Raw genomic sequence first — 44,826 nt, forward strand, 5'->3', positions numbered from 1 at the left:
GCCGCCCGCGTAGCCGATCGCGGCGAGCAGGCACAGCACCACGCCGAGCAGCGAGGAACCGCCCCCGCCCGACATCGACAGCCCCACCGTCACCGCGCCCGCGAAGGACACCGCCATCCCGGCCAGCAGCCGCGGCGGCATCGGATCGCCGAGCACCCGGGCGGCCAGGAGCGCCATCAGGATGGGCCCGATGTTCACCACGAGAGCCGCCGTACCGGCGTCCACCTGCTGTTCGCCCCAGTTCAGCACCACGCTGTAGAAGCCGAACCACAACAGGCCGGATATCGCGATCCCGGGCCACGCCGCCCGTGGCGGCAGCCCCTCCCGCCGGACGAGACAGATGACCCCTAGCACCAGGGCCCCGACGAGCAGCCGTCCCAGGGCGAGCGCACCGGGCGAGTACTCGTCCCCCGCACTGCGAATGGAGACGAAGGCCGAGGCCCAGAGCACGACGGTGACGGTGGCGGCAGCGCCGGCGAGGAGTTCGGGACGGCGGGCAGGGGGGACGTTCATCATGCTCCAGAGGCTAGGAGGGAGGAGAAGCAAGAGCTCGCGGATTTCAGACGGGGCACTGGAGCGCACCCAAGGGGCGCGGGGCCGATCGATGTGCGGCTCCGCCGCGTGGGCGCGACCAGCCCCCACCCGCCCGCTCCCGGCACACAACCCCTCACACCACCCCCATGGCCCCCCACCTCACCGCAACGCCCCCACCTCGATACCGAGCAGCTCGTGCAGGATCCGCTCCCCCGGCGGAGTCACCTTCAAGGCCCGCTCCGACCCGATCCGCACACACCACCCGGCGTCCAGCGCGTGCCGGCACAGCGCCGCGCCCGCGACACCGGCCAGGTGGGGCCGCCGCTCCGTCCAGTCGAGGCAGGCGCGGGCCAGCGGGCGGCGGCCCGACCGATCGAGGGGGATGCCGGCGGAGTCGAACCACCCGAGCCCCGTGTCCGTCAGCGCGAACCCGGTGTCCTGCCGCAACAGCCCGCGCGCGGTCAACGCATCCGTGACCGCGATACCGAGCCGCCCGGCGAGATGGTCGTAGCAGGTGCGGCCGCGGGCCATCGCCGAGCCCGCACTGGACTGCCGTAGGTTCCGGGGCCGCCGATCCGCAGCCGGGGCGACTTGCGCGGCCAGGTCCTCCACCAGCTGCGCGACCCGCGCGTCGGCGAGCCGTACGTACCGATGCCGCCCCTGCCGCTCCTCGGTGAGCAGCCCGCCCGCGACGAGCTTGCCGAGGTGCTCGCTCAGCGTCGACGCGGCGACTCCGGCATGCCGCGCCAGCTCCCCGGCGGTCCACGCCCGCCCGTCGAGCAGCGCCAGCAGACAGGCCGCCCGGGACTCGTCGGCGATGAGCCCGGCGAGCCGGGCGAGCTGCGGTGCCTGGGGATCCTTGGAGGCCATGCGTCCCAGGATGCGGCACGGACACTTCGGCGTGCGCCGAACGATTTCCGGCCGGTGTCTAGTCGGCCCGCCCGACCTGTTCGTACTGCCGCGCCAGCCCGTCCAGCAGCGCCGTCAGCCCCGTCTCGAAGGCCCGCTCGTCGATCTTCTCCTGCTGCTCGGCGAGCAGGTGGGCCTGTCCGAGGTGCGGATAGTCGGACGGGTCGTACGCGCTCGCGTCGTCCACGAAGCCGCCGGCGAACGAGCCGAGCGCCGAGCCCATGATGAAGTACCGCATCAGCGCGCCGATGGACGTGGACTGCGCGGGCGGCCAGCCCGCTTCGACCATCGCGCCGTAGACGGCGTCGGCGAGCCGCAGCGCGGCCGGGCGGCGGCCGGGGCCGCGGGCGAGGACGGGCACGATGTTCGGGTGGTCGCGCAGGGCCGCCCGATAGGAGACCGCCCAGTCGTGCAGCGCGGTCCGCCAGTCCCGGCCGTCCTCGAACATCGACAGATCGACCTGGGCGCTCACCGAGTCGGCGACCGCCTCCAGGATCTCGTCCTTCGTGCGGAAGTGGTTGTAGAGGGACGGCCCGCTCACGCCCAGCTCGGCGGCGAGCCGGCGCGTGGAGACGGCCGACAGGCCTTCCGCGTCCACGAGTTCGCGAGCCGTCTCGACGATCCGGTCGTAGCTGAGGAGGGGCTTGCGCGGTCGGGCCATGGCGCACATAGTAGGGCTGCCTACTGGAAACTAGCAGTGCTAATTTAAATGTACGGCTTTCAATCTACGGCCGTCCGTGTCCACCGACTGTGGGGTGACTCTGCATGAACCTGGAGCTCAGCGAGGAGCAGACCGCCGTCCGGCGGCTCGCCCGGGACTTCGTGGACCGCGAGATCGCCCCGAACGTCGTCGTGTGGGACCGCGCCGAGGAGGTCGACCGCTCGATCGTCAAGAAGCTCGGCGAGGTCGGCTTCCTGGGCCTGACGATCGACGAGGAGTACGGCGGTTCGGGCGGCGACCACCTGGCGTACTGCCTGGTCACGGAGGAACTGGGCCGGGGTGACTCCTCGGTGCGCGGCATCGTGTCTGTCTCCCTCGGACTGGTCGCCAAGACCATCGCCGCCTGGGGGAGCGAGGAGCACAAGCGCCGCTGGCTGCCGGGGCTCACCGCGGGCGAGCTGGTCGGCTGCTTCGGCCTCACCGAGCCGGGGACTGGCTCCGACGCGGGGAACCTCACCACACGAGCGGTCCGGGACGGCGACGACTACGTCCTCAACGGCACCAAGATGTTCATCACCAACGGCACTTGGGCCGACGTCGTCCTGCTCTTCGCCCGCTCCACCGACGCCCCGGGCCACAAGGGCGTCTCCGCCTTCCTCGTCCCCACCGACACGCCCGGCCTGACCCGCCGCACCATCCACGGCAAGCTCGGCCTGCGCGGCCAGACCACCGCCGAGCTGGTCCTCGAGGACGTACGGGTGCCGGCGGCGGCCATGCTGGGGGAGGAGGGCAAGGGCTTCTCGGTCGCGATGTCGGCCCTGGCCAAGGGGCGGATGTCGGTCGCCGCGGGGTGTGTCGGCCTGGCCCAGGCCGCGCTGGACGCGGCCGTCCGGTATGCCGGTGAGCGTGAGCAGTTCGGCAAGTCCATCGCCCACCACCAGCTGGTCCAGGAACTGATCAGCGACATCGCCGTCGACGTGGACGCGGCCCGGCTGCTGACCTGGCGGGTCGCCGACCTGATCGACCGGGGACAGCCCTTCGCCGTCGAGTCCTCCAAGGCCAAGCTCTTCGCCTCGGAGGCCGCCGTGCGTGCCGCCAACAACGCGCTCCAGGTCTTCGGCGGCTACGGCTACATCGACGAGTACCCGGCGGGCAAGCTGCTGCGAGACGCCCGGGTGATGACCCTCTACGAGGGCACGAGCCAGATTCAGAAGCTGCTCATCGGGCGGGCGTTGACGGGGGTTTCGGCGTTCTGAGTATCTCCGCGTACTTCCTAGGTACTTCGGCGGATGTGGCTGCGACCGCATCCGCCGACCCTTGTCCCCATGAGTGACGCATCGGGCAAGCAGCAGAACACCGCCGCCTTCTACGGCCAGGCGGTCGCCTCCTTCGCGGTGGCCATGGCCGCGACCGCCATCGGCATCTTCCAACTGCACGCCGACGCCTGGGTGCGTGCCTTCCTCGCGATCGCCGTCCTGTATCTCGTCACCTCCGCCTTTACGCTCGCCAAGGTGATCCGGGACCGGCAGGAGGCCGCCCGGCCCGCCTACCACCCCTTCGAAAAGCTCTGAGAACTCCGGAAGGCCGAACGGCCACGCTAAGCGCTCGCTCACCTTGAGCGGTATGGTGGTCCCTCTGTCTTCGAGAGGGGCGAGTGAGCGATGAGTACGGCGGAGGAGACGACCGGCGGCGACGCGTCGGCGTGGGCCGAGGTCACCCCCGACGCGGCCCGGCGGCTGCTGATCGCCGCCGTGGAGGCCTTCGCCGAGCGCGGCTACCACGCCACGACGACCCGCGACATCGCGGGCCGCGCGGGCATGAGCCCGGCCGCGCTCTACATCCACTACAAGACCAAGGAAGAGCTGCTCCACCGCATCAGCCGGATCGGCCACGAGAAGGCGCTGGACATCCTGCGGACGGCGGCCCGGCGCGAGGGCAGCCCGGCCGAGCGGCTCGCCGACGCCGTGAGCTCATTCGTCCGCTGGCACGCCGGGGGGCGCACCACCGCGCGGGTCGTGCAGTACGAGCTGGACTCGCTCGGCCCGGACGCCCGCGCCGAGATCCTCGCGCTGCGGCGGCAGTGTGACGCCGAGGTGCGCGGGATCATCGAGGACGGTCTGGCGGCCGGCGAGTTCGATGTGCTGGACGTGAAGGGCACGACCCTCGCGGTGCTGTCGCTGTGCATCGACGTGGCCCGCTGGTTCAACGTCGACGGCCCCTGGACACCGGACGAGGTCGGCGCGCTGTACGCCGACCTCGTGCTGCGGATGGTGGGGGCCAAGTAGGGCCGGCCGCCGCCGGCGCCCGCTGCGTCTCGGCTACAGGTAGTACCGCGAGACGGACTCGGCGACGCACACCGGCTTGTCCCCGCCCTCGCGCTCCACGGTGAAGGCGACGGCGACCTGGATGCCGCCGGTCACGTCCTCGACGCCGGTGATGGTGGCGGTGGCGCGCAGCCGCGAGCCGACGGGGACCGGGGCGGGGAAGCGGACCTTGTTCGTTCCGTAGTTGACGCCCATCTTCACGCCCTCGACCTTGATGAGCTGGGGTCCGAAGAGCGGAAGCAGGGACAGCGTGAGATACCCGTGGGCGATGGTCGTCCCGAAGGGCCCGGAGGCGGCCTTCTCGGGATCGACATGGATCCACTGGTGATCGCCGGTGGCCTCGGCGAACAGGTCGATCCGCTTCTGGTCGACGTCCAGCCAGTCCGTGTACCCCAGCTGCTCGCCCACCGCCGACTTCAGATCGTCGGCGGAGGTGAAGATCCTCGGCTCTGCCATGTCCCGGCCTCCCGCGTCACGTATGTCTATGAGTGATGCCTGCGCCACTTCTCTAAGCAACTGCTTAGCATGCTAGGTGATGGGGTCACTGTCAACGGACTCGGGGGGTGACGGGGTAGGTAGGTTTGAGGGGTGCCCCAGATCCCCGAGAAGATCCACGAGCTCACCGTGGGCCAGCTGTCCGCCCGTAGTGGTGCCGCCGTCTCCGCCCTGCACTTCTACGAGTCCAAGGGCCTGATCAGCAGCAGCCGCACCTCCGGCAACCAACGCCGCTACACCCGTGACACCCTGCGCCGGGTGGCCTTCGTCCGGGCCGCGCAGCGCGTCGGCATCCCCCTGGCCACGATCCGCGACGCCCTCGCCGAACTCCCCGAGGAGCGCACCCCCACCCACGAGGACTGGGCACGTCTGTCGGAGGCCTGGCGTTCGGAACTGGACGAGCGCATCAAGCAACTGAACCGCCTCCGCGACCACCTGACCGACTGCATCGGCTGCGGCTGCCTCTCCCTGGACACCTGCGTCCTCTCCAACCCGGACGATGTCTTCGGTGAGCGTCTCACGGGGTCTCGTCTGATGGTCGAGCAAGGGGCGGGCGGGCAGAAGGGGAGGGCCGGCCGGTCCGGAGCACGCGACTGACCGGCAGACGGCCATCGCTGAGGCCGAGGCGACCCCGCCCCGGCCTCAGAGCCTGTTTCTGAACCCCCGCCTGCGCCCCGACGCCCGGCACGCACCCTCGCCGCACGGCGCAGCAGGTCAGGTGGCTCCGCCACATGACCTGCAACGCCGCACTCCCCCAGCCTTCGGCCGGGGGGACCCCCAGGGCACGCACCGAACGCCGCTGCGCCCGCGCTCCGCGTGGACGACGGGGGTTCAGAAACAGGCTCTCAGCGCCGGGCACCCGCCAAGAGGCGGTGCCCGCTCACTCGTACTCGGTCCCGCCCTTGCGCGTCAGATAGGCCGGACTGACCGCCTTGGCGATCGCCCGGCCCCCGGTCACCGCGCTGTACCGCTCGACGACAGGACGTATCACCACACCCTCCCGCAGATGCAGCTCCCGCCCGGACACCGTCTCCCGACCGCTCGCGACCTCCAGCACCCGCTCGATGTCGAAGGGCCCCTCGAACAGCCGCGGTACCGAGGGCAGTTCCCCCTCCAGCACCTTCGCCGGGTCCAGCCACTCCACCCGGCCGTCGATCTCCGCGGACACATCGAACGCGGCGTACCCCAACGTCGCCCGTCGCCCGTCGGCGCCGTACGTCAGGTCCTGCACCCCCGCCCCGAACGCCTCACCGAAGATCCCGACCCGGCGCGCCCCGAGCCGCTCCGCCAGCCGAGCGGCCGCCTCGGCGACGCCGTGCCCCTGCACCGCCCGCCAGTACAGATTCCGCGACTCCTCGCGCAGCGCCAGCGACTTCGCGCCGAAGCCCTTGGAGGAGACGTACACCCGGCCCTCGTCGGCGACATAGGTCAGCAGACACGCCGACCCGTGCAGCTTCTCGGTCAGCACCACCGGCTCACCGGGCGCGAAGATGTCCGGATACCGCTGGATGTTCTCGATGTCGACCCACGGCAGCAGATCGGGCGCGGACTCCACGTCACCGGACATCGTCGGCGGGATCGGCGGCACCCACTTGGTGATCCCCAGCCGCTCGGCGAAGTCCGTGCCGTCCGAGGCCGCCCGGGTGAGATCGACGTCGGCCAGCACCTTCGGCCGGCACACGATCCCCTGCGACAGCTCACCGCGCAGCCGCACCGCCTTGACCCGGTCGGCGTTGCTCCCCGCCAGCCGCCCGGTCAGCCCCAGTTCCTCGATCAGCTCGAACGGCAGCACGGACTGCTCGGGGATGTACACGGCGGCCTCACCGGTGCGGTACGCGCCCTTGGCGACGACGGCCCGGTACAGACCCACCTGGGCCAGCTCCAGCGCGTCGGCGTTGGGATGTTCATGGACGGTCAGCACTTCGGCGGTGACGCGCAGCGTCGACATGAGGGGCTCCTTCAGGACCTCGGACTTCGTTTCATCGCCCCCAACTGTCCGTACGGTAAAGGGCTGGAGCGAGCCGTTTACGGCCTGCTACCGTCGCGATCTTGCCTATGCCGAGCGCTGGGCCCACCCGTACTGCACCAACCCCTCGGTCACCAACTGAGCGTTGGACCGGGCCCGTTCACCGTCCGGCAGGACCAGCGTGTCCTCCAGCCCGATCCGTGTCGCCAGCCCCAGCCGCCCCGCCAGCCGCAGCACCGGCCACGCGCCGCCGTCCTCCCCGTGCAGGAGCACCGGGCGCCCGAATGCCGGGCCCAGGTCGGTCAGGAGGGCACGCGCGCTCGCCTCGGCCGTCCCCGGCGACATGTCCGTCACCTCGGCCAGGACCCGCAACACCCTTGGCCCCAGCGGTGAGGCCGAGAAGCGTGCCGCTCCGTCCGTGCCGGACCAGACGCCCGCCTCCACGCCGACGCCGCGCTCCAGCAGCGCCGCCGCCAGCTCCTCGGCGCCCGGCTCGTGCCAGTTGACCGAGGCGTGGTCCGGCAGGACCGTCCAGCTTCGGACGCGCTCCAGTCGTGCGCCGGGGTCCGGTTCCGCCCACGCGCCCGTGGTCACACCGACCGGCACCGACACCCGCGCGCGTATCTCCTCCAGCGTCGGCGCGAGCACGCGCGGGGACAGACTGTCCCTACCGCAGGGGGTCTTGGGGTGGACATGGATGTCCGTGGCACCGGCCGCTACGGCCTCGGCCGCGGCGTCGGCCAGCGCTGTCGGCGCGAGCGGCACCACCGCTCCGTCGCCCGCTCCCCGGGGCCCGTTGAGACACACCTGGATCATGTCTCGATGGTGCCGGTCAGCACTGACAACGGCCCTGCGGCGGCAAGGCCGGCAAGAGAGGGAAGGCCGGCAATAGGGGGTGCGGCATCCCCGGCGCACCCCCGTCGTACTAGGCGGACACGAGCAGCCGCCGTCCGCGCCGCGAGGCCGCCAGCGCCTCGGGCGTGAGCACCGGGCGCGGAACCACGATCCCGCACGCCGTGCAGACCGGGCCCGACGACGGTTCATGGGCCAGGTCGTACATCCAGATCAGCCGGTCCCCGCAACACACCGGGCACTCCGAGCCCGGTTCGCGCTCCAGCGCGGAGATCAGTCGGCGCAGCACCTCGGCCAGGGGTTCATCCGGGTGGACCCGGGGGTCGTCGCACCAGGCGACTCCGAAACCACCCCAGGTCAGCCGGTGCCAGTCGTCCACGCTCCCCGGCCTGCGCAGTCCGTCGTGCTTTTCCTTCTTGCGTCGCTCGGCGAACTCGACCTCGTAGGCCAGCCATACCGAACGCGCCTCTTCCAGTTCCTCCAACGCGGCCACGAGCCGCGTCGGGTCGGGGGACCGGTCCTCCGGACCGAATCCCGCCCGGGAGCACAAATGGTCCCAAGTCGCCCTGTGCCCGTAAGGAGCGAATCGCTCAAGGCACTTCCGCAGCGAGTAGCGTCGCAGCGCGAGATCGCACCGCGGATCGCGCACCTGTCTCGCCAGACTCCGGAAACCGGCCATCGCCCTGCACCTCCGTCACACCTGCACCTGTACTTCGGTCACTTCGGCGTCGTCGTTCTGGACGTCGCCGAATAGACGTATCGACAAGCGATTCGGCTCCATCCGATTTCCGATGACCTCCCTGGCGAGCCCTCGCGATCCGAAAAAGTGACGCATGTTCATCTTCCATCCCGGGGATACCGCCGGTAACACTCAACTCTCGGCCCACCCTCGTCGGTAGGAGCTGCCATGCCAAGGCGTCACTCGCGCAACGCCCCGGACAGACTGAGAACTCCCGGCAGATTCCCCGGGTTCCTGAAGACCGCATCCATATGCGCTCTGATCGCCGGTCTTTTGTCGCCATTTTCCCCGGCGGCCGCCGCGTCGCAGGCGGCTGTGGCGGAGGTCACTGCCGCGAACGACCACTGCGGGAACCAGTGCTCCGACATCATGCCGCCGGGCCAGAACGGCAACGCCACCCTGGCCCAGATCCTCCTCAACCAGGCCTTCGGCACCATGCCGGAACACGCCTCCGACCAGCTGGGCCCCTACGCCAACCTGGCCAAGGGCTACTCCGGCCTCACCAATGCGACGATCAACAACTTCTTCAGCGACGCCTCGTTCGGCGTTCCGTCCGATCAAGTCGCCTCCACCGTCAGTCCAGCCGGGCGCGGCGACGTGACGATCGTCCGTGACAAGAAGACGGGCGTACCGCACATCACCGGTACCACCAGATACGGCACGGAGTTCGGTGCCGGCTATGCCGCCGCCCAGGACCGGCTGTGGCTGATGGACGTCTTCCGGCACGTCGGGCGTGGCCAACTCACCGCCTTCGCGGGCGGCGCCGCCTCCAACCAGGGCCTTGAGCAGCAGTTCTGGCGCAACGCGCCCTACACCGAGGCCGATCTGCAGGCCCAGATCGACAACGCCGTCGCCTCCAACGGCGAACGGGGCCGGCAGGCCCTCGCCGACGCCAACGCCTACCTCGACGGCATCAACGCCTACATCGACGCCTCCGACAGCGGCCGCTACTTCCCCGGCGAGTACGTCCTGACCGGCCACAAGGACTCCGTCACCAACGCCGGCACGATCGAGCACTTCAAACAGACCGACCTGGTCGCGCTGGGCTCCGTCATCGGCGCGCTCTTCGGCTCCGGAGGCGGCGGCGAGGTCAACAACGCGATCTCGCTGCTGGCCGCACAGGAGAAGTACGGCGTGGCCGAGGGCACGAAGCTCTGGGAGTCGTTCCGTGAGCGCAACGACCCCGAGGCGGTCGTCACCGTCCACGACCAGAGCTTCCCGTACGCCACCAAGCCCGCCGACCCGCAGGGCGAGGCCCTGCCCGACTCCGGCTCGGTGACCGAGGAACAGCTCGTGTACGACCGTACGGGCAGTGCGGCCGGCTCCGCCGCGGGCACCGCCACCGCCACGGCGGCCCGGACCGCCATGACCTCGGCCAAGCGGGGCATGTCCAACGCCCTGGTGGTGGGCGGCGAGCACACCGCGAGCGGCCACCCGGTCGCCGTCTTCGGCCCGCAGACCGGCTACTTCGCACCCCAGCTGCTTCTGCTCCAGGAGATCCAGGGCCCCGGCATCAGCGCCCGCGGCGCCTCCTTCGCCGGCCTGAGCATGTATGTCGAGCTCGGCCGCGGCCAGGACTACTCGTGGAGCGCCACCACCTCCGGCCAGGACATCATCGACACCTACGCCGTCGAGCTGTGCCAGGACGACCACCACTACCTGTACCGCGGCACCTGCACCGCGATGGAGAAGATCGAGCAGAAGAACGCCTGGAAGCCCACGACCGCCGACAGCACCCCCGCCGGCTCGTACACGATGCGGGTCTGGCGCACGAAGTACGGCCCCGTCACCCACCGCGCGACCGTCGGCGGCAAGAAGGTCGCCTACACCACCCTGCGCTCCTCCTTCCTGCACGAGGCCGACTCGATCATCGGTTTCCAGATGCTGAACGACCCGGACTTCGTCAAGGGCCCGGTGGACTTCCAGAAGGCGGTGCAGCACATCAACTACACCTTCAACTGGTTCTACGCCGACTCCGAACACACCGCCTACTACAACAGCGGCGACAACCCGGTCCGGGCGACCGGCGTCGACCCGGAGTTCCCGGTGTGGGCGCAGCAGTCGTACGAGTGGCGCGGCTGGGACCCGGCGAAGAACACGGCGCAGTACACCCCGGCGTCCGAGCACCCCAACTCCATCGACCAGGACTACTACGTCTCCTGGAACAACAAGCAGGCCAAGGAGTACACGACCGCGCCCTGGGGCGACGGCTCGGTGCACCGCGGCAACCTGCTGGAGAACCGGGTGAAGAAGCTGGTCGCGGCGGGCGGTGTGACCCGGGCCTCGCTGGTGAAGGCGATGGCCGACGCGGGCCTTGCCGATCTGCGGGCCGAGGACGTGCTGCCCGACCTGCTCAAGGTCGTCAACAGCTCGGCCGTGACCGACCCCACGGCCGCGGCCGCCGTGGGCAAGCTGCAGACGTGGCTGACGGCAGGCGGCAAGCGCACCGAGACCTCGGCCGGTTCGAAGACGTACGCCGGCGCGGACGCGATCCGCATCCTGGACGCGTGGTGGCCGTTGCTGGTGAAGGCCGAGTTCGAGCCGGGCCTCGGCAGTGAGCTGTACGCCGCGATGACGGACAACCTGCCCATCGACGAGTCCCCTTCGGCCGCGCACGGCCCGACCGGCTCGCACGCCGGAAGCTCCTTCCAGTACGGCTGGTGGAGCTATGTCGACAAGGACATCCGGTCCGTGCTGGGTGAGCCGGTACAGGGCCCGCTCGACCGCGAGTACTGCGGCGGCGGCAGCCTCAGTGCCTGCCGGGACCTCCTGATCAGCACCCTGAAGGAGGCGGCCGGCAAGACCGCGGCCCAGGTCTACCCCGGCGACGACCAGTGCTCGGCCGGGGACCAGTGGTGTGCCGACTCGATCGTCCAGCGCACCCTGGGCGGCATCAAGCACGGCAGGATCAGCTGGCAGAACCGTCCGACGTATCAGCAGGTCGTGGAGTTCACGTCACATCGGTGACGGATCGGTGGCGGCGGGTCACTTGATGCGGCCCGCCGCCAGCACCATCTGCGCCAGCTCCCGGTGCACGATGTCGCTGTGTGCCCCCGCCGGCGCCCCGCCCCGTCTGACCACCGCCGCCGCGTCGACGTTCAGGCACCCCGAGGCCGGCAGCGCCGCCTTCAGCGCGTCGGCCAGCTTCAGCGACTTCGTCCCCGGCACCGCCCGCACCCCGTCGTGCCCCATCGCACCCCACTTGTCCCCCAGCATCCGCCCGACGTCCGGCGCCGCGATCCCGCGTGCGTCGCCCGCCATCCGGGAGGCCAGCGGGTACATCGTGGACAGTGCCGAGTCGTGCCGCGAGTAGCAGCAGACCAGCGGTCCGTCGATACGTTTGTGCTGGCCCTCCAGCACCCCGCCCGCACGGGCGTCGTGCGGCAGCCGGGACGCGAACGCGTAGTGCGAGAAGGCGCCCTGCAGCAGCGTCACGGACTTCACCGTGCGCACGCCCTTCGGCAGCCCGCGCAGCGCGAACGACACCAGCCGCGCGCCGAAGCTGTGCCCGACGAGATGCACCCGCACCCCGGGTTCCCGCGCGGCCAGCTGCCCGATCACCCGGCCGAGCCCGCGCTCACCGACCGTCCCCGCGCGCCGCTTCATCGCGTAGTACGTCGCCTGCCGCAGCAACTCGTGCGCGCCCTCCCACGGGTTGGGCAACGAGAAGGACGCCGCCGCGCCGCCGTCCGGCACTCCGTCAGGCGAATCGAGATACGTCAGCGCCTGCGCGAACTCCTCGCACAGCGCCGCCGTGGAGCCCGAGAACAGGTCCGGCGAGTCCTGCGGCACCCCTTCGCACAGCGTGTCCGCCGCGAACAGTGCCTGCGGCCCCGGCGGCACGACGTCCACCAGTATCCGCACCAGCCGCCCGAACTCCTCCAACTCGGCGTCCTCGCGCGGCTGCTGGTCCAGCAGCCGCGAGATCTGGTCGATCACGGTCGCCCGCCCCGGGAACGTCTCCAGCAGCGCGTGCCGGGTGTCCTTGTCGAGCACCGGCCGACGCGGCATCTCGGCCGCCACGGCACGCGGGAAGTCGGGGATCGGCTCGTCCGCGAACCGCATCGACGGCCAGACCACGCCCACGTACCCGATCCTCGCCTTCGGCGCGAGCTTCGGGATCGGCGCGAAGAAGCCGTCGTAGAGCCGGGTCGCGCCCGAGCGGTCGTTGTTCCAGCCGTGTGCGAAGACGATCAGATCACGGACGTCCTTCTTCGTCACGCCGGCCAGCAGCCGGTCCCGCCGGCCGGCGTCCGGATCCCCGTCCGCGTCGAAAGTCAGCTCCCAGTAGGGAGTCACGCTCACTGCCGGATCCGCCATGACAGGCCCCCTCGGCCCCCGTAGTGGTGCGATACGGGCGCATCGTCCTGCTACCTGGCGGGAATGGCCATACGTCGTCACCCATCCGTGGGCCGCTCATTTGTACAACAGGTACTCCCCGCGGACCCGCCGGAACGCCGCCAGCTCCTGCTGCCAGCCCGCCACCACCTCGTCGGCGCTCGCGCCGGCGTCGATCATCGTGCGGACCCGGGCGGAGCCGGTGAGCTTGTCGATCCAGTTGTCCGGGCGCCAGGCGAAGCCGCTCCAGGCCTTCTTGGCGGTCACCAGCAGGGCGATTCCGGTCCGGACGGGGTCGTAGGCGGCTCGGTCGTGCACATGGATCTGTACGCCGCCGATGGTCTTGCCCTGGAACTTGGAGAACGTGGGCGCGAAGTACGCCTCCCTGAAGTGCGTGCCGGGGAGGCCGAGTTCGTTGGCCGCCGCAGCCCAGCGGCCGTCGATGCCTTCCGCGCCGAGCAGTTCGAAGGGGCGGGTGGTGCCGCGGCCCTCCGAGAGGTTCGTGCCCTCGAAGAGACAGGTGCCGGAGTACACGAGGGCGGTGTCCGGGGTCGGCATGTTCGGGCTCGGCGGCACCCAGGGCAGGCCCCAGGCGTCGTAGAACTCGGACCGCTTCCAGCCCGTCATCCGTACGGTCTCCAGCGGCACCGCGGTGGTGAGGAACTCCCCGTTGAACAGCCGGGCCAGTTCGGCGACGGTCATGCCGTGCGCCTGGGAGATGGGCCGGCGGCCCACGAAGGTGGCGAACTCCATGTGCAGGACCGGGCCTTGGGCCGCGCGTCCGGTCACCGGGTTCGGCCGGTCCAGCACGACGAAGCGCTTCCCGGCGAGCTGGGCCGCCTCCATGCAGTCGTAGAGGGTCCAGATGTACGTGTAGAAGCGGGCGCCCGCGTCCTGGATGTCGAAGACGATCGTGTCGACGCCGGACGTGGTGAAGATGTCGGCGAGTGGCCGACCGCTCTTGAGGTAGGTGTCGTAGACGGGGAGGCCGGTCGCCGGGTCGTCGTAACGGCCTTCGGAGCCGCCTGCCTGGGCGGTGCCGCGAAAGCCGTGCTCGGGGCCGAAGACGGCCGTCAGGTTCACCCTTTTGTCGGCGTGCATGACGTCTACGATGTGGCGGACGTCCCGGGTGATGCCGGTGGGGTTGGTGACGATTCCGACGCGCCGGCCTCGCAGGGACGCGTAGCCGCTCGCGGCGAGGTTCTCGAAGCCGGTCCGCAGGCGGTGCGGGGCCGCTGAGGCCGGGGGTGCGGCGGAGAGTGCGGTTGCTGCCGTGGTCGCTGCGAGGAGAGCTCGTCTGGATAGGCGCATGGGGGGCACGGTATTGCTCCCGCAGGTTGTGGGGAAGGTGCCGGTTGTCTGCGGCTTGTCGCGCAGGTCCCCGCGGCCCTCAGGGCAGTGCAGTGCCCCTTCCTTGTCACATACCGACCGGTTAGTCTGGCCGACGTAGGAGAGCCGCAGTCGAAGGAGACCGATGGTGGAAGCCGTTCAGGGTGCCGGAGTCGTCGTTACCGGGGCTGGGGGTGGCATCGGCGCGGCCCTCGCCCGGCGCTTCGCCGCCGAGGGAGCTCGCGTCGTCGTCAACGACCTGGACGCGGGGAAGGCGAAAGCGGTCGCCGAGGAGATCGGCGGCATCGCGGTGCCCGGCGACGCCTCCGCCATCGTCGCCGAGGCCCGCGACGCGCTCGGCGGTGCGGTCGACGTCTACTGCGCCAACGCCGGGGTCGCCTTCGGCGGACCCGACCTCGACGACCTCGCCGACGAGAAGTCCTGGTCGCTCTCCTGGGACGTCAATGTCATGGCACATGTGCGGGCCGCCCACGCACTGCTCCCGGACTGGCTGGAGCGCGGCAGCGGACGCTTCGTCTCCACCGTCTCGGCCGCCGGGCTGCTCACCATGATCGGCGCCGCGCCCTACGCCGTCACCAAGCACGGGGCGTACGCCTTCGCCGAGTATCTGTCGCTGACGTACCGGCACCGTGGGATCAAGGTGCACGCGATCTGCCCGCAGGGCGTGCGCACCGACATGCTCGCCGCCACCGGCAGCGCGGGTGACCTGGTGCTCAAGCCCACCGCCATCGCCCCGGAGGACGTGGCGGACGCCCTGTTCAAGGGGATGGAGGAGGACCGCTTCCTGATCCTGCCGCACCCCGAGGTCGGCGGATTCTACGAGGCGCGGGCCGGTGCCCCCGACCGCTGGCTGGCCGGCATGAACCACCTCCAGCAGAAGTGGGAGGAGGCCCTGTGACCGGCTCCCGGTACGCGGCCAAGCCCTGGCTGCCCCTGCTGAACGACGCCCAGCGCGCCCCGATAGCCCCGGCCGACTCCCTCGTGCACGCTCTGCGCCGGGCCGCCGCAAAGACCCCGGAGCGCGAGTTCCTCGCCTACTTCGACGGCCGCCTGACCTACCGCGAGGTCGACGAGCTCAGCGACTCCGTCGCCGGGCACCTTGCCGCGCGCGGCCTGGAGCGCGGTGAGCGCGTGGCGGTCCTGCTGCAGAACTCCCCGCACTTCGTGCTCGCCGTGCTCGGCGCGTGGAAGGCGGGGGCGATCGTCGTGCCCGTCAACCCGATGTACAAGTCGGGGGAGGTCACACACGTCCTGCGGGACGGCCAGGTGGCCGCGCTGATCTGCTCCGACCGGGCCTGGGAGTCGTATCTGCGCCAGACGGTGGCCGACTCGCCGGTGCGGATCGTGCTCACCGGGTGTGAGCTGGACTTCCAGAGCCGCGACGACGCGCGCGTGCTGGCCTTCGAGCGGCTCCCGGCCGCCGACTCCGACGACCTGGCGGCGATCGCCCGCGCCGGCCACAAGGCGCCGGACGGCCGCGACCCCGGCCCGTCCGACATCGCGCTGATCAGCTACACCTCGGGCACCAGCGGCACGCCCAAGGGCGCCACCAACACGCACGGCAACATCATGTACAACGCCGAGCGGCAGCGCACCGGCCTCGCCCTGCCCGAGGCGCCCGTGTACTTCGCGATGGCGCCGCTGTTCCACATCACCGGGATGGTCGCCCAGTTCGCGGCCTGCCTGAACAGCTCGGGCCTGCTCGTGCTGGCGTACCGCTTCGAGGCGGGTGTGGTGCTCGACGCGTTCGCCGAGCACGGGCCGCACTACACCGTCGGCCCCTCGACCGCGTTCATGGCGCTGGCCGCCCACCCGGACGTCAGCCGGGAGCACTTCGCGTCCTTCGTCAACATCTCCTCCGGCGGCGCCCCATTGCCGCCCGCCCTGGTGGAGAAGTTCCGGGCCGGCTTCGGGCCGTACATCCGCAACGGCTACGGCCTCACCGAGTGCACCGCCCCCTGCGCCGCCGTCCCGCCCGGCCGGGAGGCTCCTGTCGACCCGGCTTCCGGGACGCTCGCCGTGGGCGTGCCGGGGCCCGAGACGGTCGTCCGGATCGTCGACGACCTGGGCGAGGAGGTGCCGTTCGGCGAGCAGGGCGAGATCGTCGTACGGGGACCGCAGGTCGTCCCGGGCTACTGGCAGCGCCCCGAAGCCACCGCCGAGACCTTCCCCGACGGCGAGCTGCGCACCGGCGACATCGGCTTCATGGACGCCGAGGGCTGGCTGTATGTCGTCGACCGCAAGAAGGACATGATCAACGCGTCCGGGTTCAAGGTGTGGCCGCGCGAGGTCGAGGACGTGCTCTACACGCACCCTGCGGTGCGCGAGGCGGCCGTCGTCGGGGTGCCCGACGGGTACCGCGGGGAGACCGTCAAGGCGTACATCAGCCTCCGTCCGGGTGCCGAAGCGGACCCCGACGCACTCGCCGCGTACTGCCGGGAGAGACTGGCCGCTTACAAATATCCGCGGCAGGTGGAGGTCCTGCCCGACTTGCCCAAGACGGCGAGTGGGAAGATCCTCCGTCGGGAACTTCGTTCTCGTGCGAACGACGGCTAGACGGCAGACGGCGACACGGCAAGCGGAACATCTCGGAAGGGCAGGTGGCGGCACAGTGGCCAGGACGACGGACGGAGACGGTACGCCCGTCCCGCAGCGGCTGCTCGCCGCCGCCACTCGGCTCTTCGCCGAGCAGGGCTACGACCGCACCTCGGTGCAGGAGATCGTCGAGGCGGCCGGCGTCACCAAGGGTGCGCTGTACCACTACTTCGGCTCCAAGGACGACCTCCTGCACGAGGTGTACGCGCGCGTGCTGCGCGTTCAGCAGGAGCGGCTCGACGCGTTCGCGGACGCCGACGAGCCCATCGAGAAGCGGCTGCGGGGCGCGGCGGCGGACGTCGTGGTGACGACCATCGAGAACCTCGACGACGCGATGATCTTCTTCCGCTCGATGCATCACCTGAGCCCGGAGAAGAACAAGCAGGTGCGCGCCGAGCGCCGGCGCTACCACGAACGCTTCCGCGCGCTCGTCGAGGAGGGGCAGGACGCGGGCGTCTTCTCCAAGGCGACTCCGGCCGACCTGGTGGTCGACTACCACTTCGGCTCCGTCCACCACCTGTCGACCTGGTACAGGCCGGACGGGCCGATGAGCCCGCAGGAGGTCGCGGACCACCTGGCGGACCTGCTGCTCCGGGCACTGCGCGCCTGACGGCCGAGAGCTTTTCCGCCCCCGCCGCCCCTGCCCTTCCCATCCCTGAGGGCTGCGCCCCCAGACCCCCGCTTCGGCCCTGAACGGGCCTCGTCCTCAAACGCCGGAGGGGCTGAAAACTCAGCCCCTCCGGCGTTTGAGGATCGGGGGCTGGGGCGGAGCCCCAGCAGGACGGGACGGGACGGGTCGGGTAAGGGCGGCGGGGGCGAGGAAGATCTTGCCCCCGCGCCGCGTCACACGTACTTCTTCAACTCCCGCCGCGCCAGCGACCGCTGGTGCACCTCGTCCGGCCCGTCGGCGATCATCAGCGTCCGCGCCCCGGCGTAGAGCTCGGCCAGCGGGAAGTCCTGGCTGACGCCGCCCGCGCCGTGCAGCTGGATGGCCCGGTCGAGGATGTCGACGACCGCACGCGGCGTGGCGATCTTGATGGACTGGATCTCGGTGTGGGCGCCCCTGTTGCCGACGGTGTCCATCAGCCAGGCCGTCTTCAGCACCAGCAGCCGCAGCTGCTCGACCGTCACGCGCGCGTCGGCGATCCAGTTGTGCACCACGCCCTGCTGGGCCAGCGCCTTGCCGAAGGCCGTGCGGGAGACCGCCCGACGGCACATCAGCTCGATCGCCCGCTCGGCCATGCCGATCAGCCGCATGCAGTGGTGGATCCGGCCGGGACCGAGCCGCGCCTGGGCGATGGCGAAGCCGCCGCCCTCCTCGCCGATGAGGTTGGACACCGGCACGCGCGCGTGGTCGAAGATCACCTCGGCGTGGCCGCCGTGCGAGTGGTCCTCGTAGCCGAAGACCTGCATGGCGCGGCTGATCGTGACGCCCGGGGTGTCGCGGGGGACCAGGACCATGGACTGCTGACGGCGGATGTCCTCGCCGTCCGGGTCCGTCTTGCCCATCACGATGAGGATCTTGCAGTCCGGGTTCATCGCCCCGGAGATGTACCACTTGCGGCCGGTGATGACGTACTCGTCGCCGTCCCGCTCTATGTGCGTGGTGATGTTGGTGGCGTCCGAGGAGGCCACATCCGGCTCGGTCATCGCGAACGCCGAGCGGATCTCACCGGCCAGCAGTGGCTCCAGCCACTGCTTCTTCTGCTGCTCGTCGCCGAACTGGGACAGCACCTCCATGTTCCCGGTGTCGGGCGCCGCGCAGTTCGTGGCCGTCGGCGCCAGGTGCGGGGAGCGGCCGGTGATCTCGGCGAGCGGGGCGTACTGGAGGTTGGTGAGGCCGGCGCCGTACTCGGCGTCGGGCAGGAAGAGGTTCCACAGGCCCTGCCTGCGCGCCTCGGCCTTGAGCTCCTCGACCACGGCCGGCGTGTCCCACGGGGACGCCAGCGCCGCCCGCTGCTCCTCCGCGACCGCCTCGGCCGGATAGACGTACTCGTCCATGAAGGCCAGCAGCTTGGCGCGCAGTTCCTCGGTGCGTGCGTCGAACGCGAAGTCCATGTACGTCAGCCTTCCTGGATGCCTTCTTGAAGAGTGGTCAGTCCGTGCTCGATGAAGACCGGGACCAGGTCGCCGATGCGGTCGAAGCCGCGGCCGACCGTCTGGCCCAGCGTGTAGCGGTAGTGGATGCCCTCCAGGATCACGGCGAGCTTGAACCAGGCGAACGCCGTGTACCAGGAGACCGCGGAGACGTCGCGCCCCGAGCGCGCGGCGTACCGCTCGATCAGCTCGGCCGGGTCCGGATGCCCCGGGGCCTGGGCGGTCGTGGAGACGGGGGAGTCGGGCATGCCGAGCGGCATGCTGTACATGACCAGCAGGCCCAGGTCGGTCAACGGGTCGCCGAGCGTCGACATCTCCCAGTCGAGGATGGCGTTGATCCGGTCGCCCTCACCGATGAGGACGTTGTCCAGCCGGTAGTCGCCGTGGATCACCGTCGGCGCGGGGGAGGCCGGCAGCCGCCGTCCGAGCGTCGCGTGGAGCTCGTCGATACCGGCCAGCTCACGGTTGCGGGAGGCGTCCAACTGCTTGCCCCAGCGGCGCAGTTGCCGGTCCAGGAAGCCTTCGGGGCGGCCGAAGTCGTCCAGGCCCACCGACGCCGGCTCCACGGCGTGCAGCTCGACGAGCGTGTCCACCAGCGACAGCACCGCGTCCCGGGTGCGCTCCGGGCCGAGCGGGGCCAGCTGGTCGGCGGTGCGGTACGGGGTGCCCTCGACGAACTCCATCACGTAGAACGGCGACCCGAGCACCTCCTCGTCCTCGCACAGCAGCACCGGGCGGGGCACCGGCACGTCCGTCGGGTGCAGCGCGCTGATGACGCGGTGCTCGCGCTTCATGTCGTGCGCCGTGGCGAGGACGTGGCCGAGCGGGGGCCGTCGTACGACCCACTTCGAGGTGCCGTCGGAGACCGCGTACGTGAGGTTCGACCGTCCGCCCTCGATCAGCCGGCCGGTCAGCGGACCGTGCGCCAGACCGGGCCGCTCGCGCTCGAGCAGGCCGCGCAGCCGTTCGAGGTCGAGTCCGGGCGGATGGTCGGGGCTCATACTGCGCTCCTAAGGCAGGTGAACTGGACTTGACTCATGATGCCGACCAGTCGGTATGTCGTCCAGTGCAGGAGCCGAACGTGATCGGGGCCACCATAGGCCGACAGCTCCCCGAGTGGAGCGCCGGGGAGCTGTCGGTGGGGTCTTCTCGGCCAGGGGAGGCCCTCAGTGGTCGTCCCAGTGGCCCTCGTGGGCGGCGTGCCGGTGGCCGTCGTGCAGGTAGTCGACGTGGTCGCCGTGCAGCACGCTCTCGTGGCCGCAGTCGGCGCCGTGCCGATGGGTGTGGCCCTCGTGTGCGACGTGCCCGTCGGTCTCGCACTCGTCCCAGTGGCCGGAGTGCTCGCGGTGCAGGTGGCCGTCGTGCGCGTAGTCGGTGTGGTCGCCGTGGCGCACGGCGGTGTGCCCGCAGTCGGGGCCGTGGGCGTGGGTGTGGGCGGGGTGTTCCATGTGAAGGGTGGTCATGCTGCTCACCTTCGGAGGAGCGGGTCGTGACGTCGCACAGGCTGCCACGCGAACGCCGCATATCGGGTCATTCGGCTTGCGTGGCGCTCGGCCACCCCAGAGGGTCGGTCCCATGAAGGGCATCAGCTACTCACGCTACGGCGGGCCCGAGACGCTCGCATACGGAGATGTGCGCGACCCGCGGGTCGGCCCCGACTCCGTGCTGGTCAAGGTGCGGGCGGCGGCGGTCAACCCGGTCGACTGGAAGTGTCGCGAGGGCTACATGGACCGGATGCTGGAACCGGTCTTCCCAGTGGTCCCGGGCTGGGACATCTCCGGTGTCGTCGTCCAACCGGGCGTGTCCGTGACGGAGTTCGGGGTCGGTGACGAGGTGATCGGGTATGTGCGCGAGGACGTCCTCTCGCGCGGCACGTTCGCCGAGTACGTCGCCGCTCCCGTGCGCACCCTCGCGCGCAAGCCCCGCAACCTCACGTGGGAGGCGGCGGCCGGCCTGCCGCTGGTGGGGCTGACGGCGTACCAGGTGCTGACCAAGTTGCTCCAGGTCAAGCGTGGCGAGACCGTCCTCGTGCACGCCGCGGCGGGCGGGGTCGGTTCGATCGCCGTCCAGCTCGCCCGCCATCTGGGTGCCCGCGTGATCGGCACGGCGAGCGCGCACAACCACGACTTCGTCCGGGAGCTCGGCGGCGAACCGGTGGAGTACGGCGACGGGCTCACGGAACGGGTGCGCGGGCTGGCGCCCGAGGGCGTGGACGCGGCCTTCGACACGGTCGGCGGCGAGGCGCTGAAGGCCTCGGCGAACCTGCTGGTCCCCGAGGGACGCCTGGTGTCGATCGCCGACCCCGACGTCTTCGACTACGGCGGCCGCTACTACTTCGTCCGCCCCGACACCGAGGACCTGCTGCGGCTGTCCGAACTGGCCGAGCAGGGCGTGGTGACGGTGCATGTCTCGGAGACGTTCCCACTGGACCGCGCGGCGGACGCCCAACGCCTGAACCAGGAGGGCCGCACACGGGGCAAGATCGTGGTCACGGTGGAGTGGGACACGGAGGAGGCGGCGGCACCGGAAGGGCTTTGGCAGGGGGCGGAGTAGCGCCGGTTTCAGGGGGAGCGTCGGTCCTCGGGGGAGCAGCGTGGTGGTGGCGGAAAAGGCGGGCCAGGGTAGAGGCGTCGATCTCAGCGGCAGCGCGGTGGCATAGGACGGGCTGTGGCAGGGGACGGACCGGCGCTGGGAGCTGATGGCCTCAGGAACGGCGGGGAGGGGCGGACCTGGGCAGTGGCGTCGCCTGGCTCAGGGGGAGCGGCGCCGGGAAGTCGGCAGGGGGCGGGGCAGCGGGTCGCCGGTCTCAGGGGAGCAGCGCGGTGGGGCCGGAACGGCTGTGGCAGAGGGCCGACTGGCACGACGCCGGACTCGGGGAGCGGCGCGGCGGTGGCGGGAGGGGCGGACTGGCGCAGGGGCTCCGCCGGGCTCAGGGATGGGCCAAGCGGAGCCGGAAAGGGGCCGACCTGCTCAGGGGACCTCGGCCTCAGAAGAGCAGCGCCGGGGTGCCGCGACGGACGGACCGGCTCAGGGGACCCTCGGCCTCAGAAGAGCAGCGCCGGGGTGCCGCGACGGACGGACCGGCTCAGGGGACCCTGGCCTCAGAAGAGCAGCGCCGGGGTGCCGCGACGGACGGACCGGCTCAGGTGGCCCTCGGCCTCAGAAGAGCAGCGCCGCGGTGCCGCGACGGACGGACCGGCTCAGGGGACCCTCGGCCTCAGAAGAGCAGCGCCGCGGTGCCGCAACGGACGGACCGGCTCAGGTGGCCGCCGATCTCAGAAGAGCAGCGCGGCGGTGGCGGGAGGGGCGGACTGGCGCAGAGCGCCGCCGGGCTCAGGAGAGCGGCGCGGCGGAGCCGGAAGGGGCGCGGGCCAGGGCAGGGGACCGTCGGCCGCAGAAGAGCAGCGCCGCGGTGCCGTGAAGGGCGTACCGGCCCAGGGGCCGCCCGTCTCAGAAGAGCAGGGCCGCCGCGCACGCCGCCAGGGCCACCGTGAACAGGGCCGTGGCCGTGGCCTGCCGGGGGGCCAGCGGCATGGGTTCGGGTGACGCGGCCAGGGTGCGGATACGGCGGTGTGCGAGGGCGAGGAAGCCCAGCCAGAGCCCGCAGCACAGGGCGCAGACGAGACCCCCGGCCACCGATACCCCGCCGTGCAGCGCGCTCCGCACGGCCAGTACCGCGGCCACGGTGCCGGACAGTGTCGTACGGCGCCACGCCAGCCGCGTCCGCTCGGGCTGCAGCCCAGGATCCCGTACCGGCTCCACGGCCGACCCGGCGTTCATCCCTCCCACCCGACGAGCACCACGAAGACCATCGCGACGGCCACGACAGCGACCACCAGGCTCAGCACCGCCGGGAAGCGTGACACCGGCAGGTCATCGCCCCGGCGCATCGCCCGCTCGCAGCGCACCCAGTGATTGACCGCGCGCAGCGAGCACAGCACGCCCGCCGCGAGCAGCGCGAGCGCCAGCCCCACGCGCCAGCCCCAGCGCAGGTCCGGCAGGAACTGGTCGACCGCGAAGCCGCCGCCGACCAGTGCGAGCGCGGTACGCAGCCAGGCCAGGAAGGTGCGCTCGTTCGCCAGCGAGAACCGGTAGTCGGGAGTGCTGCCCTCCTGCCGGATCCCCTGAGGCGCGAACCACAGCCGGACGTTCCGTGCGAACTCGATCACATGCACGACCCTATCCGGGCGCCCGCCAGGGGGCGCCGTCAGTCCCGCCGCGCGCGGTGGGCCCTGAGGCGCTCGTGGGCGGCGAGCCCGTCCGGCACCCACTCCCACTCCGGCAGCAGTCGCTCCACCTCGGCCTCGGGCAGGAAGTCGTGCCACGCGACCTCCTCCACCTGGGGGCGGACCGGCAGCTCGCAGCGCACCTCGTACACCGCCGACCACCAGGTCTGCCCGGCGCCGTCGTCGTAGAGGAACTTGAACAGGTACGTCGGCCGGGGCAGCCCGCTCACCCCGAGCTCCTCCTCGGCCTCGCGCAGGGCGGCGTCGTCGTAGGTCTCGCCCGCGCCGACCACCCCGCCGACGAACATGTCGTAGCGCGAGGGGAACACCAGCTTGGTGGGGGTACGGCGATGCACGAAGAGCCGGCCCTGCGCGTCCCGTGCCTCGATGAAGACACAGCGATGACGCAGCCCCTTGTCGTAGGCCGCGCCACGCGGGGACCGCCCGATGACCCGGTCCTGTTCGTCGACGATGTCGAGGATCTCGTCAGCAGAGCTCATGGGGCCATCCAAGCAGGACGGCCCGGCGGCAGGTCAGGGCGTCTGAAGGGCCGGCGTGCGCTTCGGCTGGATCGCCCCGGAAGGCATGGCCGAATGCGTGCCGAGGAGGATGATGCCGACCACGATCCCGGCGAGGCCCGCGGCCTCCCAGGCCAGCGCACCCGTGTCGGTACGGAGCCGGTCGCCGAGGAAGCCGACGCCGCACAGGATGCCGGCCAGGGGCTGGGCGGCGGTCAGGGCGGGCAGCGACATGCGCAGGGACGCCGTCTCGAAGGCACTCTGGACCAGGATCAGCCCGGTGAGGCCGAGCGCCACCACGGCGTACGGCTGCCAGCCGGTGAGGACCTCCATCATGCCGCCCTCGGCGAACCGCTCCCCGGTCACCCGGGTCAGGGCGTCCTGCACGCCGTACAGGAGGCCGGCCGCGGTGGCCAGCAGCGCCGGACCCGAGCTGAGCCGGGAGCGCTTGGCGTACGTCGTGAGCAGCAGGGCCACTCCGACCATGACGCCGATGATCAGCCAGTGCCGGAACGGGTCGCTCGTCGCGGTACCGCCGCTCGGCTGTCCGGCGACGATGAACGCCGTCACACCGCCCGCGAGCAGCGCGAGGCCGGTCCAGCCCTGGCGGCCCAGGGGCTGCTTGGTCTGGCGCCGGGAGAGCATGAGCGCGAACAGCAGGTTCGTCGCGAGCAGTGGTTCCACCAGGGAGATCTCGCCCTGGCCCAGCGCCATCGCGCCGAGTGCCATGCCGACCACCATCAGGCCGATGCCGCCGAGCCAGCGCGGCACCTTCATCAGGTCCAGAAGGATCCGCGGCGAGAGGAAGTCGCTGAGCGGTGCCTTCTGAGCCGCGTTCTGCTGCAGGACGAAACCGAAGCCCAGGCAGCACGCCGCGGTGACGGCGAGTATCAGAATCTGGAGCGACACGCTGCGTACCTCGAATCCTGCCGGGCGGACGGGGTGCGGTAAGGGCCGACTGTAGCGGCCCGGAGCCCGGCGTGCGCGTTCCAGCAATGGTGCGGTGCGGGTGCCCACAATGCCATGACGTACGCCACACACTGCCAACAAATCCGGCATTACGGTCAGGTTGAATGCATCAACTGCCACATCAGTAACAGGAGTTGACGCGTGTAACGCCTCGGCGGCCCTTGACGCGAACCATTGGCTGCGGGTTTGCTGTGCGTGATCGTTTGATAACTGTCCACATCTTGCTCACAACAGGACCCGGAACGGTGTCCCCACCTCCGCCACCCCTCGGCCGCGGCCGCAAGCGCGCAGCCCACGCCTTCGACGCGGCCCTCGACGACGCCGAGCTCGCCGCGGCCCGTGCCGCACTGGCCCAGGGCAGATGGCAGACGGCTCGCTCCCTGCTCGCCCGGACCGGCGACGACTGGGACCGCAGAGGGCACCGCGTCACCGTCCTCGCCCAGGAGCCGCACAGCGTCCCCTGGACCCGTGACTGGCTGCTCGCCGAGCCGGACTCCGCGGACGCCGCCGTCCTGCTCGCCCTCGCCCAGGTCCAGCGCGCCTTGCGCGGCAAGGAGAAACCGGTCCGGGCCCGCGAGGCCTGCCACACCGCCGCCACCCTCGCGCCCGCCGACCCCACCCCCTGGCTCGGCCTGCTCATGCTGGAGAGCGCCCTGGGCGCCGAGGTGGCGGTGCGAGGCCTGTTCGCCGAGGTCCGCGCCCGGTACGCCGATCACCATCACGCCCACCACCTGATGGTCGCCCGGCTCGCCGAGCACCGGTCGGGCACCGGCGCCGACCCGCTCCACGAGGTCTACGACTTCGCCATCGAGGCCGCCGAGCGGGCCCCCGCCGACTCCCCGCTCGCCATCCTCCCGGTCGTCGCCCACGCCGAGCGCTACCGCATCCTCGCCGCGTCCGGACACGAGCCGCGGGACGCCGCGGCCTCCGGGCACTGGACCGGCCGGCGGGCCCGGCAGGTGATGCGGGCCGCATTCGACTGGTGGCTGGAGTGGGAGCAGGAGGGCCACCCGCGCCGTCTGATCGACCTGAACTTCCTCGCCCACGCCAAGGTCTGCGAGGGCCGGGGCGCCGAGGCCGCCGCCCTGTTCCACCGCATCGGCGAACACGCCACCCCGTCGCCGTGGTCGTACCCCGACCGCGACCCGTACTCCGCCTTCCGCGCCGCACGCGACACCGCGCTCGGCACGACCTGAGGGCACCACCCCGACGCACCCACCGACCCGACCCACGTCCATCCCGCCCCCGACCGCGCCCAGGCGCCCCCGACCCGACAAGGACGGTCTTTCGATGACGACGGGCAGAACCAGCACGAGCAGAGCCACCGCCGACGGTGGTGGCATCAGTACGTTCAAGGGGCAGGACCGAGCCCTGCGCGCCGACCGGCTGGGGACCACGGGACTGCTGCTGTCCGTGCTCGCCGCCACCGCACCCCTGATGGTCGTCGCGGGTGTCATGCCCACGACCTTCGGGGTGATGGGCATCCTCGGCCAGCCCCTGCTCTTCGTGATCCTCGGCGTCGTCCTCGCCCTGTTCAGCGTGGGGTACGCCGAGATGAGCCGGCACGTCCACAACGCCGGTGCCTTCTACGCGTACATCTCCCGCGGCCTCGGCGGCACGGCCGGCGCCGGTGCCGCGATGGTCGCGCTCGTCGCGTACAACGCGCTCCAGGTCGGCATCTACGGCATCTTCGGCTTCGAGGTCTCCGGGCTCTTCGCCACCTACCTCGACATCGAGCTCGCCTGGTGGATACCGGCGCTCCTCGCCGTGCTCGTGGTCGGCGCGCTCGGCTGGCTGAAGATCGACCTCAACGCGCGGGTGCTCGGCGTCCTGCTGATCATCGAGGTCGTCCTGGTGGTCGTCTTCGACATCGCCGCCATCGCCGACCCCGCCAAGGAGGGCCTGTCCCTGCACGCCTTCAACCCGGACACCCTCAGCGGCGCGGGCATCGGCACCGCCCTGTGCTTCTGCGTCGCCGCGTTCCTCGGCTTCGAGCAGGCCCCCGTCTACGCCGAGGAGACCAGCCGCCCGCACGTCCTCGTGCCCCGCGTGATGTTCCTCGCCATCGGCGGCATCGCGGTCTTCTACACGATCAGCTGCTGGGCCTACACCGTCGCCGCCGGACCCTCGGCGATCGTCGGCACCGCGCAGGAGCAGAGCGCCGGACTGCTGTTCTTCCTCACCGAGGACCTGCTCGGCGAGACGTTCACCGACGTCCTGCACGTGCTGTTCGTGACCGGCATGTTCGCGGCCATGCTGAGCTTCCACAACGTCGTCGCCCGCTACGCCTTCGCGATGGGTCGCGAGGGCCTGCTGCCGTCCGCCTTCGGCCGCACCAGCGGCGCGAGCGGCGCGCCCGGCACGGGTTCGCTGCTGCAGACCGTGGTCTCGCTCGTGGTCGTCGCCGCGTTCGCCCTCGCCGACGACAAGCCGACCGGTGACCCGACCGCACCGGTGCTGCACCTGTTCACCTGGATGGGCAACCTCGGCGCGCTGGGCGTCGCCGCGCTGATGGCCGCCGCGTCGGTCTCCGTCATCGCCTTCTTCGTCCGGCGCGGGGCCGTCGCCGCCCAGTTCTGGCGGCTGGCCGCCTCCGGGCTCTCCGTCGTCGGGCTGCTCTTCATCGTCGTGTACACCGTCAAGGACTTCGACGTCCTGATCGGCGCCGGCCCCGGATCGACCCTGAGCTGGGCGCTGCCCGCCGTCATCGCCCTGGCCCTGGTCGGCGGCGTGGTCCAGGGCCTGCTGCTGCGCTCCCGCGCACCCGAGCGGCACGCCCGGATCGGGCTCGGCAACGAGGCGTTCCAGCTGGAGAAGGCGGCGACCGAGGAGTCGTAGCCGAAGACCACTTCTGAAAGCCGGGTGAGAAGTGGTTACGGAACTCTGACGAGCACCCGCGATCCCTGGTCCGTCCGGGGTCGCGGGTGTTCGAATGAAGAGGTGAACCCCGAACAGCCCGAGAACGAAGGCGACGAACAGGGCGAGGAGAAGGGCAAGCCGATCGGCCGCCGTGTCCTGCTCGGCACCCTCGGCCTGGGCGCCCTCGGCGTGCTCACCGCGCCCACGCTCCAGCGCGGCCTGGAGTCCTTCCTGGCGAGCGCGTCCGACAAGGACCCCACCGGCCTGACGGACCTGCTGCCCAACGGCGGCGGCTTCCGCTACTACTCGGTGACCTCCTCCGTACCCCGCAAGAGCGCCACGACCTACCGCCTCAAGATCGACGGCCTGGTCGACCGCCCTCGGACCTACACGCTCGCCGACCTGCGCGCCCTGCCGCAGACCCGGATGGTGCGCGACGTCCAGTGCGTCACCGGCTGGCGGGTGCCCGGCACGCCCTTCGAGGGGGTGCGGCTGTCCCGGCTCCTCGACGCGGCCGGGGTGCGCGAGGGGGCCGGCGCGGTGCGCTTCACCTGCTTCGACGGCGCGTACAGCGAGAGCCTCACCCTCGACCAGGCGCGCCGCGCGGACGTCCTCGTCGCCCTGCGCATGCAGGACAAGGACCTGGGCCACGCCCACGGAGGCCCGGTCCGCCTCTATGTGGCCCCCATGTACTTCTACAAGTCGGCCAAGTGGCTCTCCGGCATCACCGTCACCGAGGACGTGCGGCCCGGCTACTGGGAGGAACGGGGCTACGACATCGACGCCTGGGTCGGCCGCTCAAACGGACGCGACGATGACCCTACGAGTTGACCCGCCCCGCGCGGCCGCCGGCGTCCGGCGCTTCGGCCGAGCCACGCGCTGGGTGCACCGTACGACCGCCGCGCTGATGGGCGTGTGCGTGGTGACCGCGGCCTGCCTCTACATCCCGCAGCTGGCCGAACTCGTCGGCCGCCGCGAGCTGGTGGTCCGGGTCCACGAGTGGGCCGGGCTGGCCCTGCCCGTACCCGTCCTGGCCGGCCTCGCCTCCCGGCTGTTCCGCGCCGACCTGGGCTTCCTCAACCGCTTCGGCCCGCACGACCGCGTCTGGCTGCGCGCCGCCCTGCACCGCGACAAGCGGCGCTCGTCCCGGCCCGCGGGCAAGTTCAACGCCGGGCAGAAGATCTACGCGGCCTGGATCGCCGGTGCGACGCTGGTGATGCTCGGCACCGGTCTCCTCATGTGGTTCACCCATCTCACGCCCCTGGAGTGGCGCACCAGCGCGACCTTCGTGCACGACTGGCTGGCCCTCACCATCGGCATCGTCCTCGCGGGACACATCGGGATGGCCCTGGGGGACCCGGAGGCCCGGCGGGGCATGCGGACCGGCTCGGTCAGCCGGGAGTGGGCGGAGCGCGAGCACCGGTTCTGGCGGCCGTGAGACGGACGGGAGCACCGCCGGATCGCCGGGTGTACCCGTGTCCACGCTCGGTTCCGGGACCACGTCGGGCGCGACGACGGTGAAGGCGCCCGGCAGCCGGACCTCGGTTCCGCCGTACCGCACGGCCACGTCCGCGGGGCCCGGCCCCAGCGCCGGTACGACCACCGACAGCATCGCCCCGCCGCTCGCCCCCGGCTGCAGGGCGGGCACCCCGGGCACCGGCTCTCCGCCGATGCTCACGCCCCCGCCCCGCAGCAGCTCGGCGGGGTCGAAGTAGGTGTCCGCCAGCTCGATCCCGATGACCTCGCCGGGCTTCGCCTCGGCGTCGCCGCCCGTGTCCACCCCGGCGATCCGGTAGCCGCAGGCAGGTGTGCCGCTCGACGCGGGCTTCAGCCGCACCGTGGCTCCGGGATGCCGTCGATGGAAGTCGAGCAGCTCACCGAGCACGGCGTACGCGGCCCGCCCCTTGCACGAGTCGGCCCCGCCGGACAGGGCGGCATGATCCCGGACCGCCTGCTCCCAGCTGCCGCCCTCGCCCTGTACGGCCAGACAGGCGGTGGCGAGGCCGCGCAGCAGCCTCCAGTCGCCGTCGGTCGTGAGCTTGGGCATGCCGTTCAGGGCGGCCCCGCACCCGGCGGGATCGCGCAGCAGGTCGTACACGCTCGCCGGGTCGGGGGTGCCGTCGGTGTCCGGTGAGTCGGGGCCGGGCGGCAGCCAGTCGGGGACCTCGAGAAGCTTCTGGCTCACGGAGGGGCTGGGGGAGGGGCGCGGGGGTTCACTGGTCGTGCCCTTGCCCGGGGAAGCGCTGGGCGTGCCCGTGGACGCGGGTGCGCCGATGTGCCCGTCGGGCCGCTGCCCCGGCGGGGCGGAGGAATTGCCGGCCGGGTCGGTCGGCAGCCTCCCGGCACCGGCCGTCGGTCCGGCGGTGACGATGGTGCTCCCGTCGCCTCTGCCGTCCGCCGTGCCGCCCCCGTCACCGGTGAACGCCACGGCCGCCACCGCCACCGCCCCTACGACGAGCAGCCCCGAGATACGCATCCCGAGGGAAACCGCCATGACGCCCCCCGAAGTTCCTGCCCCCGGCGGCCGACGGAGGCTCCAAGGGTCACCTCATCATCGGGCCGAAGGCGCTCTCGGGGAAGCCGCTTCAAGTGATCGTCCGTGTGAGTCGGCGCACCGGGCACCGCGGAGGTTCAGCCTCCGAAGTCCAGCAGCACCTTGCACGAGCGGCTCCGGTCGGCCGCCAGCGCGAACGCCTGCTCGGCCTCCCGGACCGGCACCACCGCGCTGACCAGCCCGTCGAAGGACCCCTCGGCGGCGAGCAGTTCCAGCGCCGCGTCGAACTCCCCGTCGAAGCGGAACGCCCCCCGCAGCTCGATCTCCCGGCTCACGACGAGATTCCCCGCGAACTGACTGCGCCCCGGCGGCAGCATCCCCAGCTGCACCACGACTCCGCCGCGCCGCACGAGCCGCAGACAGGTGTCCAGACCCGCGGCGACCCCGGACGCCTCGATCGCCACGTCCACTTCGGCGGGCCACCCGGCGTGGTCCGGATCATCGGCCCGTACGACGGTGTCGGCCCCGGCGATCCGCGCGTACTCCAGCGCCGCCGGCAGCAGGTCCGTCACCGTGACCCGCGCGGCCCCCGCCGCCTTCGCCGCCGCGACCACCAGACACCCGATGGGCCCGGCACCGGTGACCAGGACATGCCTCCCGGCTACCGCTCCGGCCCGCCGCACGGCGTGCAGTGCGACGGACAGCGGCTCGGCGAGCGCCGCCCGCCGCAGATCGAGGCCGGCCGGGAGCGGCCGCAACTGGTCGGCCGGAACGGCGACTCGGGACGCGAAGGCGCCCTGCACATGCGGGAAGCGTGCCGCGCTGCCGAGATAGCGGGTGTCCCGGCAGACGTTGCGCCGGCCGTCCGCGCACTCCGGGCAGACCGTGCAGGGGGTGGCGGGGTGCACGGCGACGGCCGTACCGGCGAGGGGACCCGATGCGCCGTCGCCATACGCGACGACCGTGCCGACCATCTCGTGCCCGAGCACCATCGGTTCCCTCAGCAGGAAGTCGCCGACCCCGCCGTGCCGCCAGTAGTGCAGATCGGAGCCGCAGACACCGCCGTAACGCACGGCCACCAGCGCCTGCCCGGGGCCCGGAACCGGCACCGGCAGTTCCTCGACCCGCAGGTCGCCCCGACCGTGGATCACACAACCGAGCATCCCCGCAGCCTCCTTCACAGCACGCTGGTCATGCCGCCGTCGACGTACAGCACCTGTCCGCCGACGAAGTCGGCGGCCGGAGAGGCGAGGAACAGCACCCCGCCCACCAGGTCCTCGGTACGGCCCCAGCGGCCGGCCGGGGTGCGGCGGCGCACCCAGGCGCTGAACTCCTCGTCCGCGACCAAGGGCTGGGTCAGCTCGGTCTCGATGTAGCCGGGACCGAGGCCGTTGACCTGGACGCCGTACGGACCCCAGTCGGCGCACATGCCCTTGGTGAGCATCTTCAGCGCGCCCTTGGTGGCGGCGTAGGGCGCGATGCCGGGGCGGACCACCTCGCTCTGCAGCGAGCAGATGTTGACGATCTTCCCGCGGCCGCGTTCCGTCATCCGCCGGGCCGCCTCGCGGCCGACCAGGAACGCGCTGGTCAGGTTGGTGTTCAGGATGCGGTGCCAGTCCGCGTCGGCGAACTCCAGCAGGGGCGCGCGCAGTTGCATCCCCGCGTTGTTGACCAGGATGTCGAGCGGGCCCACCCGCTCCTCGACGTCCGCGATCCCGGCGGCCACCTCGGGGCCGTCGGTCACGTCGAACACGGCCGTGTGGACGTCGCCGGGCAGTTCCCCGGCGGCTTCGGCGAGGCGTTCGCCGTCACGTCCGTTGAGGACGACCGTGCAGCCGGCCTCGGCCAGGCCGCGGGCGAGCGCGAGGCCGATGCCCCGGCTGGAACCGGTGACCAGGGCCGTGCGGCCGCTGATGTCGAAGAGAGGGTGAGCCGTCATCGTCGTAATCCCTGAACGAGTCGTACCGCTAAATGACCAGTGAGAGCAGCAGGACCAGACCACCGGCGACCACCGAGATGATCGTCTCCATGACGGACCAGGTCTTGACGGTCTGGCCGACGGTCAGCCCGAAGTACTCCTTCACCAGCCAGAAACCGGCGTCGTTGACATGGCTGAAGAACAGCGAGCCGGCGCCGATGGCCAGGACGAGAAGGGCCGCGTGGGTCGTCGACATGTCGGCCGCGAGCGGGGCGACCAGACCGGCCGCGGAGACCGTGGCCACCGTCGCCGAGCCCGTCGCGAGCCGGATCGCCACCGCGATCAGCCAGGCGAGCAGCAGCGCGGGGATCGACCAGTCCTCGGAGATCTCCAGGACCATCTGGCCCACCCCGGTGTCGATCAGCGTCTGCTTGAAGCCGCCGCCGGCGCCCACGATGAGCAGGATGCCCGCGATGGGGGCGAGGCTCTTCTCGACCAGCGGCGAGATCCGCTCCTTGCTGAAGCCGGCGGGCCTGAGCAGGGTGAAGATGCCGACGAGCACCGAGGCGAGCAGGGCGATCAGCGGCGAGCCGACCACGTCGAAGACCCGCTGGACGGTGTTCTCGGGGTTGTCGATCACGATGTCGACCAGAGCCTTGGAGAGCATCAGGACGACCGGCAGCAGGATGGTCGCGAGGGTGGCGCCGAAGCCCGGACGCTTCTGAAGGTCCTCCGAGACGCGCTGGGGGATCATCCGGTCCGGGGCCGGGACGTCCACCCAGCGGGCGGCGTACCGCGAGAACACCGGCCCGGCGATGATCACCGTCGGTATGGCGATGAGGACGCCGAGCGCCAGCGTCACACCGAGGTTGGCACCGATGGCGTCGATCGCGACCAGCGGGCCCGGGTGCGGCGGGACCAGACCGTGCATCACGGACAGTCCGGCGAGGGCGGGGATGCCGATGCGCATCAGCGAGTAGTTGCCGCGCTTGGCGACCATCAGCACGACCGGGATCAGCAGCACCACGCCGACCTCGAAGAACAGCGGAAGACCGATCACCGAGGCGATCAGAACCATCGCCCAGGGCATCGTCCGCCCGCTCGCCCTGGCGAGGATGGTGTCGACGATCTGGTCGGCGCCGCCGGAGTCGGCGAGCATCTTGCCGAGGATCGCGCCGAGCGCGATCAGCACGCCCACGCCGGCCACGGTGGTGCCGAGCCCGGTGGTGAAGCTGACGATGACCTTGTCGAGCGGCGCCCCGGCGAACGCGCCGAGCGCCAGCGACCCGATGGTCAGCGCCAGGAACGCGTGGAGCTTGAACTTGGTGATGAGCAGGACGATGACGGCGATGCCCGCCAGGACGGCGATGCCCAGCTGAGCGTGGCCGGCCGAGGTGATGGGCTCGACGGTGTCCGCTGCCAGCATCTCGACGCTGAGTCTGGTCACGGGGGTTTCCCTTGCAGGTACGGGGATGGGGGAGGGGGTGCTGCCGTGGGGGGGGAGATGGTGCGGGAGGTGCTACGCGACCGACTCGGGAAGCCCGTTCAGCGCGTCGGCGGCCCGTGCGGTGATCTCCTCCGGGCTGCCGGTGACATCGACGGCGACTCCGGCCTCGTCGGCCTGGAGCGGCTGGAGCGTGGCGAACTGCGAGTCCAGCAGCGCGGTCGGCATGAAGTGCCCCTGCCGGTGCGTCATCCGGTCCTCGATGAGGGCCCGGTCACCGGTGAGGTGCACGAACACGACCCCGGGCGCCGCGGCCCGCAGCCGGTCCCGGTACGACCGCTTCAGTGCCGAGCAGCTGACCACCCCGCCGAGCCCCGCCCGCTCGTGCGCCCAGGTGCCGATGGCATCGAGCCAGGGCCACCTGTCGGTGTCGTCGAGCGGGGTGCCGGCCGACATCTTGGCGATGTTGGCCGGCGGGTGGAAGTCGTCGCCCTCGGCATAAGGGGCGCCGAGCCGGGCCGCGAGCAGGGGACCGATGGTGGTCTTCCCGGTGCCCGCTACGCCCATGACCACGACGACATGGGGGGTACTCATCGCTGCCTCACTGTCTGCTGTCCTCGTCGACACGTGATGTCGACGCAACTGAAGCTCATTAGGTACGACGAATTCAAGAGTGTGTGACATATAAGTCTGACTTTTTGAGATCGTGATCCACCCCGTACGCTGAGTGCATGACCACTCCGGGCCGGGGTCTGCACGGCCATGTACTCGAAACCCTCGGTCCAGCGATCGCCGCGGGCGAGTACCCGCCCGGCAGCGTCCTGCGCACCGACGAACTGGCGCAGCGCTTCGATGTGTCCCGCTCGGTCATGCGCGAGGCGGTCCGCGTCCTGGAGTCCATGCACCTGGTCGAGTCCCGCCGCCGCGTGGGCGTCACGGTCCTTCCCCGGTCCGAGTGGAACGTCTACGACCCTCAGCTCATCCGCTGGCGTCTGGCCGGCGCCGACCGCCCCGGGCAGCTGCGTTCGCTCACGGTCCTGCGCTCGGCGATCGAGCCGGTGGCCGCAGGCCTGGCGGCGAAGCACGCCACCGCCGACCAGTGCGCCGAACTCACCGAGTGCGCCCTCGGCATGGTCGCCCACTCACGCGGCCACCAGCTGGAGGGCTACCTCCTCCACGACGTCGCCTTCCACCGCGCCATCCTCAACGCCTCCGGCAACGAGATGTTCGCGCGCCTGGGCGACGTCGTCGCCGAGGTCCTCGCCGGCCGTACCCACCACGAGGTCATGTTCGAGGACCCCGACCCGGCCGCGGTCACCCTGCACGTCCAGGTCGCGGAGGCGGTCCGCGCGGGCGACGCCGTCCGCGCGGAGCACCTGACCCGCGAGATCACGGTCGGCGCCCTTCAGGAACTGGACATCCTGGCGCCGTAGCCCAAGGCGCGGCCGCCCTCAGGCACCCGGCGGAAACGCGGGCTGCTCCGGAATCCGCAGCTCCTGCTCCGGCAACGGCGGCAGGGCCCCCTGCTCCACCCACGCCCGCAGCAGATCGTCCACCGGCTCGGACGCGAACCGCCCGACATGCGCGACGAACGCCGCCGTGGTCACCGCACTCCCGCGATGCTGACCGGCCCATCCGCGCAGCATCCGGAAGAAGGCCTGTTCCCCCAAGGCGCAGCGCACGGCGTGCACCACGAGCCCACCGCGCTGATACAGCCGGTCGTCGAACATCGACTTGCGCCCGGGATCGGCCAGCCGGAGATCCTGCGGCTGCCCGGCGAGCAGCCGATGCGCCGCCGCGGCGTGCTGCTGCGCGGTCCGTCCGCCCGAGCGCTCCGACCACAGCCACTCGGCGTACTTCGCGAAGCCCTCGTTCAGCCATATGTGCCGCCAGTCGGCGATCGACACACTGTTGCCGAACCACTGGTGCGCCAGCTCGTGCGCGACCAGCCGCTCCCAACCCCGCGCGCCGTCCACATGGTTGGCGCCGAAGAGCGACAACCCCTGTGCCTCGACCGGCACATCGAGCTCTTCCTCCGTCACGACGACGGCGTACTCCTCGAACGGGTAGGGCCCGAACAGCTCCTGGAACAGCTCCATCATCGCCGGCTGCCGCGCGAAGTCCCTCGAGAACTCGGGCAGCAGATGCGCCGGAATGTGCCCGTGCTGAGGCACCCCGCCGGGCCCGGGATCCCCGAGCAGCACCGTCTGGTACTTCCCGATGGCCAGCCCGACCAGATAGCTCGACGTCGGCGCCGACTGCTCGTACACCCAGGTCGTCGTCGAGGCTTTCGTCGTGCGGGTCAGCAGGCGCCCGCCCGCCACCACCGCGTACGCCGACGGCGTGGTGATCGAGATCTGGTACGACGCCTTGTCGGCGGGCCGGTCGTTGCACGGGTACCACGACGGCGCCCCGATCGGCTGGCTCGCCACCAGCGCCCCGTCCTCCAGCTCCTCCCAACCGAGACCGCCCCAGGGGCTGTTCACCGGCTTGGGGTTGCCCGACCAGTGCACCTCGACCGTGAAGGCCGCCCCGGCGCGGATCGGCTTGGCGGGGCGGACCCGCAGGCGCCCGCCGCGATGGGCGTAGTGCGGCTGCCGCCCGTCGAGCCGGACCCGGCCGATCTTGAAATCGGCCAGGTTCAGCACGAACTCGGTGAGCGGCGCCCGTCCCGCTATGGCGTTGATCCGGGCCGTCCCCGACAACCGGTTCGGGCCGGGGCGGTAGTCCAGCGCGAGCTCGTACCGGTGCACCCGGTAGCGGGGGTCGCCGTGCTCCGGGAAGTACGGGTCCGCGCCCGCCGTCTGCTGAACTGCCACTGCTGTCTGTGCTCCCTGCGCCGTACTGCTGCCACCGAATGCCGGCCCACCGCTTACCGGCTCCGAGTGGGCCGTACTCAGGGACGCCATGCCTCGATCGGGTTACCGAGCCAACGGGTGTCGTCGGGGACCGACTCCGCCGCCATCACGAGCGACGCGGGACCCAGCGTCGTACGGGCCCCGATCGCGCTGCCGGGCAGAACGATCCCGCCAGGACCCAGCGTCGCGCCCTCACGGAGGACCACAGTATCCGTCCGCAAGATCCGGTCGTGGAAGAGGTGTGTCTGGAGCACACAGCCCCGGTTCACGGTGGCGGCGTCCTCAAGGGTCACCAGATCGGTCTCCGGAAGCCAGTAGCTCTCGACCCACACACCCTTGCCGATCCGCGCGCCGAGCCCGCGCAGCCACGCCGTCATCACCGGCGTACCGGGCACCGAACCCGCGAGCCACGGCACCGCGAGCACCTCGACGAAGGTGTCGGCCAGCTCGTTGCGCCACACGAAGGAGGACCACAGCGGATGCTCACCGCTGTGATGCCGCCCCACCAGCAGCCACTTCGCGACGATCGACACCACTCCGGCGACGGCCCCCGCCGCCAGCAGCACCAGCCCGGACAGCAGCGGCGCCCAGACGCCCAGCGCACACAGCGCGGCGATCGTCAGCACCGCGAGCCCCGCCGAGCAGAACACCGGCACGATCCGGCACAGCTCCACCAGACCCCGTGCCCACAGCAGCCGGGCCGGCGGATCGTAGGTCAGGCTCTGGTCGCCGTCGGCCGCGGAGCGCGGCAGCTTGACCGGCGGCAGCCCCAGATACGAGGTGCCCTTCTTGGCCTTCTTCGGCGTCGCCGACAGCACGCCGACCAGCCCGCCGTCCGGCACGGTCCGTCCGGGCCCGGTCATCCCCGAGTTCCCGAGGAAGGCCCGCCGCCCGATCTCCGCACGCCCGATCCGCATCCAGCCGCCACCGAGCTCGTACGGCGCGGTCAGGGTGTCGTCGGCCAGGAACGCGCCCTCGCCGACCGTCGTCAGGCTCGGCAGCGCGAGCACCGTGGACACCTCGGCGCCCCGCCCGATCCGCATCCCGAGCAGCCGCAGCCACACCGGCGTGACCAGCCCGGCGTACAGCGGGAACAGGGTGTCGCGGGAGCGGTCCATCAGCTGGGTGACGGTCCAGGCCTGCCAGCCGACCCTGCTGTGCGTGGGGTGCGTGCCCTCGCGCAGGCCGAGGCTCAGCAGTCGTACGCCGATCAGGATCAGCAGCGCGTACGCCGCCCCGAAGGCGAGCGTCGCCGGCACGAGGGCCAGCGCGGCGCCCGCCAGGGGCGCGTCCGGCGTGAAGAACACCCGGGCCACGAGGAACGCGGCCGCCCCCGCCAGCACCGGCAGCGCGCTGAGCGCGAAGCCCGTGATGCCATACATGACACGCCAGTACGTCCCGCGCCGCGGCCGCTCCTTGGGCCAGTTGCGCTTGGCCTTGCCGAGCTTGACCGCGGGCGCGCCCGCCCAGCGCTGACCGGTCGGGATCTGCCCGGTGACCGCCGAGCCGGGGGCCACCTCGGCCCGCTTGCCGACGCGGGCGCCCGGGAAGATCATGCTGCGCGTGCCGACGACGGCGTGCGCGCCCACCTTCACGGTGCCGATCTCCAGGCGGTCGCCGTCCAGCCAGTACCCGGACAGGTCCACCTCGGACTCGACCGCGGCGCCGCGCCCGAGCTTGAGCAGCCCGGTGACCGGCGGCAGCGAGTGCAGATCGACCTCGGGCCCGACCTTGGCGCCCAGCGCCCGCGCGTACCGCTCCAGCCACGCCCCGGTCAGCGAGTTCGCCCCGGTGAAATCGGCCAGCCGCTCGGCCGTCCACAGCCGCACATGCACGCTGCCACCGCGCGGGTACCGGCCGGGCGTCACGCCCCGCAGCAGCATCCGCGCCCCGCCGGCGGCCAGCGCGAGCCGCCCCGGCGGGCTGAACAGCACCGCGGCGCCGGCCGCGAGCAGCCACCAGGGGGCGGTGGGCAGCCACGAGTAGGCGGGCAGCAGATTGCCGAGCACGGCCAGCGCGACCGTCCAGCGCAGGCCGAGCAGCGTGAACAGCGGAACGAGCAGCAGCAGCTGGATCAGCTGCGCACTGCGGGGCACCGGCGCGACGACGCGCTCCGCCCCGTCGTCGTGCACGGAGGCCTCGAGGTGCCGCGCCAGCTTGCGCAGCACCGGCTGCTGGTAGATGTCGAGGACGGCGGCGCTCGGATAGCGGGTACGCAGCCGCGTCGTCAGCTGGGCGGCGGCCAGACTGCCGCCGCCGATCGCGAAGAAGTCGTCGGAGGCACCGGTGACCGGGATGCCGAGCACCTCGGTCCACTGCTCGGCCAGCCACGCCTCGGTGCCGTAGAGCTGCTCCGCCGGGCCACCCGCCTCCAGGCCCTCCAGCGGCCACGGCAGCGCATTGCGGTCCACCTTGCCCGAGGTACGGGTCGGCAGATCCTCGACCGGCGCGAGCAGCGGCACGAGCGCGGCGGGCAGCTCCGCCCGCAGCTTCTGCACCGCCGTCGCCTGGTCCCAGCCGTCCTGGGTGACGACGTACCCGACGAGCAGCTGATTGCCGCTGCGAGCCGTCCGCACGGCGGCGGCCGCACCGGCCACCCCGGGCAGCGCCTGCAGCGCGGCGTCCACCTCACCGAGCTCGATCCGCCGGCCGCCGAGCTTGATCTGCTCGTCGGCCCGTCCGAGGAAGACCAGCCCCTCCGGCTCCGCCTTCACCAGGTCACCGCTGCGGTACGCCCGCTCCCAGCCGAGCGACTCCAGCGGGGCGTACTTCTCCGCGTCCTTCTCGGCATCGAGATACCGGGCCAGACCGACCCCGCCGATCACCAGCTGCCCGCTGGAACCCATCGGCACGGGCTCGCCGGCCTCGTCCACGACGGCCAGCTCCCAGCCGTTCAGCGGCAGCCCGATCCGGATCGGCTCCTCGCCGCCCATCAGCGACGCACAGGCCACCACGGTCGCCTCGGTGGGCCCGTAGGTGTTCCACACCTCGCGGCCCTCGGTCACCAGCCGCTGCGCCAGCTCGGGCGGGCAGGCCTCGCCGCCGAAGATCAGCAGACGTACGTCGCCCAGGGCCTCCACCTCCCAGAGCGCGGCGAGCGTGGGCACGGTCGACACGACCGTGATCTCCTGCTCGACCAGCCACGGCCCGAGATCGGCACCGCTGCGGACCTGCGAACGCGGCACCGGCACCAGACAGGCGCCGTACCGCCAGGCCAGCCACATCTCCTCGCAGGACGCGTCGAACGCGACCGAAAGACCCGCCATCACCCGGTCACCGGGCCCGATCGGCTCCTCGGTGAGGAACAGCGCGGCCTCGGCGTCCACGAACGCGGCGGCACTGCGGTGCGAGACGGCGACGCCCTTCGGCTTTCCGGTCGAGCCGGAGGTGAAGATGATCCAAGCGTCGTCCTCGACGCCGGGGCGGGCCGCGGGGACGTCACTGCGCGAGTGCACGGTCAGCTCGTGCCCGGCGCCGACGACGGCGCGTACGTCCGCCTCCCCGAACACCAGCTCGGCCCGCTCGTCCGGGTCCTCGGCGTCCACGGGGACATAGGCGGCGCCGGCCGCGAGTACGGCGAGGATCGCGACGTACAGGTCATTGGTGCCGGACGGCACGCGCACGCCCACCCGGTCGCCGCGCCCGACCCCGGCCTCGGCAAGTCCGCGCCGCAGCCGCTCCACCTCGACGGCCAGCGCCCGGTAGGTCAGGCTGGTCGTGCCGTCGTCCAGCGCCGGCTCGTCCGGATACGACCGCACGGACGCGTCGAAGATGTCGACGAGCGTGCGTGGGGAGGCCGCGGAGCCTCCGGAGAAGCGGGCGGTGTCGCCGAACTTCTCGCGGATCTCTTCGTCGAGCAGGCCGAGAGCATCGCTCTCGTGTATCGCTGCCATCCGGTCCTCGCGTCTCGATCCCGGATGCCTCCGGGGCGCTGGCGGGCCCGCAGGTATGCCTGGGGTTGTCCGGCTCCAGCTTCGTAACAAGCCGGAAATTTTAGTACGACGCTAGGTTGGGGGCCGGGCTTCGACCACTCCGGACCGCCGTTCGGGGCGTTCACGGACGCCGTATACGGGCGCTGACCTGGTGATCTTCAAGCGGACGAGATATGCCCCACACAGTGGGTGAGGTGCCGTTAACAGGGCGTCCGGATGGCCCATTCCCGGATGCCGTGAGCCCCGTGTTCAGCGGCAATGGACACAGGCCCCGGGGGTACCGCGGCCGGTGTCCCGATGCCGGAGGACGGATGTCGAACCCACCCCAGGGCGGTCGTACCGGCAGGGTCCTGCGCAGCACGGCCTCCGCGGTGCTGATCGTCCTCGCGTGCGTCCTGGCCCCGGTCACCGTGATCACGGTGTGGGTGCACGACATCGCCCTCGACACCGACCGCTACGTCAAGACGATGAAGCCGCTCGCCACCGACCGCGCGATCGAGGACGCCGTGCGCCACCGGCTCGTCGACGCGGTGGACGTCCGCGTGAACGGCAAGCAGGTGACCGCCGACATCTCCGACTGGCTGAAGTCACAGGGCCTGCCGCCCCGCGCGGCCGATGCCGTCAAGGCACTGGCCCCGCAGGTGGACGAGGCCGTCAACGCCGCCGCGGACCGGGTGGCGAAGCGTTTCGTCGAGAGCGACCGGTTCGAGAAGCTGTGGGTCACGGCGAACCGGACCGCCCACTCGGCCGTGGTGCACGCCCTCACCGGCAAGGGACGCGGGGCCATCGGCGTCGAGGAGGGCACCGTGACCCTCGACGTCGGATCGGCCGTGGAGCAGGTCAAGAAGGAACTGGTGAACGCCGGTGTGCAGCCGGCTTCCAAGATCCCGGCCGTCGAGAAGCAGGTCGTCCTGTTCAAGTCCGACGAACTCGACCAGTTCCAGGACGCGGCACACGCGCTGGACCTGGCCGGATACTGGATGCCGGTGATCACCGTGCTGCTCGGGGCCGCGGGCATCCTGCTGGCCCGCCGTCGCCGCCGTGCCCTGGCGAAGGCGGCCCTCGGAGCGGCCTTCGGCTGCCTCGTCGTGGCCATCGGCCTCGTCGTCGCCCGCCGCTACTACCTGGACCATCTGCCGCCGACCATCCTGTCCGAGCCAGCGGCGGCCTCGGTCTTCGACACACTCCTGCGCTTCTTGAAGGTCACCCTGCGGACCGTGATCGTGCTCGGCGTGGTCGTCGCCCTCGGCGCCTACCTCGTCGGCCCCGGGCGACTGCCCCGCGCGGTACGCGGCTGGGCCGAGCAGGGCGCCGACACCACGGCCCGGTGGGCCGACTCGCACGGCATCACCACGGGCCGGGCCGGGACCTGGACCGAGGCCAACCGCAGGTGGCTCACCATCGGCGTCCTGCTGCTGATCACTCTGGTGTTCGCACTGTGGAACAACCCGACGGTCCTGACGATCGTGGTCCTGCTGATCGTCCTGCTCGCGGCACTCCTGGTGATCGCCCTGCTCGCGGCCGACGGCCGCAGAAGAGTCACAGGGACCCCGGAAAAGCAAGAAACCCCTGGTTGACAGGGGTTTCAGCTGGTGTCCGAGGGGGGACTTGAACCCCCACGCCCGATAAAGGGCACTAGCACCTCAAGCTAGCGCGTCTGCCATTCCGCCACCCGGACAAGGTGTCTGTCGCGCGTGGTTTCCCCCGCGGCGACAGAGGAAACATTACCAGGCTTTCGAGGGGTGCCCGATCACCCCCCGTCGCGACGTGAACTGCGTGTGACGGGTCGCGGCCGGTCTTGGGCCGGGCCGCCGCGAGGGGCAGGATGAGGGGGACCACCGGCAGCGACCGCGCGGAAGGAAGCAGCGTGAGTGAGACGGGCACGACCAGGGGCGTCACCGGCGAGGACGAGGTCGTGGACCTCTGCCGCGAGCTGATCCAGATCGACACCAGCAACTACGGCGACCACTCGGGTCCCGGTGAGCGCAAGGCGGCCGAGTACGTCGCCGAGAAGCTCGCCGAGGTGGGCCTCGAACCGCAGATCTTCGAGTCGCACCCAGGGCGTGCCTCCACGGTGGCCCGCATCCAGGGCGAGGACCCCTCCAGGCCCGCGCTGCTCATCCACGGCCACACCGACGTCGTACCGGCCAACGCCGTCGACTGGACCCACCACCCCTTCTCCGGCGAGGTCGCGGACGGATGCGTGTGGGGGCGCGGGGCCGTCGACATGAAGGACATGGACGCGATGACCCTGGCGGTCGTGCGTGACCGGCTGCGCAGCGGCCGCAGGCCGCCGCGGGACATCGTGCTCGCGTTCCTCGCCGACGAGGAGGCCGGCGGCAAGTTCGGCGCCCGGTTCCTCGTCGACAAGCACCCCGGCCTGTTCGAGGGCGTCACCGAGGCGATCAGCGAGGTCGGCGGGTTCTCGTTCACCGTGAACGAGCAGCGGCGGCTCTATCTGATCCAGACGGCAGAGAAGGGCATGCACTGGATGAAGCTGACCGTGGCCGGTACGGCCGGACACGGGTCGATGATCCACCGGGACAACGCCATCACCGAACTGTCGGAGGCGGTCGCGCGGCTCGGCCGGCACACGTTCCCGGTGCGGGTCACCAAGACCACGCGGGCCTTCCTCGACGAACTCGGTGATGCCCTCGGCACCGAGCTGGACCCGGAGAACATGGAGGGCACCCTCGCCAGGCTCGGCGGCATCGCCAAGCTCATCGGCGCGACCCTGAGCAACACGGCCAACCCCACCCAGCTCGGCGCCGGCTACAAGGTCAACGTCATCCCGGGCGAGGCCACCGCCCACGTCGACGGCCGGTTCCTGCCCGGCTTCGAGGAGGAGTTCCTCGCCGACCTCGACAAGATCCTCGGGCCCAAGGTCCGGCGCGAGGACGTGCACGCCGACAAGGCCGTCGAGACGAGCTTCGACGGGGCGCTGGTGGACGCCATGCAGTCCGCGCTGGTCGCCGAGGACCCGGCCGCGAAGGCGATCCCCTACATGCTCTCCGGCGGCACGGACGCCAAGTCCTTCGACGACCTGGGGATCCGCGGCTTCGGCTTCGCCCCGCTGAAGCTGCCGCCGGAGCTGGACTTCGCCGGCATGTTCCACGGCGTCGACGAGCGGGTACCGGTCGATGGGCTGAAGTTCGGGGTCCGGGTGCTCGACCGGTTCATCGATGCGTCCTGAATCGACCCACTGAAACGACACTTCAGAATTCGACCAGACGTACTGGGCGTGACCGGCGAGAGTGAACCCGCTCATAGGGTCGTAGCCCTATTAGTTCCTCCTCGTTACAGGTGATGTGATCAGCTACTTGTGATCGCATTGCCAACAAGGAGGAATAATGATCAAGAAGGTCGTCGCCGCTGCGGCTGCCACCGGTGGGCTGGTTCTCGCGGGCGCGGGCCTGGCCGTTGCCGACTCCGGTGCCCAGGGTGCCGCGGTGCACTCCCCGGGCGTTCTGTCGGGCAACGTGGTTCAGGTTCCGGTTCACGTCCCCGTGAACGTCTGCGGCAACACGATCTCGGTGATCGGGCTGCTGAACCCCGCCTTCGGCAACACCTGCATCAACAAGTGACGTTGTGCCTCGCCCCGTGAAAAGGGGCTGAGCCCGTCGGCCCCGGAGCGCGTGCCATGCGCTCCGGGGCCGACCGGCCTTTCTGGACGTCGGTGGAATTCCCGACGTCGTCCATTCGGAACAACGTCGAAGGCAGGTAATCAGCAAATGCGACAGGTCACCCGCAAGGGCCTGATGACCGTGGCGGCCGCGACCGGCGTCATCGCCGCCGCGGGCGGCACGGCCCACGCGACCGGCGCGGGGGCGCACGGCTCCAGCTCGCACTCGCCCGGCGTGCTGTCGGGCAACACGGTGCAGGCGCCGGTGCACGTGCCGGTCAACGTCTGCGGCAACACCGTCAATGTCGTCGGGGTGCTCAACCCGTCGATCGGCAACAGCTGCGCCAACCACGGCGGCTCCGGCGGCGGCTCAGGAGCCTCGGCCGACGGGCACGCCAGTGACTCGCCCGGTGTCGGCTCGGGCAACCACGTCGAGGCGCCGGTGCATGTGCCGGTCAATGTGTGCGGCAACAGTGTCGACATCATCGGCATCGGCAACCCCAGCTCGGGCAACGACTGCGGCAACGGCGGCGGGGGGCACACCCCGCCGGGGTCGCCGGAGCAGCCCGGTAACCCCGGGAATCCGGGCAACCCTGGTAATCCCGGGAATCCGGGTAACCCCGGGAACCCTGGTAATCCCGGGAACCCCGGCAATCCGGGAAACCCCGGTAATCCCGGAAACCCGGGGAACCCTGGAAACCCCGGAAACCCCGGAAACCCGGTCGAGCCGACCCACCCCGGTTCCCCGAGCACGCCGCCCGGCAATGGCGGCGTGACCCCGGGCGGCGGCTCCTCGCACGCGAACCAGCCGGGCGCCCACTTCGTCACCCAGCCCCAGGGCGACGCACAGCTCGCCCAGACCGGCAGTGACCTGCCGATGGGCCTCGTCCTGCCGGTCGGCGCGGGTGCGCTGCTGGCGGGCGCGATGCTGTACCGCAAGGCACGGCCGTCGGAGTAGGCGAAAGCCGTAGGGCACGACGTCCGGCCCGGCCTCCGGCGGACAACGGAGCGGGGCCCCCCCCCCCGGGGCCCCCCCCTCTTTTTCCCCCCCCCCCCCCCCCTCCTTTTCCCTCCCCCCCCCCCCCCCCCCCCCACCCACGTACCCTCCCACCTCAACCCCACCCCC

The 44,826-nt window shown here is 71.4% G+C and carries 42 protein-coding genes and 1 tRNA gene (1 of these 43 cut by a window edge); 20 read left to right on the forward strand and 23 right to left on the reverse strand.

The window, feature by feature from the left end; genetic code table 11:
• The 3 genes from ACFQ6S_RS33945 to ACFQ6S_RS33955 all read right to left on the reverse strand — a co-directional run.
• Window positions 1-513, reverse strand: the 5' portion of a protein-coding gene (locus ACFQ6S_RS33945) for a DMT family transporter (protein ID WP_383419011.1). 426 nt of this gene lie to the left of the window's left edge; the window shows 513 of its 939 coding nt (coding positions 1-513); the start codon lies at window positions 511-513; the stop codon falls past the left edge of the window.
• Between the two features lie 180 nt (window positions 514-693).
• Window positions 694-1,404: an ArsR/SmtB family transcription factor gene (locus ACFQ6S_RS33950; protein ID WP_383418379.1), complete on the reverse strand. Its 711-nt coding sequence runs from the start codon at window positions 1,402-1,404 to the stop codon at window positions 694-696.
• A gap of 58 nt (window positions 1,405-1,462) precedes the next feature.
• Complete coding sequence (locus ACFQ6S_RS33955) at window positions 1,463-2,104, reverse strand: TetR/AcrR family transcriptional regulator (protein ID WP_383418381.1); 642 nt, start codon at window positions 2,102-2,104, stop codon at window positions 1,463-1,465.
• 104 nt (window positions 2,105-2,208) lie between these two features.
• On the opposite strand from ACFQ6S_RS33955, the gene ACFQ6S_RS33960 reads away from it, so the two are divergent.
• The 3 genes from ACFQ6S_RS33960 to ACFQ6S_RS33970 all read left to right on the forward strand — a co-directional run bounded on the left by ACFQ6S_RS33960 (window position 2,209) and on the right by ACFQ6S_RS33970 (window position 4,389).
• On the forward strand, window positions 2,209-3,360 hold the full coding sequence (locus ACFQ6S_RS33960; protein ID WP_383418383.1) for an acyl-CoA dehydrogenase family protein: 1,152 nt from the start codon (window positions 2,209-2,211) through the stop codon (window positions 3,358-3,360).
• A gap of 69 nt (window positions 3,361-3,429) precedes the next feature.
• The gene (locus ACFQ6S_RS33965) at window positions 3,430-3,675 is read left to right on the forward strand and encodes a YiaA/YiaB family inner membrane protein (RefSeq protein ID WP_383418385.1); all 246 of its coding nucleotides are present in this window, start codon (window positions 3,430-3,432) and stop codon (window positions 3,673-3,675) included.
• A 90-nt stretch (window positions 3,676-3,765) separates the two neighbouring features.
• The gene (locus tag ACFQ6S_RS33970) at window positions 3,766-4,389 is read left to right on the forward strand and encodes a TetR/AcrR family transcriptional regulator (protein ID WP_383418387.1); all 624 of its coding nucleotides are present in this window, start codon (window positions 3,766-3,768) and stop codon (window positions 4,387-4,389) included.
• A gap of 33 nt (window positions 4,390-4,422) precedes the next feature.
• On the opposite strand, the gene ACFQ6S_RS33975 is transcribed toward ACFQ6S_RS33970, so the two are convergent.
• Window positions 4,423-4,884, reverse strand: coding sequence for a MaoC family dehydratase (locus ACFQ6S_RS33975; RefSeq protein WP_383418389.1), 462 nt, complete (start codon window positions 4,882-4,884; stop codon window positions 4,423-4,425).
• A 132-nt stretch (window positions 4,885-5,016) separates the two neighbouring features.
• Between ACFQ6S_RS33975 and soxR the strand changes: the two genes are divergently transcribed.
• Window positions 5,017-5,520, forward strand: a complete 504-nt coding sequence (soxR, locus tag ACFQ6S_RS33980; protein ID WP_383418391.1) for a redox-sensitive transcriptional activator SoxR — start codon at window positions 5,017-5,019, stop codon at window positions 5,518-5,520.
• Between the two features lie 283 nt (window positions 5,521-5,803).
• On the opposite strand, the gene ACFQ6S_RS33985 is transcribed toward soxR, so the two are convergent.
• From ACFQ6S_RS33985 to ACFQ6S_RS33995, 3 genes are all read right to left on the reverse strand, one after another.
• Complete coding sequence (locus ACFQ6S_RS33985; RefSeq protein ID WP_383418393.1) at window positions 5,804-6,871, reverse strand: RNA ligase (ATP); 1,068 nt, start codon at window positions 6,869-6,871, stop codon at window positions 5,804-5,806.
• Window positions 6,872-6,976: 105 nt separating this feature from the next.
• Window positions 6,977-7,705, reverse strand: coding sequence for a 3-keto-5-aminohexanoate cleavage protein (locus tag ACFQ6S_RS33990; RefSeq protein WP_383418394.1), 729 nt, complete (start codon window positions 7,703-7,705; stop codon window positions 6,977-6,979).
• A 109-nt stretch (window positions 7,706-7,814) separates the two neighbouring features.
• Window positions 7,815-8,420 (reverse strand): hypothetical protein, encoded by a 606-nt coding sequence (locus ACFQ6S_RS33995; RefSeq protein WP_383418395.1) that lies wholly within the window; start codon window positions 8,418-8,420, stop codon window positions 7,815-7,817.
• 228 nt (window positions 8,421-8,648) lie between these two features.
• Here ACFQ6S_RS33995 and ACFQ6S_RS34000 point away from each other — a divergent pair, with 228 nt between their 5' ends.
• A complete protein-coding gene (locus tag ACFQ6S_RS34000; RefSeq protein ID WP_383418396.1) occupies window positions 8,649-11,447 on the forward strand; it encodes a penicillin acylase family protein in 2,799 nt (932 codons plus the stop codon).
• Window positions 11,448-11,465: 18 nt separating this feature from the next.
• Here the strand turns inward: ACFQ6S_RS34000 and ACFQ6S_RS34005 are convergent, their stop codons facing one another.
• A complete protein-coding gene (locus ACFQ6S_RS34005; protein ID WP_383418398.1) occupies window positions 11,466-12,800 on the reverse strand; it encodes a serine-threonine protein kinase in 1,335 nt (444 codons plus the stop codon).
• Window positions 12,801-12,896: 96 nt separating this feature from the next.
• Window positions 12,897-14,129: an exo-beta-N-acetylmuramidase NamZ domain-containing protein gene (locus ACFQ6S_RS34010; RefSeq protein ID WP_383418399.1), complete on the reverse strand. Its 1,233-nt coding sequence runs from the start codon at window positions 14,127-14,129 to the stop codon at window positions 12,897-12,899.
• A 163-nt stretch (window positions 14,130-14,292) separates the two neighbouring features.
• On the opposite strand from ACFQ6S_RS34010, the gene ACFQ6S_RS34015 reads away from it, so the two are divergent.
• Genes ACFQ6S_RS34015 through ACFQ6S_RS34025 form a run of 3 tightly spaced genes read left to right on the forward strand, consistent with a single transcriptional unit; the run spans window position 14,293 to window position 17,373 of the window.
• Window positions 14,293-15,066, forward strand: a complete 774-nt coding sequence (locus ACFQ6S_RS34015) for an SDR family oxidoreductase (protein WP_383418400.1) — start codon at window positions 14,293-14,295, stop codon at window positions 15,064-15,066.
• Window positions 15,063-16,724 (forward strand): class I adenylate-forming enzyme family protein, encoded by a 1,662-nt coding sequence (locus tag ACFQ6S_RS34020; RefSeq protein WP_383418402.1) that lies wholly within the window; start codon window positions 15,063-15,065, stop codon window positions 16,722-16,724. Before ACFQ6S_RS34015 ends, ACFQ6S_RS34020 begins: the two co-directional genes overlap by 4 nt.
• A gap of 55 nt (window positions 16,725-16,779) precedes the next feature.
• Window positions 16,780-17,373: a TetR/AcrR family transcriptional regulator gene (locus ACFQ6S_RS34025; RefSeq protein WP_383418404.1), complete on the forward strand. Its 594-nt coding sequence runs from the start codon at window positions 16,780-16,782 to the stop codon at window positions 17,371-17,373.
• A gap of 233 nt (window positions 17,374-17,606) precedes the next feature.
• On the opposite strand, the gene ACFQ6S_RS34030 is transcribed toward ACFQ6S_RS34025, so the two are convergent.
• From ACFQ6S_RS34030 to ACFQ6S_RS34040, 3 genes are all read right to left on the reverse strand, one after another.
• Window positions 17,607-18,821 (reverse strand): acyl-CoA dehydrogenase, encoded by a 1,215-nt coding sequence (locus ACFQ6S_RS34030; protein ID WP_383418406.1) that lies wholly within the window; start codon window positions 18,819-18,821, stop codon window positions 17,607-17,609.
• 5 nt (window positions 18,822-18,826) lie between these two features.
• On the reverse strand, window positions 18,827-19,861 hold the full coding sequence (locus ACFQ6S_RS34035; RefSeq protein WP_383418408.1) for a phosphotransferase family protein: 1,035 nt from the start codon (window positions 19,859-19,861) through the stop codon (window positions 18,827-18,829).
• Between the two features lie 165 nt (window positions 19,862-20,026).
• Window positions 20,027-20,323 carry a hypothetical protein gene (locus tag ACFQ6S_RS34040; protein ID WP_383418410.1) on the reverse strand — a complete coding sequence of 99 codons (297 nt, stop codon included), beginning with the start codon at window positions 20,321-20,323 and terminating at the stop codon, window positions 20,027-20,029.
• A gap of 112 nt (window positions 20,324-20,435) precedes the next feature.
• On the opposite strand from ACFQ6S_RS34040, the gene ACFQ6S_RS34045 reads away from it, so the two are divergent.
• The gene (locus ACFQ6S_RS34045; protein WP_383418412.1) at window positions 20,436-21,413 is read left to right on the forward strand and encodes an NADP-dependent oxidoreductase; all 978 of its coding nucleotides are present in this window, start codon (window positions 20,436-20,438) and stop codon (window positions 21,411-21,413) included.
• A gap of 897 nt (window positions 21,414-22,310) precedes the next feature.
• Here the strand turns inward: ACFQ6S_RS34045 and ACFQ6S_RS34050 are convergent.
• The 4 genes from ACFQ6S_RS34050 to ACFQ6S_RS34065 are packed head-to-tail and all read right to left on the reverse strand — an operon-like array spanning window position 22,311 to window position 24,513.
• Complete coding sequence (locus ACFQ6S_RS34050; RefSeq protein ID WP_383418414.1) at window positions 22,311-22,640, reverse strand: DUF202 domain-containing protein; 330 nt, start codon at window positions 22,638-22,640, stop codon at window positions 22,311-22,313.
• A complete protein-coding gene (locus ACFQ6S_RS34055; RefSeq protein ID WP_383418415.1) occupies window positions 22,637-23,029 on the reverse strand; it encodes a YidH family protein in 393 nt (130 codons plus the stop codon). Before ACFQ6S_RS34055 ends, ACFQ6S_RS34050 begins: the two co-directional genes overlap by 4 nt.
• 38 nt (window positions 23,030-23,067) lie before the next feature.
• On the reverse strand, window positions 23,068-23,586 hold the full coding sequence (locus tag ACFQ6S_RS34060) for an NUDIX hydrolase (RefSeq protein ID WP_383418417.1): 519 nt from the start codon (window positions 23,584-23,586) through the stop codon (window positions 23,068-23,070).
• 33 nt (window positions 23,587-23,619) lie between these two features.
• Window positions 23,620-24,513, reverse strand: a complete 894-nt coding sequence (locus ACFQ6S_RS34065) for a DMT family transporter (RefSeq protein ID WP_383418418.1) — start codon at window positions 24,511-24,513, stop codon at window positions 23,620-23,622.
• Window positions 24,514-24,818: 305 nt separating this feature from the next.
• Here ACFQ6S_RS34065 and ACFQ6S_RS34070 point away from each other — a divergent pair, with 305 nt between their 5' ends.
• The 6 genes from ACFQ6S_RS34070 (at window position 24,819) to ACFQ6S_RS34095 (ending at window position 29,566) form a co-directional block, all read left to right on the forward strand.
• Complete coding sequence (locus ACFQ6S_RS34070) at window positions 24,819-25,769, forward strand: hypothetical protein (protein WP_383418420.1); 951 nt, start codon at window positions 24,819-24,821, stop codon at window positions 25,767-25,769.
• Between the two features lie 94 nt (window positions 25,770-25,863).
• Window positions 25,864-27,411 carry an APC family permease gene (locus ACFQ6S_RS34075; RefSeq protein WP_383418421.1) on the forward strand — a complete coding sequence of 516 codons (1,548 nt, stop codon included), beginning with the start codon at window positions 25,864-25,866 and terminating at the stop codon, window positions 27,409-27,411.
• Between the two features lie 102 nt (window positions 27,412-27,513).
• Entirely contained in the window at window positions 27,514-28,263 is a 750-nt protein-coding gene (locus ACFQ6S_RS34080; RefSeq protein WP_383418423.1) for a molybdopterin-dependent oxidoreductase, read from the forward strand.
• The gene (locus tag ACFQ6S_RS34085) at window positions 28,247-28,870 is read left to right on the forward strand and encodes a cytochrome b/b6 domain-containing protein (RefSeq protein WP_383418424.1); all 624 of its coding nucleotides are present in this window, start codon (window positions 28,247-28,249) and stop codon (window positions 28,868-28,870) included. Before ACFQ6S_RS34080 ends, ACFQ6S_RS34085 begins: the two co-directional genes overlap by 17 nt.
• Window positions 28,871-28,907: 37 nt before the next feature.
• Complete coding sequence (locus tag ACFQ6S_RS34090; protein ID WP_383418426.1) at window positions 28,908-29,147, forward strand: hypothetical protein; 240 nt, start codon at window positions 28,908-28,910, stop codon at window positions 29,145-29,147.
• A 143-nt stretch (window positions 29,148-29,290) separates the two neighbouring features.
• The gene (locus ACFQ6S_RS34095; protein WP_383418428.1) at window positions 29,291-29,566 is read left to right on the forward strand and encodes a hypothetical protein; all 276 of its coding nucleotides are present in this window, start codon (window positions 29,291-29,293) and stop codon (window positions 29,564-29,566) included.
• 497 nt (window positions 29,567-30,063) lie between these two features.
• On the opposite strand, the gene ACFQ6S_RS34100 is transcribed toward ACFQ6S_RS34095, so the two are convergent.
• The 4 genes from ACFQ6S_RS34100 to ACFQ6S_RS34115 form a co-directional block, all read right to left on the reverse strand.
• Entirely contained in the window at window positions 30,064-31,089 is a 1,026-nt protein-coding gene (locus ACFQ6S_RS34100; protein WP_383418430.1) for an L-idonate 5-dehydrogenase, read from the reverse strand.
• Window positions 31,090-31,103: 14 nt separating this feature from the next.
• On the reverse strand, window positions 31,104-31,865 hold the full coding sequence (locus tag ACFQ6S_RS34105; RefSeq protein ID WP_383418432.1) for an SDR family oxidoreductase: 762 nt from the start codon (window positions 31,863-31,865) through the stop codon (window positions 31,104-31,106).
• A gap of 28 nt (window positions 31,866-31,893) precedes the next feature.
• Window positions 31,894-33,291, reverse strand: a complete 1,398-nt coding sequence (locus tag ACFQ6S_RS34110; protein ID WP_383418433.1) for a GntP family permease — start codon at window positions 33,289-33,291, stop codon at window positions 31,894-31,896.
• Between the two features lie 72 nt (window positions 33,292-33,363).
• Window positions 33,364-33,882 carry a gluconokinase gene (locus ACFQ6S_RS34115; RefSeq protein WP_383418434.1) on the reverse strand — a complete coding sequence of 173 codons (519 nt, stop codon included), beginning with the start codon at window positions 33,880-33,882 and terminating at the stop codon, window positions 33,364-33,366.
• A 137-nt stretch (window positions 33,883-34,019) separates the two neighbouring features.
• Here ACFQ6S_RS34115 and ACFQ6S_RS34120 point away from each other — a divergent pair, with 137 nt between their 5' ends.
• On the forward strand, window positions 34,020-34,721 hold the full coding sequence (locus tag ACFQ6S_RS34120; RefSeq protein WP_383418436.1) for a FadR/GntR family transcriptional regulator: 702 nt from the start codon (window positions 34,020-34,022) through the stop codon (window positions 34,719-34,721).
• A gap of 18 nt (window positions 34,722-34,739) precedes the next feature.
• On the opposite strand, the gene ACFQ6S_RS34125 is transcribed toward ACFQ6S_RS34120, so the two are convergent.
• Entirely contained in the window at window positions 34,740-36,107 is a 1,368-nt protein-coding gene (locus ACFQ6S_RS34125) for a M1 family metallopeptidase (RefSeq protein WP_383418437.1), read from the reverse strand.
• Window positions 36,108-36,184: 77 nt separating this feature from the next.
• Window positions 36,185-40,039 carry a Pls/PosA family non-ribosomal peptide synthetase gene (locus tag ACFQ6S_RS34130; protein WP_383418439.1) on the reverse strand — a complete coding sequence of 1,285 codons (3,855 nt, stop codon included), beginning with the start codon at window positions 40,037-40,039 and terminating at the stop codon, window positions 36,185-36,187.
• 350 nt (window positions 40,040-40,389) lie between these two features.
• On the opposite strand from ACFQ6S_RS34130, the gene ACFQ6S_RS34135 reads away from it, so the two are divergent.
• Window positions 40,390-41,655, forward strand: a complete 1,266-nt coding sequence (locus ACFQ6S_RS34135) for a hypothetical protein (RefSeq protein ID WP_383418441.1) — start codon at window positions 40,390-40,392, stop codon at window positions 41,653-41,655.
• A gap of 13 nt (window positions 41,656-41,668) precedes the next feature.
• Here the strand turns inward: ACFQ6S_RS34135 and ACFQ6S_RS34140 are convergent.
• Window positions 41,669-41,756: transfer RNA gene (locus tag ACFQ6S_RS34140), tRNA-Leu, on the reverse strand.
• Between the two features lie 189 nt (window positions 41,757-41,945).
• Between ACFQ6S_RS34140 and ACFQ6S_RS34145 the strand changes: the two genes are divergently transcribed.
• The 3 genes from ACFQ6S_RS34145 to ACFQ6S_RS34155 all read left to right on the forward strand — a co-directional run bounded on the left by ACFQ6S_RS34145 (window position 41,946) and on the right by ACFQ6S_RS34155 (window position 44,658).
• Window positions 41,946-43,271 (forward strand): M20/M25/M40 family metallo-hydrolase, encoded by a 1,326-nt coding sequence (locus tag ACFQ6S_RS34145; protein WP_383418443.1) that lies wholly within the window; start codon window positions 41,946-41,948, stop codon window positions 43,269-43,271.
• Window positions 43,272-43,428: 157 nt separating this feature from the next.
• Window positions 43,429-43,662 carry a chaplin ChpH gene (gene chpH / locus ACFQ6S_RS34150; RefSeq protein ID WP_030954008.1) on the forward strand — a complete coding sequence of 78 codons (234 nt, stop codon included), beginning with the start codon at window positions 43,429-43,431 and terminating at the stop codon, window positions 43,660-43,662.
• Window positions 43,663-43,809: 147 nt separating this feature from the next.
• A complete protein-coding gene (locus ACFQ6S_RS34155) occupies window positions 43,810-44,658 on the forward strand; it encodes a chaplin (protein ID WP_383418445.1) in 849 nt (282 codons plus the stop codon).
• Window positions 44,659-44,826: the final 168 nt, after the last annotated feature.

Origin of the sequence: Streptomyces sp. NPDC056479 (assembly GCF_042795335.1) — a bacterium.
Lineage (GTDB): Bacteria > Actinomycetota > Actinomycetes > Streptomycetales > Streptomycetaceae > Streptomyces.

What these genes read in the sequence shown, in the direction of transcription:
- ACFQ6S_RS34000 (WP_383418396.1), top strand. Translation starts at nt 8,649, where the DNA reads ATGCCAAGGCGTCACTCGCGCAACGCCCCGGACAGACTGAGAACTCCC.
- ACFQ6S_RS33990 (WP_383418394.1), bottom strand. Translation starts at nt 7,705, where the DNA reads ATGATCCAGGTGTGTCTCAACGGGCCCCGGGGAGCGGGCGACGGAGCG.
- ACFQ6S_RS34075 (WP_383418421.1), top strand. Translation starts at nt 25,864, where the DNA reads ATGACGACGGGCAGAACCAGCACGAGCAGAGCCACCGCCGACGGTGGT.
- chpH (WP_030954008.1), top strand. Translation starts at nt 43,429, where the DNA reads ATGATCAAGAAGGTCGTCGCCGCTGCGGCTGCCACCGGTGGGCTGGTT.
- ACFQ6S_RS34155 (WP_383418445.1), top strand. Translation starts at nt 43,810, where the DNA reads ATGCGACAGGTCACCCGCAAGGGCCTGATGACCGTGGCGGCCGCGACC.
- ACFQ6S_RS34015 (WP_383418400.1), top strand. Translation starts at nt 14,293, where the DNA reads ATGGTGGAAGCCGTTCAGGGTGCCGGAGTCGTCGTTACCGGGGCTGGG.
- ACFQ6S_RS34040 (WP_383418410.1), bottom strand. Translation starts at nt 20,323, where the DNA reads ATGACCACCCTTCACATGGAACACCCCGCCCACACCCACGCCCACGGC.
- ACFQ6S_RS33950 (WP_383418379.1), bottom strand. Translation starts at nt 1,404, where the DNA reads ATGGCCTCCAAGGATCCCCAGGCACCGCAGCTCGCCCGGCTCGCCGGG.
- ACFQ6S_RS34045 (WP_383418412.1), top strand. Translation starts at nt 20,436, where the DNA reads ATGAAGGGCATCAGCTACTCACGCTACGGCGGGCCCGAGACGCTCGCA.
- ACFQ6S_RS34060 (WP_383418417.1), bottom strand. Translation starts at nt 23,586, where the DNA reads ATGAGCTCTGCTGACGAGATCCTCGACATCGTCGACGAACAGGACCGG.
- ACFQ6S_RS34005 (WP_383418398.1), bottom strand. Translation starts at nt 12,800, where the DNA reads ATGGCGGATCCGGCAGTGAGCGTGACTCCCTACTGGGAGCTGACTTTC.
- ACFQ6S_RS33965 (WP_383418385.1), top strand. Translation starts at nt 3,430, where the DNA reads ATGAGTGACGCATCGGGCAAGCAGCAGAACACCGCCGCCTTCTACGGC.
- ACFQ6S_RS33975 (WP_383418389.1), bottom strand. Translation starts at nt 4,884, where the DNA reads ATGGCAGAGCCGAGGATCTTCACCTCCGCCGACGATCTGAAGTCGGCG.
- ACFQ6S_RS34115 (WP_383418434.1), bottom strand. Translation starts at nt 33,882, where the DNA reads ATGAGTACCCCCCATGTCGTCGTGGTCATGGGCGTAGCGGGCACCGGG.
- ACFQ6S_RS34010 (WP_383418399.1), bottom strand. Translation starts at nt 14,129, where the DNA reads ATGCGCCTATCCAGACGAGCTCTCCTCGCAGCGACCACGGCAGCAACC.
- ACFQ6S_RS33995 (WP_383418395.1), bottom strand. Translation starts at nt 8,420, where the DNA reads ATGGCCGGTTTCCGGAGTCTGGCGAGACAGGTGCGCGATCCGCGGTGC.
- ACFQ6S_RS34105 (WP_383418432.1), bottom strand. Translation starts at nt 31,865, where the DNA reads ATGACGGCTCACCCTCTCTTCGACATCAGCGGCCGCACGGCCCTGGTC.
- ACFQ6S_RS34120 (WP_383418436.1), top strand. Translation starts at nt 34,020, where the DNA reads ATGACCACTCCGGGCCGGGGTCTGCACGGCCATGTACTCGAAACCCTC.
- ACFQ6S_RS33960 (WP_383418383.1), top strand. Translation starts at nt 2,209, where the DNA reads ATGAACCTGGAGCTCAGCGAGGAGCAGACCGCCGTCCGGCGGCTCGCC.
- ACFQ6S_RS34030 (WP_383418406.1), bottom strand. Translation starts at nt 18,821, where the DNA reads ATGGACTTCGCGTTCGACGCACGCACCGAGGAACTGCGCGCCAAGCTG.
- ACFQ6S_RS34035 (WP_383418408.1), bottom strand. Translation starts at nt 19,861, where the DNA reads ATGAGCCCCGACCATCCGCCCGGACTCGACCTCGAACGGCTGCGCGGC.
- ACFQ6S_RS33955 (WP_383418381.1), bottom strand. Translation starts at nt 2,104, where the DNA reads ATGGCCCGACCGCGCAAGCCCCTCCTCAGCTACGACCGGATCGTCGAG.
- ACFQ6S_RS34095 (WP_383418428.1), top strand. Translation starts at nt 29,291, where the DNA reads ATGGAAGTCGAGCAGCTCACCGAGCACGGCGTACGCGGCCCGCCCCTT.
- ACFQ6S_RS34130 (WP_383418439.1), bottom strand. Translation starts at nt 40,039, where the DNA reads ATGGCAGCGATACACGAGAGCGATGCTCTCGGCCTGCTCGACGAAGAG.
- ACFQ6S_RS33985 (WP_383418393.1), bottom strand. Translation starts at nt 6,871, where the DNA reads ATGTCGACGCTGCGCGTCACCGCCGAAGTGCTGACCGTCCATGAACAT.
- ACFQ6S_RS34135 (WP_383418441.1), top strand. Translation starts at nt 40,390, where the DNA reads ATGTCGAACCCACCCCAGGGCGGTCGTACCGGCAGGGTCCTGCGCAGC.
- ACFQ6S_RS34050 (WP_383418414.1), bottom strand. Translation starts at nt 22,640, where the DNA reads ATGAACGCCGGGTCGGCCGTGGAGCCGGTACGGGATCCTGGGCTGCAG.
- ACFQ6S_RS34100 (WP_383418430.1), bottom strand. Translation starts at nt 31,089, where the DNA reads ATGCTCGGTTGTGTGATCCACGGTCGGGGCGACCTGCGGGTCGAGGAA.
- ACFQ6S_RS34085 (WP_383418424.1), top strand. Translation starts at nt 28,247, where the DNA reads ATGACCCTACGAGTTGACCCGCCCCGCGCGGCCGCCGGCGTCCGGCGC.
- ACFQ6S_RS33970 (WP_383418387.1), top strand. Translation starts at nt 3,766, where the DNA reads ATGAGTACGGCGGAGGAGACGACCGGCGGCGACGCGTCGGCGTGGGCC.